The sequence below is a fragment of the Synechococcus sp. H55.2 genome (assembly GCF_047462495.1).
Classification (GTDB): domain Bacteria; phylum Cyanobacteriota; class Cyanobacteriia; order Thermostichales; family Thermostichaceae; genus Thermostichus.
The window spans coordinates 1-42,175 of record NZ_JANSJH010000010.1; the positions used below are offsets into that span (position 1 = coordinate 1).

42 protein-coding genes, 1 tRNA gene and 1 other RNA gene are annotated in these 42,175 nt (G+C 60.6%); 23 read left to right on the forward strand and 21 right to left on the reverse strand.

What is annotated here, in order from left to right:
* Positions 1–233: 233 nt before the first annotated feature.
* On the forward strand, positions 234–1,067 hold the full coding sequence (locus NW844_RS02395) for a hypothetical protein (protein ID WP_414333213.1): 834 nt from the start codon (positions 234–236) through the stop codon (positions 1,065–1,067).
* Between the two features lie 5 nt (positions 1,068–1,072).
* On the opposite strand, the gene NW844_RS02400 is transcribed toward NW844_RS02395, so the two are convergent.
* The 4 genes from NW844_RS02400 to obgE form a co-directional block, all read right to left on the reverse strand.
* Complete coding sequence (locus tag NW844_RS02400) at positions 1,073–1,678, reverse strand: PAP/fibrillin family protein (RefSeq protein ID WP_414333155.1); 606 nt, start codon at positions 1,676–1,678, stop codon at positions 1,073–1,075.
* Between the two features lie 73 nt (positions 1,679–1,751).
* Positions 1,752–2,447, reverse strand: coding sequence for an L-threonylcarbamoyladenylate synthase (locus NW844_RS02405; protein ID WP_414333157.1), 696 nt, complete (start codon positions 2,445–2,447; stop codon positions 1,752–1,754).
* Between the two features lie 21 nt (positions 2,448–2,468).
* Positions 2,469–2,837, reverse strand: coding sequence for a hypothetical protein (locus NW844_RS02410; RefSeq protein ID WP_414333159.1), 369 nt, complete (start codon positions 2,835–2,837; stop codon positions 2,469–2,471).
* Positions 2,838–2,897: 60 nt separating this feature from the next.
* Positions 2,898–3,935, reverse strand: a complete 1,038-nt coding sequence (obgE, locus tag NW844_RS02415; RefSeq protein ID WP_414333215.1) for a GTPase ObgE — start codon at positions 3,933–3,935, stop codon at positions 2,898–2,900.
* A 217-nt stretch (positions 3,936–4,152) separates the two neighbouring features.
* Between obgE and NW844_RS02420 the strand changes: the two genes are divergently transcribed.
* On the forward strand, positions 4,153–5,121 hold the full coding sequence (locus tag NW844_RS02420) for a 30S ribosomal protein S1 (protein ID WP_414333161.1): 969 nt from the start codon (positions 4,153–4,155) through the stop codon (positions 5,119–5,121).
* Positions 5,122–5,134: 13 nt separating this feature from the next.
* Here the strand turns inward: NW844_RS02420 and NW844_RS02425 are convergent, their stop codons facing one another.
* The 3 genes from NW844_RS02425 to NW844_RS02435 form a co-directional block, all read right to left on the reverse strand.
* A complete protein-coding gene (locus NW844_RS02425; protein ID WP_414333217.1) occupies positions 5,135–6,688 on the reverse strand; it encodes an AAA family ATPase in 1,554 nt (517 codons plus the stop codon).
* Between the two features lie 163 nt (positions 6,689–6,851).
* Positions 6,852–7,898 carry a thiamine phosphate synthase gene (locus NW844_RS02430; RefSeq protein ID WP_414333163.1) on the reverse strand — a complete coding sequence of 349 codons (1,047 nt, stop codon included), beginning with the start codon at positions 7,896–7,898 and terminating at the stop codon, positions 6,852–6,854.
* A gap of 48 nt (positions 7,899–7,946) precedes the next feature.
* Positions 7,947–8,282, reverse strand: coding sequence for a hypothetical protein (locus tag NW844_RS02435; protein ID WP_414333165.1), 336 nt, complete (start codon positions 8,280–8,282; stop codon positions 7,947–7,949).
* Positions 8,283–8,342: 60 nt separating this feature from the next.
* Between NW844_RS02435 and NW844_RS02440 the strand changes: the two genes are divergently transcribed.
* The 7 genes from NW844_RS02440 (at position 8,343) to NW844_RS02470 (ending at position 16,472) form a co-directional block, all read left to right on the forward strand.
* Complete coding sequence (locus NW844_RS02440) at positions 8,343–9,560, forward strand: lipid-A-disaccharide synthase-related protein (RefSeq protein WP_414333166.1); 1,218 nt, start codon at positions 8,343–8,345, stop codon at positions 9,558–9,560.
* Positions 9,561–9,652: 92 nt separating this feature from the next.
* Positions 9,653–11,488: an NAD(P)H-quinone oxidoreductase subunit F gene (locus NW844_RS02445; protein ID WP_414333168.1), complete on the forward strand. Its 1,836-nt coding sequence runs from the start codon at positions 9,653–9,655 to the stop codon at positions 11,486–11,488.
* Between the two features lie 13 nt (positions 11,489–11,501).
* The gene (locus tag NW844_RS02450; RefSeq protein ID WP_414333169.1) at positions 11,502–13,019 is read left to right on the forward strand and encodes an NADH-quinone oxidoreductase subunit M; all 1,518 of its coding nucleotides are present in this window, start codon (positions 11,502–11,504) and stop codon (positions 13,017–13,019) included.
* A 54-nt stretch (positions 13,020–13,073) separates the two neighbouring features.
* Positions 13,074–14,240, forward strand: a complete 1,167-nt coding sequence (locus NW844_RS02455) for a CO2 hydration protein (RefSeq protein WP_414333170.1) — start codon at positions 13,074–13,076, stop codon at positions 14,238–14,240.
* A 157-nt stretch (positions 14,241–14,397) separates the two neighbouring features.
* Positions 14,398–14,469 (forward strand) — tRNA-Cys (locus tag NW844_RS02460).
* A 30-nt stretch (positions 14,470–14,499) separates the two neighbouring features.
* Positions 14,500–15,660, forward strand: coding sequence for a pyridoxal-phosphate-dependent aminotransferase family protein (locus NW844_RS02465; RefSeq protein WP_414333171.1), 1,161 nt, complete (start codon positions 14,500–14,502; stop codon positions 15,658–15,660).
* A 143-nt stretch (positions 15,661–15,803) separates the two neighbouring features.
* Positions 15,804–16,472 (forward strand): PHP domain-containing protein, encoded by a 669-nt coding sequence (locus tag NW844_RS02470; protein WP_414333173.1) that lies wholly within the window; start codon positions 15,804–15,806, stop codon positions 16,470–16,472.
* A 26-nt stretch (positions 16,473–16,498) separates the two neighbouring features.
* On the opposite strand, the gene NW844_RS02475 is transcribed toward NW844_RS02470, so the two are convergent.
* Positions 16,499–17,545, reverse strand: a complete 1,047-nt coding sequence (locus NW844_RS02475) for a potassium channel family protein (RefSeq protein ID WP_414333175.1) — start codon at positions 17,543–17,545, stop codon at positions 16,499–16,501.
* Between the two features lie 90 nt (positions 17,546–17,635).
* Between NW844_RS02475 and NW844_RS02480 the strand changes: the two genes are divergently transcribed.
* Positions 17,636–17,848 carry a DUF2997 domain-containing protein gene (locus tag NW844_RS02480; RefSeq protein WP_414333176.1) on the forward strand — a complete coding sequence of 71 codons (213 nt, stop codon included), beginning with the start codon at positions 17,636–17,638 and terminating at the stop codon, positions 17,846–17,848.
* 39 nt (positions 17,849–17,887) lie between these two features.
* Here NW844_RS02480 and NW844_RS02485 read toward each other — a convergent pair whose 3' ends face one another.
* Together NW844_RS02485 and petE are read right to left on the reverse strand one after the other, a co-directional pair.
* Entirely contained in the window at positions 17,888–18,118 is a 231-nt protein-coding gene (locus NW844_RS02485) for a hypothetical protein (RefSeq protein WP_414333177.1), read from the reverse strand.
* Positions 18,119–18,317: 199 nt separating this feature from the next.
* Positions 18,318–18,710, reverse strand: a complete 393-nt coding sequence (gene petE, locus NW844_RS02490) for a plastocyanin (protein WP_414333219.1) — start codon at positions 18,708–18,710, stop codon at positions 18,318–18,320.
* Positions 18,711–20,299: 1,589 nt separating this feature from the next.
* On the opposite strand from petE, the gene NW844_RS02495 reads away from it, so the two are divergent.
* The 12 genes from NW844_RS02495 (at position 20,300) to NW844_RS02550 (ending at position 28,352) form a co-directional block, all read left to right on the forward strand.
* Complete coding sequence (locus NW844_RS02495) at positions 20,300–20,704, forward strand: hypothetical protein (RefSeq protein WP_414333179.1); 405 nt, start codon at positions 20,300–20,302, stop codon at positions 20,702–20,704.
* Positions 20,705–20,798: 94 nt separating this feature from the next.
* Positions 20,799–21,017: an NAD(P)H-quinone oxidoreductase subunit O gene (gene ndhO / locus NW844_RS02500; protein ID WP_414333180.1), complete on the forward strand. Its 219-nt coding sequence runs from the start codon at positions 20,799–20,801 to the stop codon at positions 21,015–21,017.
* A gap of 49 nt (positions 21,018–21,066) precedes the next feature.
* Positions 21,067–21,912 carry a cell division protein FtsQ/DivIB gene (locus NW844_RS02505; RefSeq protein ID WP_414333181.1) on the forward strand — a complete coding sequence of 282 codons (846 nt, stop codon included), beginning with the start codon at positions 21,067–21,069 and terminating at the stop codon, positions 21,910–21,912.
* A 7-nt stretch (positions 21,913–21,919) separates the two neighbouring features.
* Positions 21,920–22,645, forward strand: a complete 726-nt coding sequence (locus tag NW844_RS02510; RefSeq protein ID WP_414333183.1) for an energy-coupling factor ABC transporter ATP-binding protein — start codon at positions 21,920–21,922, stop codon at positions 22,643–22,645.
* 528 nt (positions 22,646–23,173) lie between these two features.
* Positions 23,174–23,482, forward strand: coding sequence for a carbon dioxide-concentrating mechanism protein CcmK (locus tag NW844_RS02515; protein WP_011430450.1), 309 nt, complete (start codon positions 23,174–23,176; stop codon positions 23,480–23,482).
* 74 nt (positions 23,483–23,556) lie between these two features.
* On the forward strand, positions 23,557–23,898 hold the full coding sequence (locus NW844_RS02520; protein WP_011433395.1) for a carbon dioxide-concentrating mechanism protein CcmK: 342 nt from the start codon (positions 23,557–23,559) through the stop codon (positions 23,896–23,898).
* Positions 23,898–24,197 carry a EutN/CcmL family microcompartment protein gene (locus tag NW844_RS02525; RefSeq protein WP_414333186.1) on the forward strand — a complete coding sequence of 100 codons (300 nt, stop codon included), beginning with the start codon at positions 23,898–23,900 and terminating at the stop codon, positions 24,195–24,197. The genes NW844_RS02520 and NW844_RS02525 overlap by 1 nt, the downstream gene beginning before the upstream one ends.
* A 54-nt stretch (positions 24,198–24,251) precedes the next feature.
* Positions 24,252–26,234 (forward strand): ribulose bisphosphate carboxylase small subunit, encoded by a 1,983-nt coding sequence (locus tag NW844_RS02530; protein ID WP_414333188.1) that lies wholly within the window; start codon positions 24,252–24,254, stop codon positions 26,232–26,234.
* A 63-nt stretch (positions 26,235–26,297) separates the two neighbouring features.
* Positions 26,298–26,939 (forward strand): hypothetical protein, encoded by a 642-nt coding sequence (locus NW844_RS02535; protein WP_414333190.1) that lies wholly within the window; start codon positions 26,298–26,300, stop codon positions 26,937–26,939.
* Positions 26,940–26,971: 32 nt separating this feature from the next.
* On the forward strand, positions 26,972–27,688 hold the full coding sequence (locus tag NW844_RS02540; RefSeq protein ID WP_414333192.1) for a carbon dioxide-concentrating mechanism protein CcmK: 717 nt from the start codon (positions 26,972–26,974) through the stop codon (positions 27,686–27,688).
* Positions 27,689–27,760: 72 nt separating this feature from the next.
* An RNA gene (gene ffs, locus NW844_RS02545) (signal recognition particle sRNA small type) lies at positions 27,761–27,858 on the forward strand.
* A gap of 80 nt (positions 27,859–27,938) precedes the next feature.
* A complete protein-coding gene (locus tag NW844_RS02550) occupies positions 27,939–28,352 on the forward strand; it encodes a hypothetical protein (protein WP_414333194.1) in 414 nt (137 codons plus the stop codon).
* 19 nt (positions 28,353–28,371) lie between these two features.
* On the opposite strand, the gene serS is transcribed toward NW844_RS02550, so the two are convergent.
* The 4 genes from serS to NW844_RS02570 form a co-directional block, all read right to left on the reverse strand.
* On the reverse strand, positions 28,372–29,694 hold the full coding sequence (serS, locus tag NW844_RS02555) for a serine--tRNA ligase (protein WP_414333195.1): 1,323 nt from the start codon (positions 29,692–29,694) through the stop codon (positions 28,372–28,374).
* A gap of 34 nt (positions 29,695–29,728) precedes the next feature.
* Entirely contained in the window at positions 29,729–30,721 is a 993-nt protein-coding gene (ilvC, locus tag NW844_RS02560) for a ketol-acid reductoisomerase (protein WP_414333196.1), read from the reverse strand.
* Between the two features lie 90 nt (positions 30,722–30,811).
* Positions 30,812–32,269 carry a glycosyltransferase gene (locus tag NW844_RS02565; RefSeq protein WP_414333198.1) on the reverse strand — a complete coding sequence of 486 codons (1,458 nt, stop codon included), beginning with the start codon at positions 32,267–32,269 and terminating at the stop codon, positions 30,812–30,814.
* Between the two features lie 186 nt (positions 32,270–32,455).
* Positions 32,456–32,917, reverse strand: a complete 462-nt coding sequence (locus NW844_RS02570) for a YlqD family protein (RefSeq protein ID WP_414333200.1) — start codon at positions 32,915–32,917, stop codon at positions 32,456–32,458.
* Between the two features lie 270 nt (positions 32,918–33,187).
* Between NW844_RS02570 and hemC the strand changes: the two genes are divergently transcribed.
* Positions 33,188–34,174, forward strand: coding sequence for a hydroxymethylbilane synthase (hemC, locus tag NW844_RS02575; RefSeq protein WP_414333202.1), 987 nt, complete (start codon positions 33,188–33,190; stop codon positions 34,172–34,174).
* Between the two features lie 12 nt (positions 34,175–34,186).
* Here hemC and NW844_RS02580 read toward each other — a convergent pair whose 3' ends face one another.
* From NW844_RS02580 to NW844_RS02610, 7 genes are all read right to left on the reverse strand, one after another.
* Positions 34,187–35,620 (reverse strand): DUF2157 domain-containing protein, encoded by a 1,434-nt coding sequence (locus NW844_RS02580; protein WP_414333204.1) that lies wholly within the window; start codon positions 35,618–35,620, stop codon positions 34,187–34,189.
* 7 nt (positions 35,621–35,627) lie between these two features.
* Complete coding sequence (gene purC / locus NW844_RS02585) at positions 35,628–36,425, reverse strand: phosphoribosylaminoimidazolesuccinocarboxamide synthase (RefSeq protein ID WP_414333205.1); 798 nt, start codon at positions 36,423–36,425, stop codon at positions 35,628–35,630.
* 9 nt (positions 36,426–36,434) lie between these two features.
* Entirely contained in the window at positions 36,435–37,871 is a 1,437-nt protein-coding gene (locus NW844_RS02590; RefSeq protein WP_414333207.1) for a sugar transferase, read from the reverse strand.
* Between the two features lie 155 nt (positions 37,872–38,026).
* Positions 38,027–38,776, reverse strand: a complete 750-nt coding sequence (locus NW844_RS02595; RefSeq protein WP_414333209.1) for a class I SAM-dependent methyltransferase — start codon at positions 38,774–38,776, stop codon at positions 38,027–38,029.
* Between the two features lie 158 nt (positions 38,777–38,934).
* Positions 38,935–39,735: an FAD-dependent thymidylate synthase gene (thyX, locus tag NW844_RS02600; protein ID WP_414333221.1), complete on the reverse strand. Its 801-nt coding sequence runs from the start codon at positions 39,733–39,735 to the stop codon at positions 38,935–38,937.
* 45 nt (positions 39,736–39,780) lie between these two features.
* Positions 39,781–40,563, reverse strand: coding sequence for a DUF4397 domain-containing protein (locus tag NW844_RS02605; protein ID WP_414333210.1), 783 nt, complete (start codon positions 40,561–40,563; stop codon positions 39,781–39,783).
* 185 nt (positions 40,564–40,748) lie between these two features.
* Positions 40,749–42,017 (reverse strand): bifunctional sterol desaturase/short chain dehydrogenase, encoded by a 1,269-nt coding sequence (locus NW844_RS02610; protein ID WP_414333212.1) that lies wholly within the window; start codon positions 42,015–42,017, stop codon positions 40,749–40,751.
* Positions 42,018–42,175: the final 158 nt, after the last annotated feature.

Consider the following 42,175-nt stretch of genomic DNA (forward strand, 5'->3'; position numbering starts at 1 on the left):
TCGCCGTAAAGCGGATGGGGAAACCCCACCCGCCTGCGCGGTGGGGTAGTTCATGAGAGACAGAGGTTGCCGGTGGGATAAACTGAGATGCAGACAGGTGATTTTTGAACCTGACCTCTGCCCTGGTTCTCCCGCTCTGGTGGTTCTGATAAACAAAAACGATGATGTCCTCCCGCTCCTCTTGGGTCCCAGGTGCCGCTGCCGCGGGGAGCGGGATCTTTGTCTTCGCATTGGTGGTGGGCCTGCTGGATCAGATCCTGCCGACCCTGCCCAAGGTTTCCCTGTCCTTGGCCGGGATCCCTGGCCTGGTAGCGGCAATTGGGGCCTCCTACGGGGTTTGGCGGCTGGTTCAGATGGGTCTGCAGTCGCATTCCTGGCCTGACTTTCGAGCCTCGCTGCTGGCGGCTGTGTCCCCCTTCGATCCCGCCGATCACGGTGGCAGGCCGCGGCGACCCGAGGTGGATCCGCGTCCTCTGCAAGTGGCTGAGGAGATCCGCCAAACCCAGCTCCGCCACCAAAAGATCCTCGACCGCATCAAGCAGCAGGTGAAAGCCGAAATCCAAACCTGCGAACGCGCCCAAGCGCAACTGCGCAGTGAGCAGCAGCGGTGCCGAGTTCTGCAGGCCCAAGCCCAACAGTTGCAACGGCATCTGCAAAATCTCCAAACATCACCCCCGCCCTCTTCCCCAAACTCCAAACCGGCCAAACCCACACCAGGGCGGGAACTGCACCAAAAGCTCCGCCAGCTTCAATCGCAAGTTACCGCCCTAAAAATAGAGCTGGAACGCCAAGGGATCCAACTGCAGCAGTCGGAAGCCGAGCGGGCCCAGCTCCAGCAGCAGCAGCAAAAGCTCAAGCGCCTCCTGCAGCGCACAAAATGCGAGAATCGGCAGTTGCGCTCTCAACATGACCAATGGGCTCGGCAACTGGAGCAAACTCAACAGGAGCTGCAGGTTTTACGGCAGTCCTACCGTGCCTTGCAGGTTCTCCAAGAAATAGGCGCTACCTTAGCCCAGAAGCCACTCCCTGAGATCCCAGAAAAGGAGCCTTCTGGAACCTCCAGCTAGCAGCCTCAACTCACCCGCTTGAGCACGAACACACTCCCCTCGCTGCCCCGACCCATCCGTAAGTCTTCATCCAAATAGGTAATGTCCAGCCAGCCTGTTGGCTCGCGGCGGCGAAGGTCGATCTTCACCGCCGGGATCCGCTCTGGAGCCCGTTCAAGCAAATGGAGAAAACTCTCGATCTCGTAGCTCATCAACGCTTGGGAGCCGAGCACAAAGCGCTCGAAAATGACCCTGACCCGGCGTTCCGACTCCGGGTAGAAGCGGGCCGCCACCGCCAAAACTCCCCGTGGCAGCCAACCGGATCCCTGGATCTCCGCCACGTTGAAGACCCGTCCAGCTTTGGCCCGAATGCACTGGTAGATCTCGCCGGTGGTCAGAAAGGGCAACTTGGCCAGCCGCAGCAGGTCTGTGCTGGTGGTAAATAGGGTGAGCCAGTTCCCCTCCAACTTTTCAGGGGCAGAGGTTGGCCTGGGGGTGGGGTTGAGCACTTCCAGGGCAGCAATGTGAGACAAGATTTGGGCTTTCTGGTCAGGGGAAACCTTCCGGCCTCGGTCGGCCACCTCCAGCAGGCGCAACAGGGCCAGTTTTTGCTCAGCCAAAGACCCAGGCATGGGCTTACCGCAGCAGCACGACCCTATTTTAGGAGTTGGTGGCAGCCGAGTAGGGAAAGGGGGATCCCGGCCCTCAGCCAGTCAGCTCTTCCACCCGCCTGAGCTCTGCCACCTGCTCGTACCCCAGGCCTGCCCGCACCAACAGGGGCTCCGGCCCCGTGAGATCGATGACCGTCGAGACCTGGGCCCGATAGGGAGCCTCGTCATCCAGCACCAGATCCACCTGTTTCTCCAACTGTCGCATTTCTTCGGCGGTAAAGATTCCCCCCTCTTCCCAATCCCCAACAGAGTCAAAACCCACCTCCAAAGAGCCGACGGGATCCCCGCCCAGCTTGGCCGAGGTGGAGACGATGGGGTTGCCTAACTCGGCCAACAGCGCCTGACAGATGGCCGAATCGGGCACGCGGATGCCAGTGGTTTTCCGCTTGGGATCCATCACCAACCGGGGCACCAGCTTGGTGGCCGGCAACAGAAACGTAAACGGGCCTGGGATCAGCCGCCGCATCAGTCGATAGGCGGGATCGCTCACCTGGGCGTACTGGGCAATTTGGGAAAGCGAAGGGCACAAAAAGGTGAGGGGCTTGTCGTTGGAAAGCCGCTTGAGACGCCTTACCCGCTCTACCGCTTGCTTGTGGGTCACATCGCAGCCAATGGCATAGACCGTATCAGTGGGGTAGAGCATGACCGCCCCTTCCCGCAGAGCGGCTGCAATCCGTTGGATGGAGCGGGCCTGGGGATGCTGCGGATGGAGCTTAAAGTACTCGGCCATTCGGGAGAAAAAAGCAAAATCTCAAGATTCGGGGCAGCTAGGGCTTTCCGCCACTTCCACAACCCCTGCAGAACGGGGAGTGGGCGGCACCGGCAGGGATCCCTGCGGCCAGTCCTTCAGTTGTTGCATCAGGGCTTGGATATGCAGACGTGGCAGGTAGGGCCAGTCGCCCGCCTCCTCTAGATCCTGCAGCACCCGATACAAAGCTTGACGGGTGTTGGGCAAAGCCTCCCGAAAGGCACCCTCCAGGATTGCGCGGTGCATCTCCTCCAGCAGCCGCAGGAGCAGCAACAGCTCCACACACGCTCCTGCCCTCGCCTGGGCTGCCTGTTCAACAGCCAACATGATCTGACGCAAATCCGGTGGCAGATCCTCCGCCGAGATATACATAGCCACTTATCTCTGGAGCTTGGCAAGGCATGGGCTCTCCCATTCTAGGATGCTTCCGCCTCAGGACTGGATGGATTTTGCCCCCACGAGATCCAGCTCCGCAGGGGATCCCCGACCCAGGCACTGCCACACCCGCTGCAAGAGCGGATCCAGCCCCTGCCTGGCAATCGCAGAAATGGCCACCACCGAAGTGCCGGCGGCAGCCGATAGCCTCTGGGTGCGCTCGGCAACCTGCTGAGGATCCAGAACGTCGATCTTGTTCAAAACCAAAATTTGCGGCTTATCGATCAACCCGTGGCCGTAGGCGCGCAGCTCCTGCTGAATGGTCTGATAATCTCTGACGGGATCCGCCGCTGTGCCATCCACCAAATGGATCAGCACCCTGGTGCGCTCCACATGGCGCAAAAACTCGTGGCCCAGCCCCACCCCCAAGTGGGCCCCCTCGATCAGCCCCGGAATATCGGCAAACACCACCCCATCTCCGGAAGGATGAGGCACTACCCCCAAATTGGGCTGCAGGGTGGTGAAGGGGTAGTCGGCAATCTTAGGCCGGGCAGAAGAGACCACCGAAATCAGGGTGGACTTGCCCGCATTGGGCAGGCCGACAATGCCTACCTCGGCAATCAACTTCAGCTCCAGGCGCAGGCGCACCCGCTCTCCGGGTTCGCCCTTGGTAAATCGGCGGGGGGCACGATTGTGGTTGCTTAAAAAATGGGCGTTGCCCAGGCCGCCTCTGCCCCCGCGGGCCACCAACACTCGATCCCCCTCACACACTAGATCCCCCAGCAGCTCGCCGGTTTGAGCGTTGAACACCATCGTGCCACAGGGCACCCGCACCAGCCGATCCGCACCACCAGCCCCGCTGCGATGGTTGGGCCCCCCTTTGGCCCCATGTTCTGCCTTGATCACCGGCTGAAAGCGAAAATCCAGCAAGGTCTGCAGGCCGGGATCTGCCACCAGGATCACCGAGCCGCCCCGCCCACCATTGCCACCGGATGGCCCCCCAGCCGGCACATACTTTTCGCGGCGGAAGGCCACGATGCCATCTCCGCCATTTCCCCCTTGCACTTCAATTTCGGCTTGGTCAATAAAGTGCAATCGTTCTTCTCCCAAATCTTCTATGCTCTAGCTTGGCAAGATCGCCGGGAAACTTGCCACAAAAGACGCCCCGCTGAGCTACTATGGTATTTCCCCAGCCACATCCGCCGCAGGTGGGAAAGTGGGAGAGTAAACATACTCTCATCTGGGGCTTTGCCAAACTCGACTGGCCTTCTACCCATTGATTCCGCGCAACTGATTCTGTTACTGCACCCCTATGAGTCGATTCACCGCTGCCGATGTAGGTTTTACCACTGAAGACTTTGCCGCTCTCCTGGATAAGTATGACTATCACTTTAGCCCCGGTGAAATTGTGGCGGGTACGGTCTTCTCGGTGGAGCCGCGCGGTGCTTTGATCGATATCGGGGCCAAAACGGCTGCCTTTCTGCCGCTCCAGGAGATGTCGATTAGCCGCCTGGAAGATCCACACGAGATGCTGCAGCCCGGAGAAACCCGCGAATTTTTTATCCTCACCGAAGAGAACGAGGAGGGGCAACTGACCCTCTCTATCCGCCGCATCGAGTACATGCGGGCCTGGGAACGGGTACGACAGCTCCAGAAAGAAGATGCCACCGTCCGCTCAACCATTTTTGCCACCAACCGAGGTGGGGCTCTGGTGCGGATCGAAGGGCTGCGGGGCTTTATTCCCGGATCCCACATCAGCACCCGCAAGCCGAAAGAAGAGCTGGTGGGTGAAGAGCTGCCCCTGAAGTTTCTGGAGGTGGACGAAGACCGCAACCGTTTGGTGCTGAGCCATCGCCGCGCCTTGGTGGAGCGGAAGATGAACAAGCTGGAAGTGGGCGAGGTGGTAGTCGGCACGGTGCGAGGCATCAAGCCCTACGGCGCCTTTATCGATATTGGCGGCGTCTCCGGCCTGCTGCACATTTCCGAGATCTCCCACGATCATGTCGACACGCCCCACAGTGTCTTCAACGTCAACGACGAAGTGAAGGTGATGATCATCGATCTGGATGCGGAGCGGGGGCGGATCTCGCTGTCCACCAAGCAACTGGAGCCCAATCCCGGCGACATGATTCGGGATCCCAAGCTGGTGTACGAGAAAGCCGAGGAAATGGCAGCCAAGTACCGCGAGCAAATGCTGGCTGCCAAGCAAGGACAGGCGGAGAAAGCCCCAGCGGAAGTGGCGGAGGAAGAGCTGGAATACGCAGCGACGGCTGTGGAATAAGGTGGTTTCGGGATCAAGGGCTGGTGGGCAACGGTGAAGCTGGATGCTGGGAAGCAAAGCACTGCTTCATTTCCTGTAGCACCTGGGCATCTTGAGAAGCTGTCCTGGCACCCGCTTGGGCAGCCCAGCACTTGAGGCTTTCGATCTGGTCGCGGGCGATGGCGGCCAGGGGTACAGTTTCCCGGATGGACTGCAGGATGTCTTCTTGGGTGAAATCGCGCCGAGCGCCGCTGCCGCCGCCCCCAAAGGCGTTGTACATCGCATCCACGATCGCCTGCTCGATCTCGGCGCCGCTGAAGTCTTGAGCGGCTGCCGCCAGGGCATCCAGGTCGAACTCCCGCAGGCGGCTGGGGCGCAGCCGCTGCAGGTGTACCCGGAAGATCTCCTTGCGCTCGGCTTGGGTGGGCAGGTTGAGGAAAAAGATCTCGTCAAAGCGGCCCTTGCGCAACAGCTCCGGCGGCAGCAGGGGCACGTTGTTGGCGGTGGCCACGATGAAGACCGGGCTGGTTTTCTCCTGCATCCAGGTAATCAGGCTGCCAAACACCCGGCGGCTGGTGCCCGAATCCCCGTCGGCGCTGCTGGTGATGTTGCCAAAGGCCTTGTCAATTTCGTCGATCCAGAGCACACAGGGGGCCATGGCTTCTGACAGTTGGATCATCTGCCGCACGCGGCTTTCTGATTCCCCCACAATGCCGGCAAAGAGCCGCCCGGCATCCAATCTCAGCAGGGGCAGCCGCCACTCGTTGGCGATGGTTTTGGCGGAGAGGGACTTGCCGGTGCCCTGGATCCCCACCAGCAGCACGCCCTTGGGGTTGGGCAGGCCGTAGCGCCGCGCCTCTTCGGTAAAGGCTTCCTGGCGCACCCGCACCCAGGCCTTGAGGTTGTCCAGCCCGCCCACGCTTTTCAGGGTCTCGCGGGCGGTGAAAAACTCCAGGATGCCCGTCTGGCGGATGGCCTGTTTTTTCTCCTCCAACACCAGGTCGATGTCGGCCTCGTTCACCTCCTGCTTGGCGGCCAAGGCGCGGGCCAAGACGCGGCGGATGCGCTCCCGGCTCAGCCCCTGACAGGCTTTGACCAGTTGCTCGCGGGCCAGGGGGCTGAGCTTGAGTTTTTCCGGGGCCACGTAGAGCTGGATGAGGCGGCTGATCTCTTCGCTGTTGGGCAGAGGAATATCGACGACGGTGATCTCCTCGGCCAGGTCGCTGGGCACTTCCAGGGTGTGGCTGAGCAGGATCAGCATTTTGCGGGTGCGCTTGAGCTCGCGGCTGAGGTTCTTCAGCTCCCGCAGGATGGGGGCATTTTTGTCGCTGCTGGCGTTGCGCAGCACAAAGTGCAGATCCCGCAGCACAAACAGGGTGTCTTCCTGGGGGGCCGAGCGCCACACCCGCCCTAGAGCGGCCATGATGGAGCCGCGGTCTTCGCCGGTATCTTGCCAGCCCCGCACCACGTCCCAGAACAGCAGCCGCCGCGGCGGATCGGTTCTCTTGGCTACTTGCACGAGCACGGCGTCCGCCGGCTCCTCTTCGGGGGAAACCAGGTAGAGCAGGGGGTAGCGGGCCCGGATCATCAAGTCCAGCTCCCGCACCAGCTCCCCTTGCACTTCGGTGGCAATCCCGCTCAAGCCGGGATCCCCGCTGCTTTGCCGATTGCGATCGGGGAGCTCTTTGAGATCTTTTGCGGCCTCTGCCATCGGGAGTTAGAAGGGTCTTGAGAAGATTCGGGGTCTATCTTCAGGATAGAGCAGGGATCCCTTGCAGTTCGGCCAACATGGCGCGGGCGGTCTGGGTGGGATCCGCCGCTTCCATCAGGGCCCGCACCACGGCTACGCGGCTGGCGCCTGCCTGGCGCACCTCGGCCAGGTTGTGGAGATCGATGCCGCCGATGGCAAACCAGGGCAGATGGGCCTTTTCGGCGGCCAGGCGCACGTACTCCAGGCCGGCAGGGGGTTTTTCCGCTTTGGTGGGAGTGGCATAGACAGGGCCGACGCCGATATAGTCCACGCCGCTATTGAGGGCTTGGGCCAGCTCTTCAGCGTTGGTGGTCGACAGGCCAATCAGCCGCTGCGCTCCCAGCAGTTGCCGGGCTTGGGCAACCGGCAGATCCGTCTGCCCCAGATGTACCCCATCCGCTTGGCTGACCAAAGCCAAGTCCACCCGGTCGTTGACGATCATCAACGCCTGATAGCGGTCGCACAGTTGCCGCAACTGCCTGAGATCCCAGAGCATCTCTCTGTCGGGAAGGTTTTTGCGGCGGTACTGCACCAGTGTTACCCCCCCGCGTAGGGACTTTTCCACCACTTCCAGCCAGTGGGGCACCGGGCTGGTAACCAAATAAAGATGGGCTGCCAGGAGACGCTGCCGCAGGGATCCCCCCAGCAGCTCACTTTCCAGAACATAGAGCCGATAGCGCATGTCTTTGGCCAGCTTGGCCAGGCCGGGCGCTACCCAACGACTGGACTCGGCCAACTTGCCGTATTCTTCCAGCACCCGCAGCGCTTCTTGCACACGGCTGCAATTGGCCTGCAACAGGTGGCCGAGATCCCGCCGTTGCTCCTCTTGCGGGTGGGAGATCTGGGTGCCTGGGTCGGCAGGGGTATCGCGGGCCAGCCGCAGCGGGTCGCTGTGCCAGCGGGCCAGGGCTTGGCGCATGGCCTTGCATTCCGCAGAGAGCTTTTCCTCTTCCAGGCCGAAACGAAACCACTCCTCCAGCACCCGTAGCCCTTCGCGAGCGCGGTCGAGGTTGGCATCCAGAATACGGGCGACGGCCTGCGGTTTCATGTTCCCTGCACGCGGGAAGAAGAGGGAAGTTTAAGAGAATCTTGATCTCTACTGTAAATCGGAATGGTTTTTCCGCAGCTGTTCTTGGCTTTCGGCAGAAAGGGGTTGATGCCACAAGGCGTTGAGAAAAGCTTGCTGCAGCGTGTGGCCCCAGGCAAACTCCCGCGGGCCGGCCCCTTCCGGCAGGTAGGCCCAAGCGTAGCACTCACAGGCGGGAAAATAACGGATCTCCCACCAAGTTCCGCCTACGGGCACATCTTTCACTGCCCGTAAGAAAGGGCCACGATGGCGGGTGAGGCGCTCTTCTACGAAATAGGGGCCTTCGAGCTGGAGGGCCTCTACTGCCGCAATGAACTCGGCTCGTTGTCGCTCATTTCGCATCATCTCCCGGCTTCCCCTCTCGGATTGGCTCTATTGTAGGAGGAGATTTCTGGAGGATCCCGCTTGATTCAGCCCAGACCGGGAACCCAATTGCGCCTGGCGCCGCCGGTGCTGTGTCTGAGCAATGGACACGGGGAAGATGAGGTGGGCAGCCGCCTTGCCCTGGCCCTGATCCAACTGGGGATCCCGGTGCAAGCCCTGCCAATTGTGGGAGAAGGGACAGCCTACCAACGCCAAGGGATCCCCCTTCTGCCCGTTGCTCAAGTGATGCCGTCGGGGGGGTTTATCTATCAAGATTGGCGGCAGTTGTGGCGGGATCTGCGGGCCGGCCTGTTGGGGCTGACGGGGCGGCAACTGGCTCTGGTGCGGCGGGCGGCGGCTCAGATGAAGCTGGTGCTGGCGGTGGGAGACATTGTGCCCCTGGCGATGGCCTGGTGGAGCGGGATCCCCTATGTTTTCGTGGGCACGGCCAAGTCGGATTATTACTGGCGGGACGAACGGGGGCCGTACCGCCGCGCTTGGATGGGGCAGCCGGTTTCCGATTACCTGCCCTGGGAACGCTGGCTGATGGCCCACCGGCGCTGCCTGGGTTCTTTTTTGCGGGATGAGCTGACGGCAACCGCTTTGCAAAAACGGGGCCTGAGGGCCTTCTACCTGGGCAACCCGATGATGGACGGCCTGGAGCCGCGCGGGGCATTACCTTTAGATCCGCACCGACCGGCCTTGCTGCTCTTGCCGGGATCCCGTCCGCCGGAAGCCTACCGCAACTGGGCCCTGATGATGCAGGTGGTGGAGCGGATCCCAAGGGAGGTTCAAGTTTATGCTGCCCTCAGCCCCAACCTGGAACCAGACCAGCTTCAGGCTCGGATCCCACCTCAGCGCAGCGATGTACTTCTGGTTTGGGGGAACTTCGGCGCCTGTGCCCACCGGGCCACGGTGGTGCTGGCCATGGCGGGAACGGCCACCGAGCAATGTGTGGGCTTGGGAAAGCCGGTGGTCACTTTGCCGGGCGGGGGGCCACAGTTTACGCTCCGCTTTGCCGAAGCCCAAACCCGTCTGCTGGGATCCGCCGTCCACTTGACCTCGGTGGAGCAGGCCCCCGCTGTGGTTAGCCGGATTCTGGAGCGTCTGGCCGTCGATCCCAACTACACGGCTGAGTTGCAGGCCCACGGACGCCGCCGCATGGGATCTCCAGGCGCTGCCCGGCGGATTGCCGCCCAGGTTCGAGATTGGCTCAAGCCACCCGACCCGGTTTTGGAACCGTCCGAGCCGGGTATATAGTGATCTCAAATCCTTAACCAGAGAACGAGTTAAAAATCCTGACTGATCTCCGTTGGTTTTCTGTTCGTTGTCATTGTTCAATTTATTGGGTAATGTCAAACCTTTTGGGGTTGGAGAGCAGTTGGTGGATCCCTTGCTACGGGTGGGCGGGAACGGCGCTGGCTCTCCCTTGGGCCAGTGGCTGGATCAAGCGCAGTGGCCCGCGCCCGGCAGCTTACCTCAATATCCTACTGACCTTTGTGGCCCTTGCTCATGGCCTTTGGCTGTTGCGGCAGGTTTGGGGTCGGGATCCCCAGATCCTGAACTACCTCTGGTTTCGGGTGGCCGATCTGGATTTGACCCTGTCTTTGGAGGTTTCGTCTCTGACGCTGGGAACCGTTGTCTGGTTCAGCGGCTTGAGCCTGCTGGCCCAGATCTATGCCTTGGGGTATTTGGATAAGGACTGGGGCCTGGGTCGCTTTGCCGCCCTGATGGGCTTTTTCGAGGGCGGGATGACGGGGATCGCCCTCAGCGATTCGCTGTTTTTCAGCTACGCGCTGCTGGAGATGCTGACGCTTTCCACCTATCTGTTGGTGGGCTTCTGGTACGCCCAGCCGCTGGTGGTCACTGCAGCGCGGGATGCTTTTCTCACCAAACGGGTGGGAGACCTGTTGCTGTTGATGGGGGTGGTGGCGGTTTCCAACTTCTCCGGCTCTTTGACCTTTTCCGGCCTGCGGGATTGGGCGGCTACGACCAGCTTGGATCCGACTTGGGCGGCCTTGATGGGGTTGGCTTTGATTGCAGGGCCGCTGGGCAAGTGCGCCCAGTTCCCGCTACACCTGTGGCTGGATGAGGCCATGGAGGGGCCCAACCCGGCTTCGATCCTGCGCAACTCGGCGGTGGTAGCCTGCGGCGCTTTTGTCTTGATCAAGCTGCAGCCCCTTTTGGCTCTCTCTCCCCTCACCGATGGGGTGCTGGTGGCCATCGGCACGATTACGGCTATAGGGGGATCCCTAGTGGCCTTGGCGCAAATCGACCTCAAGCGCACCTTCTCCTACTCCACCAGTGCCTACCTAGGCTTGGTGTTTGTGGCGGTGGGGACGGGGCAGCCGGATTTGGCCCTGGAGCTGCTGCTCATGCACGGCCTGGCCAAGGCGCTGCTGTTTATGGGGGTGGGATCCCTCATCTACACCACTGCTACCCAGGATCTGACGGAGCTGGGGGGCCTAGGGAGCCGCATGCCGGCTACCCTGGCCGCCTTTGCCGTGGGATCCCTGGGGATGGTGGCCCCACTGGGGTGCTTTTGGACTCTCATTCGCCTGGCGCTGGTGTACAGCGAGCCGGCCCTGATGGGGGTGTTGCTGCTGGTTAACGGGCTGACGGCTTTGAACCTGGCGCGGGTGTTTGGTCTGGTCTTTTTGGGATCCCCGCAGCCCAAGACGCGCCGCGCGCCTGAGGTGGGCTGGCTGATGGCCCTGCCCATGGTTATCCTGACGGTGCAGAACTTGCTCATGCCCTGGCTCTTCTGGCGCTGGGGGCTTTATCCCGCTTGGATCCCGGAGCTGCAGCAGATGGCTGTCTTGCTGGGGGCCGCAGGGTTGCTGGGAGCCAGTGTTGGTGCCTGGCTGTACTGGGGAGGCCGGCGGCGGCTGCGCCTGCCCTGGCCGGAGCTGCAGGATCTCTTGGCCCAGGATTTCTACACCGGGCAGCTCTACCAGGCGCTGCTGGTGCAGCCGGTCAGCGCCCTCTCCCGCGGACTGGAATGGCTGGATCGCAACGGGGTGGATGGCCTGGTGAACGGGGTGAGCCTGGCTTTTTGGTTTAGCGGCGAAGCCCTCAAGTACACCCTGTCGGGGCGGATGCAGCTCTACGTGCTGCTCATTGTCATTGGGGTCGTGGTGGTTACCGCTTGGCTGCTGCGTTCGCCCCATTTGGGATTGGCCTATTGAGTGGGAGGAAGCGATGCTCAGCCTTTTGGTCGGGATCCCGTTGTTGGGCAGCATCTTGGTGGGGCTGATCCCCGAGCGAGCGGGGAAGGGCCTGCACCGGACTTTGGCTTTGGGGTTTGGCCTGGCTCTGTTGGGGCTGAGCTTGGGATTGCTGCTGCTTTTGGATCCTCAAGAGCAAGGGATCCAGATGGCCGAACGAGTGGCCTGGATCCCGCAGTTGGGCTTGGTTTATGAGCTGGGGGTGGACGGGATCTCCCTGCCGCTAGTGGTGATGACTGGCTTGCTGGTGTTGATTGCCCTTTGGGCCAGCGGCCAGGTGGAGCGGCCTCGCCTCTACTACAGCTTGGTGTTGCTGCTGGCAGCCGCCATTGCGGGGGCTTTTCTGGCCCAGAACTTGCTGCTATTCTTCCTGTTCTACGAAGTTGAGCTGATCCCGCTTTATCTGCTGATTGCCATCTGGGGCGGGCCGCGGCGCACCTATGCTGCCACCAAGTTTTTGGTCTACACCGCTGTCTCTGGTATTCTGCTGCTGATTGGCTTTTTCGGCCTCAGTTGGCTGAGCGAGGTTCACAGCTTTAGTTACACCGTTCTGCAGGCCCACCCCTTGCCCCTGCTGCAGCAGCTTTTGTTGCTTATTCCCATCCTGCTGGGGCTGGCCATCAAGATCCCCTTGGTGCCCTTCCACACCTGGCTGCCGGATGCCCACGTGGAGGCTTCCACCCCCATTTCGGTGCTCTTGGCGGGGCTCTTGCTCAAGTTGGGCACCTATGGCCTGGTGCGTTTTGGCCTCCAGCTTTTGCCGGCTGCCTGGGAGCAAGCCGGGCCCTGGCTGGCCAGTTGGGCGGTGGCCAATGTGCTGTATGGATCCCTGAACGCCTTGGTGCAGCAAGATATGAAAAAGCTGGTGGCCTACAGCTCCATTGCCCATATGGGCTACATTCTCCTGGCCACGGCGGCGGCCACCCCCCTCTCCTTGGTGGGATCCCTATTCCAGATGGTGAGCCACGGCCTGATTTCCTCGCTGCTGTTTCTGCTGGTGGGTGCCGTCTACGCCAATACCGGCACGCGGGATCTCAGGTTGCTGCGGGGATTGCTCAACCCGGAGCGGGGCTTGCCGCTTATTGGCAGCTTGACGGTGTTGGGGGTGATGGCCAGCGGCGGCACGCCCGGCCTGGTGGGCTTTATTGCCGAGTTCACCCTCTTTCGGGGCAGCTTTCCCGTCTTCCCCCTGCAGACGCTGCTGTGCATGGTGGGGACAGGATTGACGGCGGCCTACTTTCTGCTAATGGTGAACCGTGTCTTTTTCGGGCGCCTCTCGGAGGTGGCCATTGCCATGCAACGACATGCCGCCGGAGAACGCCTGCCTGCTGTAGTTCTAGCAGTGCTGGTGGTGTGGCTCGGCCTCCAGCCTGCCTGGGCAACCCATTGGGTGGAGTCCACCGCCGCTCACTGGGCCAGGCCGGTGGTCCTCAATCTTGCTGAAGCAGGCAGGCCGATCACTGCTTTCGGGCCTGGGTCATCTTCGTTGTGACGATTTGGTGAGATCAACTGGGTTTTTGTTGTTGTCTCAACTGCTGCTTCTCCCATGACTGCTACCCTGGTTCCCGCTCCTTCCTGTTTCTTTCTGGCCGGCTTAGATCCTCTAGAGCAATGGCGACTGGCTCCTATTGTCCAACGCCTAGAGGCAGGGGGAGCCCTTGTGCCGGATTCCCCCAGCAACCGGCTGGAGGTGATCGGCATCCTCCACAGCTACGGCCGGGTGCTGGATGCCTACTCCCAGAATTTAATCTTCATTGCCGACCACCAATTTTTGGAGCTGTTCCCCGCTTTTAAGTACTTTAACGGCGAAATTACGCCGGGCAAATGGCTGCGCTACCTCTGGCACGATCGCATCAACTACGAGTTTGCCGAATACTGCATGAAAGCCATGCTCTGGCATGGGGGGGGCGGTCTGGATCGCTATCTGGATACTCTCGAATTTGTCGAGCGAGCCAAGGTGGCTATTCGGGCCAAGTTCCGCTTCAACCCCCTTCTGCAGGGCCTTAACTTCCTCTGCCCCGACTTTGCGCTGGAACAGGTGCGCATGCTGGCCATGTACAGCGGCCTGGGCCAGTTTTGGCGGGTGATGAGCGATCTCTTCCTGACCCTGGCCAAGCGTCACGAGAGCGAACCCCAGCTCACCCTTGCCGACGTGGTGGCCCACATCCAGCAGGGGTTGGTGGCAGCCGCCAACAAGCCCATCACCTACGCTCCCTGCATCTGGGGCCACCGCTACGAGATCATCCCCCTGTCGGCGGGGCTGACCTTCTTGCCCGACACGGCCCTGCCCTACGTGGAAGCCGTGTTTTTCCGCTCTTTCCCCTTCATGGGCACAGTCTCCTACAACGCCCAGGCGCACCAGATCCCAGTCGAGCAGGCGGACTTCGCCTATGGAGCCCTCTATGCCGATCCGCTGCCGGTGGGGAGCGCCGGGATCCCACCCACCCTCTTGATGCAGGATATGATGCGCCACCTGCCTGAGTCTTTGCGGGAGCACTACCGCCGCCAGCCGCGCGGGGAAGATGACCTCAGGGTGAAAATCTGCCTCAGCTTCCAAAAGGCCATGTTCTGCGTTACCACTGCCGCCCTGCGGGCCCTTGCCCCCTTTCCTCTGGAAACCCAGGATCCAGAGCAGCAGTCGGCTAACCGCGAGTTCCTTGCCCCTTGGCTGCAACGCCTGCTGGGATCCCGTCTGTTAAGTGTGCAAGACTAATGTTGGTTCTGTCGTTTTTCCAGGGACGCTTGGAGCGATATCTGGCTCGCCAGAAGAGCAGGGGCTGCTTTGTAACATCCTACGTCTGTAGCTCCCGCGCAGCGGTGGCTAGGGGATCCCATTTTCGGATACAATGTCTTGTCTGATTGAGGAGTAGGGTGGCGTAGCCAAGTGGTAAGGCAGAGGTCTGCAAAACCTCTATGCGCCAGTTCGAATCTGGCCGCCACCTCTTAAACCTGACCTCCCTGGCGGGACACGCATGAAAGACAAGTTGATGTTGATGATCCCCGGCCCCACTCCCGTTCCCGAGAGTGCGCTGCTGGCCATGGCGCGGGGGCCTATCGAGCACCGCAGCAAAGAGTTCACCGCCATCCTGGAAGAGGTGACGGAGGGGCTGCGTTGGCTGCACCAGACTACTTCCGATGTGTTTGTCTTTGCCTCCAGCGGCACCGGGGCCATGGAAGCCGGGATCCTCAACACCCTCAGCCCAGGGGAACGGGTTTTGGTGGGGGTCAACGGCAAGTTTGGCGAGCGCTGGGCCGAGATGTCGGAGCAATTTGGCCTGCAGTGCGAGCGGATAGAAACCCCCTGGGGCGTGCCCTATCCCGTCGAGGTCTTCCAAGAAAAGCTGGCCGCCGACCGGGAGAAGACCATCAAGGCGGTCATTCTCACCCATTCGGAAACCTCTAGCGGCGTGGCCAACGACGTGCAGGCCATTGCGGCTGCCGCCCGCGAGCATGGGGAAGCGCTGGTAATTGTGGATGCGGTCACCAGTTTGGGGGCGATGCCAGTGCCCATGGACGAGTGGGGCTTGGATGTGGTGGCCTCTGGATCCCAGAAGGGCTACATGATCCCGCCGGGGCTGGGGTTTGTGGCCGTCAGCCCGCGGGCCATGGCTGCTGCCGAGCGCTCTCGCTTTCCCAAGTACTACTGGAGCTTCAAGCTGGCCCAAAAAGCCCTACGCCAGGGCACCACTCCCTTTACCCCGGCAGTAAATCTGTTTTACGCCTTGCAAGTTACCCTGCGCTTGATGCGGGCGGAAGGGTTGGAGGCCATCTACCGCCGCCACGACCGCTTGGCCCAGGCCACCCGCGCCGGTGTCAAGGCGCTGGGGCTGAAGCTTTTGGTCAACCCAGAGTCGGCGGCCAGCCCCTCGGTAACAGCCGTGCTGGCTCCCGAAGGGATCAACGCCGACACTATCCGCAGCACCCTGAAGAAGCATTTCGACATTGCCCTTGCCGCCGGCCAAGACCACCTCAAGGGCAAGATCTTTCGCATCGGCCACCTGGGCTTTGTGAGCGACCGAGACATTCTCACCACGCTGGCTGCTCTCGAGTCAACCCTGCACACACTGGGCTACAGCGACTTCTCTCCTGGAGCAGCCCTCAAGGCTGCTGAAGAGATCTTGACCAACCCTTAGGGATCCCTGGCCACTACTGTAGTTCTCCACACCTGGCACCCCTCCTGCACCCCGGCTAGAATGGGTGGACATCCTTAACAAAACATAAAACTTCGGAGCTTAGCTTCTCTGGAGCAGCGCCTGTTGGGGAGGCAAGGGTAGCCATGCTGGTTGGTTTGCAATGGGATCCCTGTAGAGTGGCTTCTGCGGTGGAGCTGCGGCGGGTGCTGCAAGGGATCGGCCCTCTTTCTTGTCCCTTGCAGTACAACTTTCATCTGCACACCTGCTGCTCCGATGGGCGCATGGATCCGGCAGACTTGGCAGAGCAGGCGCGCCGGCACGGCCTCAAGGGCCTGGCCATCACCGATCACCACACCCTGAAGGGCTACGAACAGGCCCGCGCCCACCTGGATCGCGCCGAGGATCCCATTCTGTGGCCGGGGATCGAGATTACAGCCAACCTGCTGGGCTGCGAGGTGCATATTCTCGGCTACGGGTTTGATCCTGCCGACCCTGTTTTGGATCCCTTTATCCAGGGGGAGCAGGTGCCCGGCCTGGCCGCTGCTGAGGCCATTGGGGCTATTCAAGCGGCTGGGGGCCTGGCAGTGCTGGCCCATCCTTTTCGCTACGGGTTGCCTGCGGAAGAGCTGGTTCCGGCAGCCGTGGAGTTGGGCCTAGATGGCCTTGAGGTCTACTACGCCTACAAAAACCCCGAAATTTGGGCTCCTAGCCCAGAAGAGACGGCGATCGGGGAAAAGCTGGCCGAGACCTATGGACTTTTGAAAACCTGCGGCACCGACTCCCACGGCCCCAGCATCCTCAGGCGAATCTAGCTAGGCTATCCCTGATGAGAAACCCTCTAGAGACGGGGATAGAGCAACTGGCCCAGGCGGCGCAACTGCTCGGCCGTGCCCATACACAGCAATAGATCCCCCGGCTGCAGCAGGGTGTCTCCACTGGGGCCACCGATTAGCTGGCCATCTGCCCGCCGAATCGCCACCACCAAAGCGCCAGAGCGGGCTCGCAAATTGGCTTTCCCCAAGGTTTGGCCGACATAGGGGCATTCTTGGGCCGCCAGTTCGTACTCCTCCAGGTAAAAAGTGCGATCCCGACCCGACAGGATCCCATCGACAAAGTCCACCACGCGGGGGCGCAAGGCAGCCGCCGCCATCCGCTTGCCGCCTGTGATATAGGGAGAAATGGCGTGGGCAACGCCCGCTCGCTGCAGCTTTTGCAAAGCCTCTTCCGTGTTGGCGCGGGCAATGGTGCGGATGCGAGGGTTCAAGGTGCGGGCCGACAGCACCACATAGAGGTTTTCGGCATCGCTGGAGAGGGCGGCGATCAACCCCTCGGCCTGCTGCACCCGCGCCGCCAACAAGGTGGCATCCAGGGTGCTGTCCCCCTGGAGAGCGATATATCCCAGCTCTTGCGCCACCTGAATTGCCTCGGCAGATTGATCGATCACCAAAAACGGCACTCCCTCTGCCTGAAACTCTTGCGCCACCTGCCGCCCAATGCGTCCAAAACCGCAAACGATGTAGTGGTTGTTCAGCGCTTCCATCTGTTTCTTCCACTTCCGCTGCCGGATCCCTTCCTGAAAATGCCCTTGGATGAGGGCCTCCGTAAAGCGATTCACCATGAACCCAATGCTCAGAACCCCCATCAGGATCAAGGCCACCGTGAACAAACGCCCCCGCTCCCCCAGCGGCCTCACCTCCATGAAGCCCACCGAGGTCAAGGTGATAACGGTCATGTAAAAAGCTTCCACCCAAGGCCACTGCTCCACCCCGTGGTACCAGAGGGTGCCGATCAGGACAACGCCCAGCAGCGCCCCCACACCCAATCCCAGATCGCGACGGATGCCGGGATCCCCTTTGGCAGCCCGAAAGATACGAGAGGAAGCCATAGAGCCTAGCCAGATCTGGCCAAGGAAGAGGAAGCAGAAACTAAAATGGGAAGAAAGTCAGTTGCTGACTCGGTAGCGAGTGGAGTGCCGATGCCTGAGTACATCAAGGTGGAATATCGGATCGACAAAAACGGACAGGTTACCGAGACCGTACTGAACGGATCTGGCTCCAGTTGTACTCTAGCCACGGCAGAGCTAGAAGCAGCCCTTGGAACTGTGCAAGAACGAAAGCTGTTGCCGGAGTTTCATCAGCCAGCAGAAGCCGAGATAGAATCGCAAGTCTCTTTACCGCAAACCTGCTGACTCCGTCTCCTTGCCCCCAGTTTTCCCCTATCTACCTGCCTACTTTCGCTTCTTGCCCCCCCTGCCAGCAGCGCCGCTGGACCGCGCCGCCCCAACTGCCGACTGAAACAGCCAAACCGCCAACGGAGCAGCAACAACCAAGATGATACTGGTGGGGCCGACGCCAAAATCCGGCTCGCCAGAAGCCAGCTCGAAAATCGAGCCAACAGCAGCAATGGCGCTGAGGCAGGAAACGGCCAAGAGCAGGTAACCTTTAACGCTGGTGGTCATACAGAACTCGTTTGTGGACTATTTTTGTGGATTGTAGCTGCGCAGCAGCAAGGCAAGCCGGTCGAATGCGTGTCCATTCGCCAAAAAGCCCTCCCACTCCTGAGAGGGCTGTCTTTACATGCTAAAAGCAGGGATCCCTGGCCAGCAAGGCCAAATCAAAATGCGGATCCCTGAGGCTTCTGGGGGCTAGGGTGCCGATCTAGCCGTTTACGATGATCTTGCCGACCATTCCGGCCCCACGGTGGGGCGTGCAGTAGTAGGTGTACTCACCCGGAGGGACATCCACAAAGGCCGATTCTACTGCTTGGTTGGGAGCGGTGAGCAGGGCTTTGTGGGAGAGCTTGGCCGCCAAAGCGGCATCCCCACCGGGCACCTTGTCAAAGACGACGTTGTGGGGATAGACCTTGTTGTTCACCCACCGAACGGTATCCCCTTGGTTGATGGTCAGAGAGGGCGGATCGTAGACCAACTGGGCTTTGTCGGATCCCATCTTGACGGTGTAGGTTTCGGCAGCCGCAGGGCTGGACAAGAACGCTACAGCCACCACCCCAACCACAAGGCTGAGCAGGATGAGCTGCAAACGCTTCACCAGGTTGAAAACTAGAAACATGGATTCCTCTCAAAACGTGACAGCAGTTATCCCAAACTCTGCAGTTTAGTTGCCACTTTCCAAGTTTTGACGTACCTACCCCAACTCTAGCTTGCTTCCGCAAGCGATAGCCGGAGGACTCTTGGAGCTTCAGCGACCGTCGCTGGCAAGCCAGCCCTACACGATCTCCACATCGATCTTGGAGTCGGGCGTTCGGCTTTGCTGGCGCGCGGCGCTTTGCCCCACCGCGACTTTGGGTTGGAAAGCTGGAAACTTAGCTTTTGTTTCCAACTTTAGTTTGGCACAAAGCCGCTATGAACGGTGGGGTTTTAGACCCAGGTTCTTTGATAACTAGGCTCATCGCAAAGTAGAGCATGCCCAACCGGGGGGCAGCAACGTTACCTCCTTGACAGGGAGCGGCAGCAGACCGAACCCGTGAACAGCACAACCCTTCCACAGGTGGATGCCGCGTTGGGTCAGTTGCTTTCCCCGCCGGCGTGGGTTGGGTGCAGGTTCAACAAACGGTTGTTGGGCCGGGGACATCGTGGCCCTGGCTGGCACGGGCGGCGGCTCAAATGGTGGGATTGGGCGGGTTGGGAAGTGCCCCAAGATCTGGGGAAGGGAAACTCCAGATCCCATCTTTAGGCCCCGCAAAGAGCAAGTTTTCCAGGTTGCGCTCACGCCTACTCGAAAACCCTTGGAGATAGAGATTCTTTCTCCGTGGGATCCCTGAAAGCCCAAGGCTACTTTGCTCGATGCAATCAGTGGGGCTGCCGATGCAAAAGAAGGCCAGACCGTCATAGCCTTAAAGAGCAGGTTGTTGAATACTGCTGGTTATATCCCTTCGATATTCTTTGCTGGCCCTCTTAAGATCATCTGAAAGCAGTCGGTTACTGAGTCCTCACCCAATCGCGAGCTTGTTGAGATGAATGTACAGCGTTCACCCATAGTTAGCTCAGCCAAGAGCCACCTTATAAAAAGCCTAGAATCGACCGAGCAGCGGCTTAACATTCAAATCTTGGCTCGCTGTATCGGCACTGCCTTGAACCTGGGCGCTCCCCTTAGGGTTGAGGTGCACTACACTCCACAAGCACATGAATAAGCTCTGAATAAGTTTTGCTCAACCCAGTTGTTTCTCTGCTTTGTTGGCTTGCTGAGGGTGGCTTGGCGAGGAAACTCAAACTGCTCGGAGTGGCCACTTGGCCGAGAAAACCGTCTGCCCAGGCAAGCATAACGCTCTAAGTTAGCTTAACATCAATGAAGTAGACAGGCTAAAACCCCTCTGCTTCAGCGAGGGGATACAGCCAACCCAAGGGGCTTTAGCCCCTAGCAAGGTCGAATTAGCAACAATGCTTGGACTAGATCCAAGCAGAGTTGGTAGGGGGCTTTTGACTGCTCCCACCCACCTTAATCCGTGGGTGACAGCTCAAAGGGCAAGCAAAGCGATGTGGCTTCAGCCTGTTGCCTAGCGTCCTTTGGGAGTCCTCTCTCTTTCAAGGAGGGGAGAAGTCAAGACTGGGCTTGGCCTTACCCGGCCAACTCAGTGCCCAGGGATCCGGATCAACTTCCTTCGCGTTGCAGGCAAAACAACCATGGTAGGCATCTTCAAGCGCTTGTTTGGCTCTCGTGGCCAAGCAGATTCCCCACCCTCAACGAAAACTGTTGCCAAGCCAACCCCCAAGAAAGAGAAGAACGACAATACCTTTTTTCTCGATCCAGACGAGGCCAAAACCCTTGGCAACATCGAGTACATGCGCACCCCCAGGATTGTGAAGCACACCTTCCAGGATTTCGGCAGCAAGGAGAAGGTGGAGGTGGTGGAGCAGGTCTCCTCTCTTGGCAAAGTTAAGCTGTCTACAGAGCCAGCCAAAACTCCTGAAGCCGCTTCTGAGCAGGGATCCGCGACTTCGAGCAGCAGCGAAGCCGGCCCGCGGCGCCAGGGCGGATCAGACATGGATCTGTTCCGCAACATGGCCCGCAGCCTGAAACGAAAATAGGCGAATTCAGATTGATCCCGGTCAAAGCCAATTTGCGGCAGCGACAGGCGTGATACAACTGCTATCGAATCCACACTGAACTGGAGAAGGAGCAATGGCGATTAAGCGAGGCACCCTGGTGCGGGCCATCCGCGAGAAACTGGAGGGCAGCCTAGAAGCCCAGGCAAGCGATTCTTTGATCCCCAACTACGTTTTCGAGACCGCCGGAGAAGTGGTGGATATCAAAGATGACTACCTGCAGATTAAGTTTGGGTCTGTTCCCACTCCTACCATTTGGCTGCGGGCGGATCAGGTTCAGGAGATTGCAGGTTGAATAGAAGCAGGGAATGCTCCACACCCTGTAATGGGGTGAAGAGGGTTCAATGGCACTTTTGGCTGCTCCTACCCGTGAGCAACTTTTGCAGCGCAGGCGACTTTTGCGTCGGCAGCGGCGCAGCCAATTCTGGCAGGGATCCTGGCGCTTGACCAGTTCGATGGCCGTCTTGACGCTGCTGGTGCTGGGCCTGCGGCAGCCCTACTGGCAAATTCGTCGTCCGGAACAAATTCAGGTCGAAGGTGCCCACTGGGTCGATTCCACCTGGATCCGGGCGCAATTGCCCCTGCGGTATCCCCTCAACATTTGGCAGGTGCAGCCGGCTGTTTTGGAGAGAGCCCTGCTGGGATCCCCGGCCCGGCCTTCTCCCATCGAAAGCGTCCAGGTGCGGCGGCGGCTGCTGCCGGTGGGGGTGATCGTCCAAGTGCGGGAACGGCAACCGGTTGCACGCGCGCGATGGGGCGACCGGATGGGCTGGGTGGATCGGCAGGGCAACTGGCTGCCTCCCGATCCGTTTCGGCCCCCTGGCCCCAGCGGATCTCACTCTTCTTGGCCGGAGCTGGAGTTGCTGGGGTGGGAGAACCAGGCCCCAGAGCAATGGGCGCGGTTGCTCCAGGCCCTGCAGCAGTCGGAAATTGAGATCCAGGCAGTGGATTGGCAGTCTGGAGAGGGGATTACCCTCCATACCGAGCTGGGCAAGGTCTACCTGGGGCCGATTTCCGACCGCTTGCCTTTGCAAATTCAAACCCTCAACCAAATGCGCGATCTGCGCCGCTACTGCGAGTGTACACCCGACGACATTCTCCAGATCGACCTGACCAGCCCCAGCGTGCCCACCCTGCAGCTCACCCCTGCCGCCACCCAGGAGCGCTGGAAACACCTGCAGAGGCCCTAGCCTTGCCATGAACCCGGTGCCGGCGGTGGAGGTCAACCAATTGTGGATAGCTTATCCCGGCCATCCGCCGGTGCTGCAAGGGCTGGATCTGCGGGTCGAGGTTGGGCAGCATCTGGGGGTGATCGGCCCCAATGGCGCCGGCAAAACCACTCTGTTCCTCACCCTCTGTGGCCTGTTGCCCCTCTGCTCTGGCCAGGTGAGCTTGTTTGGCCAGCCGCTGCAGCCCGGCCAGTTTCGCCCCGAGGTGGGCTTGGTGTTTCAAGATCCCAATGACCAATTGTTTGCCCCATCGGTGGCCGAAGATGTGGCCTTTGGGCCGCGCAACCTGGGACGTTCTGAGGCGGAGATCGCGACTGCAGTTGAGGCCGCCCTGCAGATGACCGGCACCCTGCACCTGGCCGCTCGCCCACCCCATCATCTCTCCGGTGGGGAAAAGCGCATGGTCGCCATTGCCGGGATCCTGGCGATGCAACCCCGGTTGGTGCTCTACGACGAGCCAACGGCCAACCTCGATTTGCGAGCTCGGCGACGGTTGATGACCTTTTTGCAACAGGCTGCCCACACTTTTCTGCTGGCTTCCCACGATCTGGAGCTGATCCTGGCGGTGTGCGATCAGGTGATTCTCCTAGATCAAGGTCGCATCTGGGCCCAGGGATCCCCGGCCCACCTGATGAGCCAAGCCGACCTCATGGAAGCCCATGGCTTGGAAGTGCCCCCCTCGCTGCGCCGATAACGGCAAAAATTGAACAGATGTCAAGAATTATTTTTGAATTGATAACAATTTTGCCTCTCTTAATCAAAAGCTATCGCGCTAATTAAAAATATTGATTTTCGTCCAGGATTAAATGGGGATATCATTTTGTTAAGTCGGGGGATCCCTTCTCTGGGCCGTCCTCATCGATTTTGTATGATCGATTTTGTGCAAGAAAGATGGGGACTTAGCTTAGAGTTGGCAGCTTTGCCCGCCGGAGTGACAGTTGCGGTTAACGCTGATGGCTCCTACGACCTTTTCTGGCTTCAGTCTGATTGGGTCTGAGGTCGGCGGCTGGGCAGGGCCTTCCCTGTGGGGAGGTCTGTGTCGGCGGGGGTAGGTGTTCTGGGAAAAGCTGTCCATCGAGGTTTGGGCAGAGGATCTCTCAGATGAGTCCGAGGGAGAGTGCAGGATCGAACCCAATAAGCCAAATCAATTTGCAGATCGATTGGCCTTATTGCCGGGTTCGGCAACGTTCAGGAACTGAGTGTTCAAAAGTGGAGAGTTGATATGCCTATTGCAGTTGGAATGATCGAAACCCGCGGGTTCCCGGCAGTGGTGGAAGCTGCCGACGCTATGGTCAAAGCAGCCCGCGTTACCCTGGTGGGTTATGAAAAAATCGGCAGCGGTCGGGTCACCGTGATCGTGCGGGGGGATGTCTCGGAGGTGCAGGCCTCGGTGGCTGCCGGTTTGGAGTCTGCCAAGCGGGTGAGTGGCGGTGAGATTCTCTCCCACCACATCATCGCCCGGCCCCACGAGAACCTGGAGTTTGTGCTGCCCATCCGCTACACCGAGGCGGTGGAGCAGTTCCGCACCTAGTTCCTCTGAAGAGGATTCAGAAGCTGCCCCCGATCCCTAGAGTTCGCACCCCATTTTCAGCGTAAGGAGTACCTATGGCTATTGCAGTTGGAATGATCGAAACCCTGGGCTTCCCGGCAGTGGTGGAAGCTGCCGACGCCATGGTCAAAGCAGCCCGCGTTACCCTGGTGGGCTACGAAAAAATCAGCAGCGGTCGGGTCACCGTGATCGTGCGGGGGGATGTCTCTGAGGTGCAAGCTTCGGTGGCTGCCGGCATTGACTCGGTGAAGCGGGTAAACGGCGGCCAGTTGTTGTCTTGGCACATTATCGCCCGTCCTCACGAAAACCTCGAGTACGTGTTGCCCATTCGCTACACCGAGGATGTGGCCCAGTTCCGCGAAGGGGTGAATGCCATCCGTCCCTTCACCCGTCCCTGATGCGTATCGCCATTGTGCGGGGCACCGTCACCAGCACCCAAAAGGATCCCAGCCTGACGGGCGTGAAGTTTTTGTTGGTGCAGTATGTCGATCTCGAGGGTCAGCCGCAGCCCGACTATGCAGTGGCTGCCGATCCGGTGGGGGCGGGCACCGACGAGTGGGTGCTGATCAGCCAAGGCAGCGCTGCTCGCCAGCCGCAGGGAAACCAGACCCGCCCGCTGGATGCGGTGGTGATGGCGATCATCGATACCGTCAGCGTTGGCGGTCGCTCCCTCTACAACAAGCGCGATCAACGCTAGCTGGGATCCCTTAGCTCTCTTGCTGCCCTTATCCCGTTCTAGAGGCTCACGGTTATGCCTGCTCACACCTATGCTGCACCGCCAACGCCTTGGTCTCGCCGACTGGCGGAGCCCCAGATCGATCCCACCGCCTACGTGCATTCTTTTTCCAACCTCATTGGGGATGTGCGGGTGGAAGCGGAGGTGCTGATCGCTCCGGGAACTTCCATTCGTGCTGACGAGGGATCCCCCTTCCACATTGGCGCCAGATCCAACATTCAGGATGGGGTGGTCATCCACGGTCTGGAACAGGGGCGGGTGATAGGAGAAGACGGCCAGCCCTACTCGGTTTGGATCGGCAGAAACACCTCTATTGCCCACATGGCTTTGATCCACGGGCCGGCCTACGTGGGCAACGATTGCTTTATCGGCTTCCGCTCCACGGTGTTCAATGCTCGGGTGGGGGATGGCTGCATCATCATGTTGCATTGTCTGATCCAGGATGTGGAGATCCCCCCCGGCAAGTATGTGCCTTCTGGATCCATCATCACCACGCAGGCCGAGGCCGACCGGCTGCCGGACGTCCAAGATAGCGACGCCAAGTTTGCCCAGCACGTGATCGGCATCAACCAAGCCCTGCGGGAGGGCTACCAGTGCAGCGAAAACCTCGTCTGTATCGCCCCCATTCGCAACGAACTGCAGTCGCGCGCTTCTAACTCAACGGCTACGGAGACAGCACCCATGACCCATTCCTCCCATCGCGCCAATGGCCGGAACGGCGGCGGATCGGCTCTCAAGCCGGAGGTGGTGGAGCAAATTCGCGCCCTGTTGGCCCAAGGCTATCGCGTGGGCCTGGAATATGCCGATGAGCGTCGCTTCCGCACCTCCTCCTGGCAAAGCGGCAGCCCAATTGCCAGCACCCACGAGGCGGAGGTGGTGCAATCGCTGGGGGCCATCCTGGCGGAGCACCAAGGCGAATATGTGCGCCTGCTGGGGATCGATCCCAAGGCCAAACGGCGGGTGCTGGAGCAGATCATCCAAACCCCTGCTGGGCCGGCGCTGGTCTCTGGGATCCCCGGCCGCGTCTCGGCAGCTGCTGCCCCAGGTTCTGGTACATCTGGCTTTCGCTCTGACGCAGGGCTGGAGGAGGAGATCCGGACGCTCTTGGCGCAGGGGTATCGCGTCGGCCTGGAGGTGGCCGATGTCCGCCGCTACCGCACCTCTTCCTGGCAGACTTTGGGCAATTGGAGCGGCTCGGCCCAAGAGATCCTGGCCGCTGTACAGGCGGCCCTGGCCGAACATAGGGGAGAGTATGTGCGCCTGCTGGGGATCGATCCCAAGGCCAAACAGCGGGTGCTGGAGAAGGTGATTCAAACCCCGCAAGGCCAGGTGAGCGGCAGTCCTGCAGGCGGGGGCGCGATGACAGATACAGTTCCTGCGGCAGGTGGCAGTGCTGGCCTGGATCTGGAGGTGCAGGAGGAGGTGCACCGGCTGCTGGCCCAGGGCTATCGCATCGGCTACGAGTATGCCGACGAGCGTCGCTTCAAAACCTCTTCCTGGCAGAGCGGGCCGGCCATTCGTGCCACCCGCGGGCCGGAGGTGTTGGCCAAGCTGACGGCTGCCCTGGCCGAACATAGGGGAGAGTATGTGCGCCTGCTGGGGATCGATCCCAAGGCCAAACGGCGGGTCTACGAGCGCATCATCCAAACCCCTGGCGGCAGGTCGGCGACGGCTTCCGCCCCCGCAACTCAAGGATCCGCTGCTCCCGGTGCTTCTTTTTCTCCCACCCCTGGCACCCGCCTCAGCAGCGAAGTGGTGGCTCAGGTGCAGCAATTGCTCAGCCAAGGCTACCGCATCGGCACCGAACATGCGGACAAGCGCCGTTTTCGCACGTCTTCTTGGCAAAGCTGCAGCCCCATCGAGGCCACCCAGGTGCCCCAGGTGGTGGCGGCTCTGGAAGCCTGCCTGGAGGAACATCGCGGCGAATACGTTCGCCTGCTGGGGATCGATCCCAAGGCCAAACGGCGGGTGCTGGAGCAGATCATCCAAACTCCCTGAGGGATCTCCATTTTTCTTGACCTCTGTTGGCTCAAGCCCAACCCCCCAGCGATGAGGAGCACCTTGGCCTCGACTTTGCCCGACTCCATGACGCTCCGCGCCTTGCCCGGCCAGAACGACGAAACTCGCTATCTTGTCAGTGGTGAGGTGCAGGTGGAGGCGGGGGCAGGCATTGGGGCAGGGGTGCTGCTGCGGGCCAACCCCGGCTGTCGGATCCAGATTGGGCGAGGCGTCTGTATCGGCATGGGATCTGTTCTGCACGCCTGTGGGGGATCCCTCATCGTGGAGGCGGGAGCAACCTTGGGAATGGGGGTGCTGGTGATCGGGCAGGGCACCATCGGCAAAAATGCCTGCATTGGCTCGGAAACCACGCTGCTCAATTGTTCGGTGCTCAGCCAAGCGGTGATCCCTCCCGGCTCCCTGCTTGGGGATCCCACCTATGGTTTCGCTCTCCAGGACGGCAAGCCCACCCAGGCAGAGCCCTCGCCAGCAACAGGGGAAATGGCTCCAGCAACGCGGCCTGAGCCGGTTCCTCCCAGTTCTCCGGTGGCCAACGTCGAAAAGCAAACCCAAGAAAAATCCGGCTCCCCCAAGACCAAGACGCGCAAGCTCAACGGGATCCCCGGCCATTCGGAATTGGATCGCCTCTTGGGCAAGATCTATCCCTATCGGCAGGTGCTTTCCTCTGGGGATGGCCGGCTCTGACGGCTAAACTGGCATGAGTGGTTAGGAGGCCGATGTCAACCTCTCTGGGCCTGATTCAGACGCGCAGCTTTCCGGTCATTGTGCGCATTGCCGACGCCATGACCAAATCGGCAGGCGTGACCCTGATCGGCTTCGAGAAGATCTCAGGAGGCTACTGTACGGCGATTGTGCGGGGGGGAATTGCCGACGTGCGCATTGCCATTGAGGAGGGAATTGAGCTGGCCCGCCAGTTCGAGCAAGAGGAGATCTCCAGTTTGGTGATCCCGCGCCCCCTGCCCAACTTAGAAGCGGTGCTGCCGATTAGCAGCAAGCTGTCTCAACTGGCCCAAAACCGCGGCTACAGCCGCCTCAGCAACTTGGCCGTGGGCCTGTTGGAAACCCGCGGCTTCCCGGCCATGGTGGGGGCTGCCGACACGATGCTGAAAACGGCGGATGTCCAGTTGGCGGCCTACGAGACCATTGGAGACGGCCTCTGTACGGCCATCATTCGAGGCACGGTGGCCAACGTGGCCATTGCCATCGATGCGGGTATGTACGAGGCGGAACGTATCGGCGAGCTGAACGCGGTGGCCGTGATCCCGCGCCCCCTCGACGAGTTGGAGCAGGCGCTGCCGGTGGCCAGTTGTTTTGTGGCCCAGCCCGTTACCCTGCCGGTAACCCTTCCTCAAGTTCAGGAACAGGAAGTGCGGCGCAGCGATGCGGCTGTGGAGCGGATCCCGGTTTACCTGGAGCCGCCTGAAACTCCCTAGCCCCGCCGACCGATCCATCCTCACCCAAGAAAGCCGAGCAAGGCAGAGGGGAAAAGTGCTAGGCTAATCAAAGACCTGGGTCCGTGCAGCTCCGACGCCCAAACCGTGTCAGGATCGGAAGATAGCAGCACCACGGGATGCTCAGAGCAGGCGCGTCAACCCGGGTCGCCCCTTGCTTCTCCATGTTTCTTTCTGCTGGGTCATTCTCGGTCAAGCTTTTCTTCCTTTTGTCCTGGCAGCCCACCACGCTATGTCCGAGACAGATAATCCCCTCGCCAATTGGGCACAGAAGGCTTTCTACTTCGGCATGGGTTTGGCCGCTGTGGCGGCAGACAACGCCGCAAAGGTGGCCGGCAAGGCGGGTAGCCGTCTGCTGGAGCTGCGCAAGCAGGCACAAGCTTTGGTGGACGAACTGGTGGAGCGGGGGGCGATGACTGCTGAAGAGGCGCGGGCCTACATGGATGCCATTGCTGCCAATGCCAATCGCAAGGGGGAGGAAAGGCAAACTGCCGGCCCCCGCAGGATTAACATCGATGACATCAGCGATGCCGAGGTGGAGGCAAGCACTGCCATCGAACTTTCGGAAGCAGCCCGTCTGCGCCAGAAAATTGCCGAATTGCAGGCAGAACTAGACCGCATCAAGAAGGAAGCCAGAAACTCCTGAGCTCGCCATCCCGACTTTGCTAGTGAGGCCAACCGGAGGGAGCAGCCTGGAGGATCCCATCTTGCGAGAGAAAGCGAGAGCTGAGAAAGGGGCGCAGCGCCTGGGGAATGCGAATCGAGCCATCCGGCTGTTGGTGATTTTCCAACAGGGCAGCTAGGGAGCGCCCCACCGCCAAGCCGGAGCCGTTCAGAGTGTGGACGAAGTAGGTGCCTTTTTGCCCGGCCTCTTTGTAGCGCAGGTTGGCGCGGCGCGCCTGAAAGTCCCAGCAGTTGGAGCAACTGGAGATCTCGCGGTACTGATTTTGGGAGGGGAACCACACCTCCAGATCAAAACATCGGGCCGCTGAAAATCCCAGATCGCCGGTACACAGCTCCACCACCCGGTAGGGCAGTTCCAACATCTGCAAGATGGCCTCGGCATCTTGCACCAGCTTTTCGTGTTCGGCTTCCGATTGATCTGGGCGAGTGACCTTGACCAACTCCACTTTTTGAAACTGGTGCAGCCGGATCAGGCCCTTGGTGTCGCGACCATAGCTGCCGGCCTCGCGGCGAAAACAAGGGGTGTAAGCACAGAAGTAGAGAGGGAGGGCTTCCGCAGGGATCACCTCATCCCGGTACAGGTTGGTGAGGGGTACCTCCGCCGTCGGGATCAGCCACAAGTCATCGTCGGCGCAGCGAAAGCTCTCCTCGGCAAACTTGGGCAACTGCCCCGTCCCCTGCAAAGCGGCGCTGTTGACCAACAAGGGCGGGATCACCTCGGTGTAGCCGGCGGCAAGGTGGCGCTCCAGCATCATGGCGATCAAGGCCCGCTCCAGAGCCGCCCCCGCCCCCACCATGGCTACAAAGCGACTCTGGGCCACCTTGACGGCGCGGCCAATCTCCAAGAGACCCAGGTTCTCGGCAATTTCGTCGTGGGGAAGGACGGGATGGGCGGGTTTCAGCTCATCTCCCCAGCGGCGCACCTCCACGTTGTCGGCCTCATCTCGGCCCACCGGCACGCTGGGCAGGGGCAGGTTGGGGAGGGTGAGCAGCCGGGCGCGCATCTCCTCCTCCAGCTCCCGTTCTTGCTGCTCCAGTTGGGCGATCTCGGCCTTGAGATCTGCCCCCTGCTGCCGCAGAGCCGCCACTGCGGAACCTTGGGGATCCGCTCCCTGACGGATGAGCTCGCCGACTTTCTTGCCGAGGCTGTTGCTTTCTGCCTGCAAGGATCCGCGGCGAGTCTCCAACTGGCGCCGCTCCCGATCCAACTGTAGGATCCCGTCCAGATCGACCGTCGCCCCGCGCTTGTCCAGGGCTTGGCGTACCTGTTCTGGGCGATCCCGCAGCAGCTTCAGATCCAGCACAGAGATTGCCTACCCTCGGCTCCAGATACCCAACCTATTTCTTCAGCCAGCTGAACATGGCCCGCAGCTCCTTGCCCACCTGCTCGAGGGGGTGTTCCGCCTCGCGGCGGCGCATCGCCGTAAACCCTGGCTTGCCGGCTTGGTTTTCCAAGACAAACTCGCGGGCAAATTGACCGCTTTGGATCTCGGCGAGGATCCGTTTCATTTCGGCGCGGGTTTGCTCCGTGATGATGCGGGGGCCACGGGTGTAGTCGCCGTACTCTGCCGTGTTGGAGATGCTGTGGCGCATCTTTTCCAGGCCACCTTCGACGATGAGATCCACGATTAGCTTAACTTCGTGCAGGCACTCGAAGTAGGCCAGTTCCGGTTGGTAGCCCGCTTCCACCAGGGTCTCAAACCCCGCCTTGATCAGAGCCGTGAGGCCGCCACAGAGCACCACCTGCTCCCCAAAGAGATCCGTTTCCGTCTCTTCCCGAAAGCTGGTCTCCAAAATACCGGCCCGCGTGCCGCCGATCCCTTTGGCGTAGGCCATGGCCCGCTCCCGCGCCATCCCGGAGGCATCCTGATGGACGGCAAACAGGCAGGGCACCCCTTGACCTTCTTGGTAGGTGCGCCGCACCAAGTGTCCAGGGCCTTTGGGGGCGACCATGATGACATCCACATCTGCCGGCGGCTGGATCTGCCCAAAGTGGATGTTGAAGCCGTGGGCAAAGAGGAGCACGTTCCCCGGCTGCAAATGCGGGCGGATCTCGCTCTGGAAAACGGCCTTTTGCACCTCATCGGGCAGCAGGATCATCACCCAGTCGGCGGCAGCCGCAGCATCTGCTACGGTCTTGACCGTCAACCCGTCCTGCTCCGCTTTGGGCCAAGAGGGGCTGCCGGGATAGAGGCCGACGAGGACGTTGACACCACTGTCGCGCAGGTTGAGGGCGTGGGCATGGCCTTGGCTGCCATAGCCGATGATGGCAACGGTTTTGTCGGCCAGAAGCTCCAGGTTGGCGTCGGGGTCGTAGTAGAGGCGAGCCATGGTCGAGCAGGGGTACTGGGTGTCTTGTGAGCAGGTGCTTGACTAGGATAGCAGGAACCAAGGGATCCCTGAACACTCCAGTTGCCCAGATCAGACTCCGTGATGAACGGTTTTCACCCACCTCAGGCGCTTGGGCTGCACACACATGCGAGCGGTTGTGGCGATCATCACCGGCAGCCAGTGGAGCATGTAGACCAAGCCAAGGGCAGTGTGCCACCAAAGCTGCCGTCCGCGCAAGCCTTCCACGTGACGCAGCCCCCGGTAAAAGGCCACCGTCAGGCAGCCCATCACCAGGGCGTTCAAAGGCAGCAGCACAGAAGAGTGGCCTGTCAACAGCACCCAGAGGGTATCGGGAACCAAGGCCATCGGCAGCAGATACTGAGAAATAAAAAAGGCCCAGAGATCCACCGTTTTGGCCATGCCCATGCGGCGACCGAGGATCCCCGGCCAGTAGTCGAGATAGCGCTGATAGCCTCCTTCCGCCCAGCGGCAGCGCTGATGCCAGAGACTTTTCCAGGAGGTGACTCCTTCTTCAACAATGGCTGGCTCCGTCAAGAAGGCAATATCTACGCCCGCCAGGTGCAGCTTAAAGGTGAGATCCAGATCATCGGTGAGTGTGGCCTCGTTCCAACCACCGCACTTTTCCAAGACATCTCGCCGCACCAATTGGCCGTTGCCGCGTAGCTCGCCAATACCTCTTACGGCCACCCGCTGCTGCTGCAAGTAGGCATCGGAGGCCATTTCCGCCACCTGGCCCAGCGTCCAGAAGTTGACGTTGGGGTTGCCCAGGGCCTTGCGCACCTGAACGGCGCCCACTGCCCGTCTGCTGAAACGGCTGCGCAAGCGGGATGGAGTCCTTCCCACTTGAACAAACAAGGGCAGAGTGCGGACAAGAAAATCGGAGGGCACCACAGCATCGGCATCGCAGACCAGGATGATCTCTCCTTGGGTCAGGGGCAATACCTCGTTGAGGGCACCAGATTTGCCTCCTCCTTGCCCCGGCTGCCGCCGGTAGACCCGTAGGTGCGGGATCTGCTTCTGGGCTTCCCGCAGAACGTCAGGGGTGGCATCGCTGCTGTTGTCGTCGATGGCCCACAGCTCCAGATGGCTGGTGGGGTAGCGGAGCTGGGTCAAGCTGTGCAACAGCCGCGGGAGCACTGCGCTTTCGTTTTTGGCCGGGATCAAAACGGCCACGCGGGGCAGGGCCAGCCCACTCAACTCCGCATCCGGCTGCCTCGGTGGGACGGAGCCCTTATCCGTTGATCCAGGATCCCGGCAGGTCACGTCGCCAGAAGGAAGTCGCAGGGGGGGCGGGGAGGCTGCCGGCTGCAGACGAAATAACCGACTGATGTGGATCACCATGAACGTGGCCAACCCCATGGTGATCCAGCGAGCTGTCGGCAGCACATGCATTAGGCTGACGACTCCCCACACCATGGCCAGAACCAGCAGAGCCTTGAGGCGGCGGCGTTGGGCCGAGGTCAGCAGCCAGTCGGGAAGATGCAGATCCTCAAGGGGCTCCGGCTCTGACCAGACGAACTCAGACACAGGAATCCTCCCACGGGCGCCAATGTTAACCACCCCCGCCAACCTATCGGGACTTTATTCCGAAGGCTGTTAAGAGGCTGTTACTTATTGTCACCTATTGTGCCGGCGAAACAGAGTTCTTGAGTTTCTGCAGGCGAGAAAAGTTGGGGATCCCTAGCTCCGGTTCTCCGGCAAGAGGCGAGGAGCCTAGGGGTTGCCGCGAATCTCCTTGATCACCCCATCTTCCAGGAGGATCTCGACCTGCATTTTCTGGATCAGGTTGTCTCCTTTTTGGACGCGGAAGAAGCTCTCCACGTTGCCCTGCAGCACTTCTTGGTTGAGCTCCAGGGTGGTCAGTTGGTTGATCTGTTGCAACAGTTGATTTTTCTGATCCAAGAGCCGGATCTTCTGCTCATTCACGCGGCTTTTCACCGCTTCCACCTGTTGGAGGACTTGGGGGCTGTTGGGGTTAGAGCTCTGTTTTTCCAGTTCGGCAATGGCCCGCTTGCCCTGAAACTCCAGTTGTTGCATCTGAGCATCGGTGGCTTCGATCTGCCGCTCCAATTGCTCCTGCATTTCCTTTTTCCAAAGGGGGGTGACCACCACCTTGATGGGGATGTTGCGCTTAAGCAGTAGCTGAGTGCCGTTGCTGACGTTGTTTTCTTCCATAGAACCTATCCAGGCAGACGACCAACCAAACTGGGATTGTAGAAATCTCCCCTAAAAGCTCTGGGTTTGGGGAAGAGGAGCTCAACAGAACGAATTTTCCCCCGCCGAGCCGGAGAATCCATCTATTTATCCTACTGGCTGGGATCCCCGCAGTAAAGTCTCGGCTGGGGGGAAATGGCGGTTTTGGTTAAGGATCTTGAAGGCCGCTGCCCTGCGGCGGCGCAGATTCGGCTAGCGTGAAAGACGGTGTTCTCGGATTTTGCAGCAGCCATGAGCGAACTGGCCTCAACTCCCTGGCAACCCTCGGCTGGGGCTGCCCGGCCGGTGCGGATCGCCTCCCGCAAAAGCGAGCTGGCCTTGGCCCAGACCCACTGGGTCATGGAGCAGTTGCAGGCCCACCATCCGGGGTTGCCCCTAGAGCTGCACACCCTTTCCACCCAGGGAGACATCATCCTGGATGTGGCGCTGGCCAAAATCGGCGACAAGGGCCTATTTACCAAGGAGTTGGAGGTTAGCCTGCTCAACGGCAGCAGCGACCTGGCGGTGCACAGCCTCAAGGATTTGCCCACCCGCTTGCCAGAAGGCTTGGTGTTGGGGGCCATCACCCGGCGGGAGGATCCTCTGGACGCTTTGGTGGTGCGGGAGGAGCTGCGCGGCTACCACCTGGCCACCCTACCAGCAGGGACGGTGATCGGCACTTCCTCTTTGCGGCGACTGGCCCAACTGCGCCACGCCTTTCCCCACCTGCAGTTTAAGGACGTGCGGGGCAACCTCAACACTCGCTTGGCCAAGCTGGATCGGGGGGAGTACGACGGCCTGATCTTGGCGGTGGCCGGGCTAAAGCGCCTGGGCCAAGCACAGCGGATCCACGAGGTGCTAGATCCCAGCGTGTCCTTGTACGCCGTTGGCCAGGGATCCCTCGGCATCGAGTGCCGGCAGGGGGACGAGCGGATCCTGGAGCTCATTCAACCCTTGGCCGATGGGGAGGCCACAGCCCGCTGTTTGGCCGAGCGAGCTTTCTTGCGGGCGCTGGAGGGGGGCTGTCAGGTGCCCATCGGCGTCCACAGCCAAGTCCAGGGGGAAGAGCTGCACCTAACCGGCATGGTGGCCGACCTAGAGGGGCGACGGCTGATCCGCGATACCCAAACGGGATCCACTGCCGCTCCGGAAGCGGTGGGAATCTCCCTGGCGGAAAAGCTGAAGCAACAGGGGGCCGACGAAATCCTGCAGGCCATTTTTGCCCAGGCTCGCCGCTAGACTGCCTGGTTTTCAGGGTCGCGGAGCCGGCGGTAGGGATCGGTTTAGCCGCTGCTCAACCTTCAGCCCCACCCAGATCACGCCGATCCCGCAGGCCACCAACACCGCCGACTTGGCCAAGAGGCCGGTCTCGTACTCGAAAAAGCGGGTCAGCACCACCAGGGTTAGCCCCAATAGCCCCTGCCAGAAGCGCCCCCGCAGCCCCTGCTGCAACCCTTCCCAGCAGAGGATCGCCGACAATCCCACCAGCAGCAGGGTCAGGATCCAGGGGGCCAAGAAGGCCAGGGCCACTCTTGAGGTCAAGTTCCTAGAAACAGCATTGCTGATCACCAGCAAAAGGGCCAGGGTAATCAGGGAGAGGAAAACGACGGCATCCTTGAGCCAGGCGGAAATGGGCTGGGATCTCTTGGCCTGCCACCCCTGCCACCAGCCCCAGCCAGCCAGCAGCAGCAACCCTGCCGCCGACAAGCTTGCCCAGGGATCCACAGCTTGGAACAGAGGTGAGGGGTCGGGATCCCAGTCCCAGGGGTCACGGAAGCTCCAGACGTAGAGCAAGAAACCCAGCCCCAGCAAAGCCAGGCCCTCCGCCGTCGGGATCAGATCCAAGCCTTGCTCCTGCTCGCCATCCTGGCCATTTTCTCCGGTCAAAATCCGGCTTAGCCGGTAACCATGGCGTTGGTGCCAAAAGCCCAGGCCCCAGACAACGGCAAGACCAAGCAGCAGCCAGAGGGTCAAGCCTTCTCCAGAGCTGTCCCAGCGCTCTGCCAACCTTTGTAGCGCCAGGCCGAAGTCCACCAAAGCCAGGGCAAAGATCCAGCGGGAGCGGCACCCGTAGGCAAGGGGCAGCAAGAGACCAAGGGCCAGCCAGGGGTAGAGAGGGTCGAGAGCAGTGCCCCCTTCCCAGACGGCAGTCACCCCCGCCAGGGCGAACAAAAGGCAGGCCAAGACGCCACTGGGGGTGTGGAACAAGCTGTAGGCCACGGCCAAGCTGCCCAGCCCCCAGCCCAAGAACAAGCCCGCGGGGGATCCCCCCATTTGGACCCACTGGGCCATCAGAATAATGGCGGCTCCCAGGGCCAGCTCCCCGGCAATCAATAGGGCGCTGCCCAAGCGCGGGGATCCCTGCTGCCAAAGTCGCAAGCCGGCCACCTGCAGTCCCACCGTGAGGGCCAGGGATCCCAAGGCTCTGGCCGAGCGGGGAATGGCGTCCCAGTTGGCGGCCACGAAGGAGATCACCCCCAAGCCCACCAGCACGGCGCCCAACAGCAGCAGCACCAGGGTAAAGCGGCTGGCGGCTGTTCGCGGCAAGCTATCGAGTTGGTAGTACTCCCGCAGGCGATCCCGCTGCGCCGGCTGAATCAGCCCCTGCTCCACCCAGGTGTCCAACAGGTCGGCCAGTTGGCGGCGGAAGCGGTCGTCGGGGCCAGAGGAGCGGGGAGAAGTCATGGCACCCTCACCCCCTGCCCCTCTCCCAGCCCTCACCCCCGGCCCCTCTCCCTGAGGGAGAGGGGAGATTGGGATCGGTAGCCTGGAGCACTCGCTGCAGCACCTCTTGGTAGCCGGCTGCTGGATCGCCGAGATCAAAGCGAAAGAGGTCTTTATCCAGCACCCGCGGCTCAGTCCCTTCTAGATCCCACAGGCGGCAGGTGTCGGGGCTGATCTCGTCCGCCAGCCAGATCTCCCCTTGCTCGTCCAGGCCAAACTCCAGCTTAAAGTCCACCAGCTCCAGCCGGCAGCGCCGCCAGAAGTGGCGAAGGTGAGTGTTGACCGCCAAGGCCAGGGATCCCAGCTTCTCCACTTGCTCTGGCGTGGCCAGGTGCAACAGGCGGATGTGGTCGGGGGTTACCAAGGGATCCCCCAAGGCGTCGTTTTTGTAGTAGAACTCCACCAGCGGCGGCTGGATGGGCAGGCCCTGCTCCAGGCCTAGGCGCCGGCAGAGGCTGCCGGCCGTGCGGTTGCGCACCACCACTTCCAAGGGCAGGATCCGCAGGGCGCGCACCTGCATCTCTCGGGGGCCGGTCTGGGCCAAAAAGTGGTTGCGGATGCCCTGCTGCGCCAGGTAGGCAAACACCCGGCTGGAGACGGTGCAGTTGACCTCCCCTTTGCCGGCGATGGATCCCCGCTTTTGGGCGTTGAAGGCCGTGGCGTCGTCTTTGTATTGGCAGAGGTAAACCTGGGGATCGGCGGTGCGGTAGACCCGCTTGGCCTTGCCCTCGTAGAGGAGCTCTGGGGACGTGGGCGAGGATGGCATGGGCAACCCCTAATAGCCGGTCAGCCGTCCGCGGATCCCTTGCCAAAGGGTAATGGCGAGGATGCGCAGATCCAGCCACAGAGACCAGTTTTGCACATAGTAGAGATCATACTGGGTGCGGCGGGCAATGCTGGTGTCTCCCCGCAGGCCGTGGATCTGAGCCCAGCCGGTGAGGCCACTTTTCACCAAATGCCGATCCGGATACTTGGGGATCTCCTGGCTAAATTGCTCCACGAAGTAGGGCCGCTCCGGGCGGGGGCCCACCAGGCTCATTTCCCCCTTCAAGACGTTCCAAAGCTGGGGCAGCTCGTCCAGGTTGGTGCGGCGCAAAAAGGCTCCTATCTTGGTTCGGCGCGGATCCCCGGGGCGCGTCCAGCCCGGCTGGCCGGCTGCCTCGGCATCCACCCGCATGGTGCGGAACTTGGCAATCCAAAAGCGGCGCCCATCCAAGCTCACCCGCTCCTGCCAATACAAGATGGGGCCGGGGCTGCTGCAGGCCACCAGCAGGGCGATGACCAAAAATAAGGGGCTGAGCAACACCAGGCCCAGGGAGGCCCCTAGGATGTCTACCGCTCGCTTGAGGAAACGGTTGTGGGCGTAGCGCAGAGGGGGCTGGCGCAGCGTCAGCAGCGGGATCCCGTCCAGGGACTGGAGGCTGAAGTTCACCGTCAAAAAACCGAGGATATCTGGCACCAGCCGCACCTGCACCGACAGGGCCTGCAAGCTGAGCAACAGAGGTGCATTGGCCAGCTCCGGCTGCCCAAACCACACCTCTTCGATCTCGGGGTGAGCCTGCACATAGGCCACCAGGTGGCTGGGCTCCAGCCGCTCCAGCTTCTGCAAAGGCTCTGGTTCTGGCGCCGAGGGATCCCCGGCCACGGCCCAAGCCTTAATCTCAAACCCCAAGGCTGGGCAGCGCTCCAGCCGCTCCAGCACCTCAGCCAAGAGCAGGCCGGATCCCACCCAGATGACCCTTCGCCGCCCCTGGCCGTGGGCATACAGCCAGCCCATGCCCAGCCGCAGCAGCGCCCGCATCCCCGTCAAGCCGAGCAGGGCCAGCAGGCCGGCATAGCCCACCACCAAGCGCGACAGCGAGACGGAGCGCACGAAAAAGGCCCCCGCCAACACCAAGCCAAAGGTCACCCCCAGCCCCAGCAGCAAACTGGCCCATTCCTCAAAGCGAGATAGGCGCTTCGATTCGCCGTATCCTCCCAAGCCGGCCTGAACGCCCCAATAGCTAAGGACTGTCAACAACCCCAGGCCAGCATAAACATCCCAGGGCAAAAGCTGGTGGGGGCGCAAGCTGCGCAGCCAATAAGCCGCCCCGAAGGCCAGCCAAATACAGAGCCCATCCCCCAAACAAGCCAAGGGCACCCACAGGCGATGCGGATCCAAGCTCAGGGTGTAGCCGCGAAAGAAACCCGTCCCGCCAGCGCGATTGGCCAAGAGCTATCTCCTCCAGCAGTTAAGACTGGAAACAATCCTACAGAAAAGGTTATCCATTTGAGGATGCAAGGACTCCGTCTCGCTAGCGCGAACGGCAAAATCGATGTTGACTGAAAAAACTGGTAATAACGGCGAGAAGTTGAGGATTAAGAGGCTCAGTTTCTCAGAGGAGCAATTTTCTTAAGGCTGGCTACCGCCAATAAAGACAGGCCAAAGGGTAGGGAGAACTTAGAAATTAAATAGGCTTCCGCAGCAAAAATCTCGGTTAAAAGCCAATTGATCCAAGGCGAGAGCATGTTTAGATCCTGCTTCTCCTTGAGGCGAAGGCTCTTTTGGGCTAGGCGGATCCCTGCTGCTAATGGAAAGAGAAAGCTGTTGAAAAAGGTAAAGGTATGAATTTGCAGGCCGGCACTCTTGAGTAAGGAGAGAAGTTGTGCTGCTGTGTAGCGTCTCTTGTGGTGATTGAGCTCGTCATGGGCGCTCCACAGCCAGGGGTAGGCCGGTACCGTGATCACCATGTAGCCGGATGGCTTTAACCTCTGGATGAGAGCTTCCAGAGCTGCTTTGTCTTCCTCCAAATGTTCTAAAACGTCCAGTAGGGCAATAAGGTCAAATTGCTGGGAACCAAAAGGGATCCGATGCGGCAATTCACCTTCGGCCACAATCCCAATGCCGCGGGCCCGGGCCAAAGGCAATGCTATTTCGCTTCTTTCCATGGCCCAGACTTGGCCAAATTGAGACAACATTTCTAGGTTGCCGCCACTGCCACAGCCGGCTTCCAAGATACAAGCCGCGAGCGGAAGAGGGATCCCGGCAATAACCTGCCTGAGAATGCGGCGGCGCCCCACAAACCACCAATGTCGATCTTCTAAGCCCGCCATTTGTTCATAAGCTCTGGGATCCATACAATAGTCGTTCCAAATATTGGGAAACAGCTTGTTAGTTGATCCCTTGCTCCCCTCTCCCACGAGGGGAGAGGGGTTGGGGGTGAGGGTCGAAAGATGACCTTATCCTATACTTTTCCGGTGTTAGAGAACTCCGTCCCGCTTACGCGATTTAGGTTTCAAGGAGAAAGCCTGGCCTTGCCCCAGCGATTTTTGCGGTACCAGGCGGCCACGTGGGGGCACCAGGCCTCAAAGTGGGGCCAAATCAGTTCACACAGATACTGAATTTCTCGCTGGGCATCTTCTTTAGCTCGTAAATCCAGAAAATGCATCAAGCTGCGGCAATTAAAAGAGACTACAAAATGTTGGCGGATCCCGTAGCCGATGATGTTACGAGCATCTTCATAAGGCAATCCGCACTCTTCGACCAGGCGATAATAGGCAATGGCCTGACTGCGATACTGCTCAAGAATGATGTTCAGGGCCTCGGGAGAGATGGGCTTGAAGCCTTGGCGGGTTTTGGCCTTGCCTTCTTTGACGCTGGCAGGAACGTAAAACAGAGTTTCCAACTCTTGCAAAGATAACGAGGGCTCCGCGCCGGTTTTGTCGGCAAGAGCAGCGGTTTCGTTGGTGCTCCGAGGCGCAGACAAGAGTCTTTTGCCCAAATCGGCAATTTGCCGGCCTGTATATCGAAAAGATTGAACGTCGAAAGAAACTCCCACTCGATGAGTACGGGCCTGTTGCATGACAGCATGGGGAAAATAGCCCACCCCAAACGTGATCTGAGGGTGCTCAAGAGGCCCATAGTGGCCACGATTGCCCTCCAGCAGATGCCGCACCACGGCCTCTCCATACTGTTCCGGGATCCGGCCCTCTGGGGTAACAAAATCGGGGCTGTAATCTTGGTGCATCGCCTGCCAGATCACCCGTTCGGGATCTGGAGTTTGGCTAAGCACCACCACTTGAAATAAGGCATCCACTGTCAGAAAGCCGTACCCTTTCCCCAAAGTATAGAGGGAAGACACCTAGAGAAGGCGGCGGGCCCGCGTCTCCTCTGCCAGCACCATGTTCAAGCCCGGATTGCTGCGCATCAGCCCCGCCACGTAAAGGGTATAGACTTTCCCCGCCTCTAACTGGAGGTCAAACCGTTGCAAGGGAATGCTCCGGCTGGGAGCCGACTGCACACCTGGCGCGGGGGCTGAAGGAGCTATGGCCACCTGAATTTGGGTAAAGCCGGGGCGCATGGCTTGAAAGGTGGATACTTGTCCGAAGGCCAACTGGGGCAGCAGCACCCGCCCTTGCTCCCCTTGCCATTGCAGGGCCGGCGCATCAGGGGCGGCGTGGACAAACCGCACCAGGGCTTGATCAAACGGCGGATGGATGTTGTCTTCCAATACCAGGGCTGTCATGCGATTTGGCTCGTTGGCAGCCACCACCGAGAACACTCCCCCGCCCCTGAGGTTAGCCACAGTTCTGGCCGCAACCGTTCGCGCTAGCGGAACGGAGTCTTGAGAACTTGCGGGCTGGCCGGGGTTCTCAGGTGTTGAAAACAAAACAATGTCGTACTCGCCCGCCGGCATGCGCACGTACTCGCTCACCGCGCCGTAGGCTATGCTCCGAGCAGCCCTTACCCCTCCCACTTCCAAGTCGATCCGAGGGGCATTGGGGGCCACATGCACCAAGCGCACCTGGACCTCAGAAACTCCCGCAGATGCCGAAGGCATCGGGATGGCACAGCCGGACAAAAGCCCCGGCATTAAAGCCCCACCCACCACGCAGAGGACTGCGCTCACCCACTGTCGCACCATAGTTTATGCTCACTCCCACTCCTCACACCCAACGCTCAGTAGGGATCGAGCAGAAGGGCCCTCTCGCTCCCCAAAAGTTCGGTTCGGCGCAAGGGATCCCCTCCACTGACGCCAAAGAACCTGCTCTTGTCTTACCCCAGTTTTGCGCCTGATGCCATAGAGCCGGGCAGGATTTGCCGGCCCCCCTAAATCAAAGGGATCCCGGCGACAGGATCAAGAAGAACTGGGCGAGAAGAGCGGCGGCTGAACAAGCGGAAATAGGTGCTGACGGCCAACTCTTTCAGCGGGAAAAGCAGGTAGGTGAGGGGGTTGATGGTAACGATGATGTTGCGGCAATCGCGTTTGGCCTGGGCCAGGATCTGGGCGGCCACCCAATCTCCCGACATAACTCCAATGGGATTGAGCTGGCTCTTGAAGGGACCGAGGATGAGTTTGCGCACCACGCAGGGAGCGTCCAGGCGGCGCAGGGTAACCAAATCTCCTAGGGCCCGCTTGGAGAGCTCGTAGAGGGGGCTGAAGGCAGGGCTGACCTCGGCTTCTGAGGTGTTCACCCAAACCTCTTTGGTGGCCATCTCTGGGTTGTTGCGAACTGTCTGGAAGAACAGCTCCATCAGCCGCCAAGCCGAGAAAGTGTTGACGGCGTAGGACTGGCGGACAGACTCGGGATCCCGCTCCCCATGCACGTTGAGGCCGTGGTTGATCACCAAGATATCGACCCGCTCCAGGAGTTCGGCCAGGGATCCCTCCTGCCCCACCTGCCAGCGAACGGTCTCCACCGGCTGGGGCTGGCCGTCCACTTCGATGGCAACCGAATCCGCATGGGAGCTGAGGGCGATGACTTTGGCGCCGTAGCGGTGACAGTGCTGCAAGAGGGCCCGGCCCAGGGTGCCGGAGGCGCCGGTGATGGCCACACGCTTGCCTTTCAGGGAGAGACTGGTGCCCATAATCCGATCCACCAAGGTCAAGGTGCCGCAAAAGTAGGCGTTGGTATCGTCGAAGTGGTGCCGCCAGTGGTAGGCGCGGTTCACATGCCACTGGCTGGGGGGAGCGGGGAAAGGCCCCGGCTGGTGGGTGATATCCGTCTGCAGAGCCAGCCCATAGCCCCGCAACATGCCGGCCACCCAGAAACTGGCCGAATAGAGCACTCCCACTACTGCTGCCAGGCCGTAGAAGAGGGATCCCTGGCCCAACAGCACCACCCAGGGGATCCCGGCTAGAACCATCGTCGCCGCTTCGGGAACATCGTGGTGCCACTGGGATTCTCGGTATAACTTGGGGTCTACCACGCTGAGATCGGGGCGGAACAGGCGGTGGTGCAGGGTGTGCTTGGGCATCAGCCAGGGCCAGAGGTGGGCCAGCCAATGGCGCACATCTCGCACGATCTCCGCCCAAAGGACGGAAGCCAAGGCAATGGCTCCCACCGCTAGCCACTGAGTTACGCTGCTAACATCCATAGGGCTTTGCCGACAGTAGCCGAACCATCCTGGGCTCGCCGTCGCCTCTTGGCATCAACCTCACACAGTTGGCGACCCTCAAAAATCATCGCAAAGATCGTTGATAAAGACCATCCTAGACCGCGAGCAAGACGGCCAACGGCAGCCTTTGGGATCCC

Excerpts from the sequence above, each read along its gene's own strand:
- NW844_RS02400 (WP_414333155.1), bottom strand. The coding sequence starts at position 1,678 with ATGCCTGGGTCTTTGGCTGAGCAAAAACTGGCCCTGTTGCGCCTGCTG.
- NW844_RS02405 (WP_414333157.1), bottom strand. The coding sequence starts at position 2,447 with ATGGCCGAGTACTTTAAGCTCCATCCGCAGCATCCCCAGGCCCGCTCC.
- NW844_RS02410 (WP_414333159.1), bottom strand. The coding sequence starts at position 2,837 with ATGTATATCTCGGCGGAGGATCTGCCACCGGATTTGCGTCAGATCATG.
- NW844_RS02420 (WP_414333161.1), top strand. The coding sequence starts at position 4,153 with ATGAGTCGATTCACCGCTGCCGATGTAGGTTTTACCACTGAAGACTTT.
- NW844_RS02425 (WP_414333217.1), bottom strand. The coding sequence starts at position 6,688 with ATGATCCGGGCCCGCTACCCCCTGCTCTACCTGGTTTCCCCCGAAGAG.
- NW844_RS02430 (WP_414333163.1), bottom strand. The coding sequence starts at position 7,898 with ATGAAACCGCAGGCCGTCGCCCGTATTCTGGATGCCAACCTCGACCGC.
- NW844_RS02435 (WP_414333165.1), bottom strand. The coding sequence starts at position 8,282 with ATGATGCGAAATGAGCGACAACGAGCCGAGTTCATTGCGGCAGTAGAG.
- NW844_RS02445 (WP_414333168.1), top strand. The coding sequence starts at position 9,653 with ATGTCAAACCTTTTGGGGTTGGAGAGCAGTTGGTGGATCCCTTGCTAC.
- NW844_RS02450 (WP_414333169.1), top strand. The coding sequence starts at position 11,502 with ATGCTCAGCCTTTTGGTCGGGATCCCGTTGTTGGGCAGCATCTTGGTG.
- NW844_RS02455 (WP_414333170.1), top strand. The coding sequence starts at position 13,074 with ATGACTGCTACCCTGGTTCCCGCTCCTTCCTGTTTCTTTCTGGCCGGC.
- NW844_RS02465 (WP_414333171.1), top strand. The coding sequence starts at position 14,500 with ATGAAAGACAAGTTGATGTTGATGATCCCCGGCCCCACTCCCGTTCCC.
- NW844_RS02470 (WP_414333173.1), top strand. The coding sequence starts at position 15,804 with ATGCTGGTTGGTTTGCAATGGGATCCCTGTAGAGTGGCTTCTGCGGTG.
- NW844_RS02475 (WP_414333175.1), bottom strand. The coding sequence starts at position 17,545 with ATGGCTTCCTCTCGTATCTTTCGGGCTGCCAAAGGGGATCCCGGCATC.
- NW844_RS02480 (WP_414333176.1), top strand. The coding sequence starts at position 17,636 with ATGCCTGAGTACATCAAGGTGGAATATCGGATCGACAAAAACGGACAG.
- NW844_RS02485 (WP_414333177.1), bottom strand. The coding sequence starts at position 18,118 with ATGACCACCAGCGTTAAAGGTTACCTGCTCTTGGCCGTTTCCTGCCTC.
- NW844_RS02495 (WP_414333179.1), top strand. The coding sequence starts at position 20,300 with ATGGTAGGCATCTTCAAGCGCTTGTTTGGCTCTCGTGGCCAAGCAGAT.
- ndhO (WP_414333180.1), top strand. The coding sequence starts at position 20,799 with ATGGCGATTAAGCGAGGCACCCTGGTGCGGGCCATCCGCGAGAAACTG.
- NW844_RS02505 (WP_414333181.1), top strand. The coding sequence starts at position 21,067 with ATGGCACTTTTGGCTGCTCCTACCCGTGAGCAACTTTTGCAGCGCAGG.
- NW844_RS02510 (WP_414333183.1), top strand. The coding sequence starts at position 21,920 with ATGAACCCGGTGCCGGCGGTGGAGGTCAACCAATTGTGGATAGCTTAT.
- NW844_RS02515 (WP_011430450.1), top strand. The coding sequence starts at position 23,174 with ATGCCTATTGCAGTTGGAATGATCGAAACCCGCGGGTTCCCGGCAGTG.
- NW844_RS02520 (WP_011433395.1), top strand. The coding sequence starts at position 23,557 with ATGGCTATTGCAGTTGGAATGATCGAAACCCTGGGCTTCCCGGCAGTG.
- NW844_RS02525 (WP_414333186.1), top strand. The coding sequence starts at position 23,898 with ATGCGTATCGCCATTGTGCGGGGCACCGTCACCAGCACCCAAAAGGAT.
- NW844_RS02530 (WP_414333188.1), top strand. The coding sequence starts at position 24,252 with ATGCCTGCTCACACCTATGCTGCACCGCCAACGCCTTGGTCTCGCCGA.
- NW844_RS02540 (WP_414333192.1), top strand. The coding sequence starts at position 26,972 with ATGTCAACCTCTCTGGGCCTGATTCAGACGCGCAGCTTTCCGGTCATT.
- NW844_RS02550 (WP_414333194.1), top strand. The coding sequence starts at position 27,939 with ATGTCCGAGACAGATAATCCCCTCGCCAATTGGGCACAGAAGGCTTTC.
- ilvC (WP_414333196.1), bottom strand. The coding sequence starts at position 30,721 with ATGGCTCGCCTCTACTACGACCCCGACGCCAACCTGGAGCTTCTGGCC.
- NW844_RS02570 (WP_414333200.1), bottom strand. The coding sequence starts at position 32,917 with ATGGAAGAAAACAACGTCAGCAACGGCACTCAGCTACTGCTTAAGCGC.
- hemC (WP_414333202.1), top strand. The coding sequence starts at position 33,188 with ATGAGCGAACTGGCCTCAACTCCCTGGCAACCCTCGGCTGGGGCTGCC.
- NW844_RS02580 (WP_414333204.1), bottom strand. The coding sequence starts at position 35,620 with ATGACTTCTCCCCGCTCCTCTGGCCCCGACGACCGCTTCCGCCGCCAA.
- purC (WP_414333205.1), bottom strand. The coding sequence starts at position 36,425 with ATGCCATCCTCGCCCACGTCCCCAGAGCTCCTCTACGAGGGCAAGGCC.
- NW844_RS02595 (WP_414333209.1), bottom strand. The coding sequence starts at position 38,776 with ATGGATCCCAGAGCTTATGAACAAATGGCGGGCTTAGAAGATCGACAT.
- NW844_RS02605 (WP_414333210.1), bottom strand. The coding sequence starts at position 40,563 with ATGGTGCGACAGTGGGTGAGCGCAGTCCTCTGCGTGGTGGGTGGGGCT.
- NW844_RS02610 (WP_414333212.1), bottom strand. The coding sequence starts at position 42,017 with ATGGATGTTAGCAGCGTAACTCAGTGGCTAGCGGTGGGAGCCATTGCC.